The 57,671-nt window shown below is 66.5% G+C and carries 43 protein-coding genes (1 of these 43 cut by a window edge); 24 read left to right on the top strand and 19 right to left on the bottom strand.

The window, feature by feature from the left end:
- Positions 1-10: 10 nt before the first annotated feature.
- Positions 11-13,936 (top strand): amino acid adenylation domain-containing protein, encoded by a 13,926-nt coding sequence (locus ACFWF1_RS11030; RefSeq protein WP_379322168.1) that lies wholly within the window; start codon positions 11-13, stop codon positions 13,934-13,936.
- 204 nt (positions 13,937-14,140) lie between these two features.
- On the opposite strand, the gene ACFWF1_RS11035 is transcribed toward ACFWF1_RS11030, so the two are convergent.
- From ACFWF1_RS11035 to ACFWF1_RS11070, 8 genes are all read right to left on the bottom strand, one after another.
- Positions 14,141-14,614, bottom strand: coding sequence for an SRPBCC family protein (locus ACFWF1_RS11035; protein WP_379281614.1), 474 nt, complete (start codon positions 14,612-14,614; stop codon positions 14,141-14,143).
- 177 nt (positions 14,615-14,791) lie between these two features.
- A complete protein-coding gene (locus tag ACFWF1_RS11040; protein ID WP_379281615.1) occupies positions 14,792-15,511 on the bottom strand; it encodes an aspartate/glutamate racemase family protein in 720 nt (239 codons plus the stop codon).
- 10 nt (positions 15,512-15,521) lie between these two features.
- Entirely contained in the window at positions 15,522-16,811 is a 1,290-nt protein-coding gene (locus ACFWF1_RS11045; RefSeq protein ID WP_379281616.1) for an NAD(P)/FAD-dependent oxidoreductase, read from the bottom strand.
- A gap of 9 nt (positions 16,812-16,820) precedes the next feature.
- Entirely contained in the window at positions 16,821-17,696 is an 876-nt protein-coding gene (locus tag ACFWF1_RS11050; protein ID WP_379281617.1) for a family 3 encapsulin nanocompartment shell protein, read from the bottom strand.
- A 50-nt stretch (positions 17,697-17,746) separates the two neighbouring features.
- Entirely contained in the window at positions 17,747-18,586 is an 840-nt protein-coding gene (locus ACFWF1_RS11055) for an SDR family NAD(P)-dependent oxidoreductase (RefSeq protein ID WP_379281618.1), read from the bottom strand.
- 4 nt (positions 18,587-18,590) lie between these two features.
- On the bottom strand, positions 18,591-19,541 hold the full coding sequence (locus tag ACFWF1_RS11060) for a sulfotransferase (protein ID WP_379281619.1): 951 nt from the start codon (positions 19,539-19,541) through the stop codon (positions 18,591-18,593).
- Positions 19,538-20,707, bottom strand: coding sequence for an MFS transporter (locus ACFWF1_RS11065; RefSeq protein WP_379281620.1), 1,170 nt, complete (start codon positions 20,705-20,707; stop codon positions 19,538-19,540). Before ACFWF1_RS11065 ends, ACFWF1_RS11060 begins: the two co-directional genes overlap by 4 nt.
- A complete protein-coding gene (locus tag ACFWF1_RS11070; RefSeq protein WP_379281621.1) occupies positions 20,704-22,047 on the bottom strand; it encodes a DegT/DnrJ/EryC1/StrS family aminotransferase in 1,344 nt (447 codons plus the stop codon). The genes ACFWF1_RS11065 and ACFWF1_RS11070 overlap by 4 nt, the downstream gene beginning before the upstream one ends.
- A 550-nt stretch (positions 22,048-22,597) precedes the next feature.
- Between ACFWF1_RS11070 and ACFWF1_RS11075 the strand changes: the two genes are divergently transcribed.
- Together ACFWF1_RS11075 and ACFWF1_RS11080 are read left to right on the top strand one after the other, a co-directional pair.
- Entirely contained in the window at positions 22,598-23,536 is a 939-nt protein-coding gene (locus ACFWF1_RS11075) for an RNA polymerase sigma factor (protein ID WP_379281622.1), read from the top strand.
- Between the two features lie 224 nt (positions 23,537-23,760).
- Entirely contained in the window at positions 23,761-24,786 is a 1,026-nt protein-coding gene (locus tag ACFWF1_RS11080; RefSeq protein ID WP_379281790.1) for a beta-mannosidase, read from the top strand.
- A gap of 4 nt (positions 24,787-24,790) precedes the next feature.
- Here the strand turns inward: ACFWF1_RS11080 and ACFWF1_RS11085 are convergent, their stop codons facing one another.
- The 5 genes from ACFWF1_RS11085 to ACFWF1_RS11105 form a co-directional block, all read right to left on the bottom strand.
- Positions 24,791-26,467: an ArnT family glycosyltransferase gene (locus ACFWF1_RS11085; RefSeq protein ID WP_379281623.1), complete on the bottom strand. Its 1,677-nt coding sequence runs from the start codon at positions 26,465-26,467 to the stop codon at positions 24,791-24,793.
- Positions 26,464-27,933: a glycosyltransferase gene (locus ACFWF1_RS11090; protein ID WP_379281624.1), complete on the bottom strand. Its 1,470-nt coding sequence runs from the start codon at positions 27,931-27,933 to the stop codon at positions 26,464-26,466. The genes ACFWF1_RS11085 and ACFWF1_RS11090 overlap by 4 nt, the downstream gene beginning before the upstream one ends.
- Positions 27,930-29,429: a hypothetical protein gene (locus ACFWF1_RS11095; protein WP_379281625.1), complete on the bottom strand. Its 1,500-nt coding sequence runs from the start codon at positions 29,427-29,429 to the stop codon at positions 27,930-27,932. The genes ACFWF1_RS11090 and ACFWF1_RS11095 overlap by 4 nt, the downstream gene beginning before the upstream one ends.
- On the bottom strand, positions 29,430-31,379 hold the full coding sequence (locus tag ACFWF1_RS11100) for a hypothetical protein (protein ID WP_379281626.1): 1,950 nt from the start codon (positions 31,377-31,379) through the stop codon (positions 29,430-29,432). It abuts the gene before it with no gap.
- A gap of 157 nt (positions 31,380-31,536) precedes the next feature.
- Positions 31,537-31,995: a MarR family winged helix-turn-helix transcriptional regulator gene (locus tag ACFWF1_RS11105; RefSeq protein ID WP_379281627.1), complete on the bottom strand. Its 459-nt coding sequence runs from the start codon at positions 31,993-31,995 to the stop codon at positions 31,537-31,539.
- A 98-nt stretch (positions 31,996-32,093) separates the two neighbouring features.
- Here ACFWF1_RS11105 and ACFWF1_RS11110 point away from each other — a divergent pair, with 98 nt between their 5' ends.
- The 4 genes from ACFWF1_RS11110 (at position 32,094) to ACFWF1_RS11125 (ending at position 35,884) form a co-directional block, all read left to right on the top strand.
- Positions 32,094-32,852, top strand: coding sequence for a dioxygenase (locus ACFWF1_RS11110; RefSeq protein ID WP_379281791.1), 759 nt, complete (start codon positions 32,094-32,096; stop codon positions 32,850-32,852).
- 36 nt (positions 32,853-32,888) lie between these two features.
- Complete coding sequence (locus tag ACFWF1_RS11115) at positions 32,889-33,449, top strand: DoxX family protein (protein WP_379281628.1); 561 nt, start codon at positions 32,889-32,891, stop codon at positions 33,447-33,449.
- 171 nt (positions 33,450-33,620) lie between these two features.
- Positions 33,621-34,940: a preprotein translocase subunit SecY gene (gene secY, locus ACFWF1_RS11120; RefSeq protein WP_379281629.1), complete on the top strand. Its 1,320-nt coding sequence runs from the start codon at positions 33,621-33,623 to the stop codon at positions 34,938-34,940.
- A 38-nt stretch (positions 34,941-34,978) separates the two neighbouring features.
- Complete coding sequence (locus ACFWF1_RS11125; RefSeq protein WP_379281630.1) at positions 34,979-35,884, top strand: response regulator; 906 nt, start codon at positions 34,979-34,981, stop codon at positions 35,882-35,884.
- On the opposite strand, the gene ACFWF1_RS11130 is transcribed toward ACFWF1_RS11125, so the two are convergent.
- A complete protein-coding gene (locus tag ACFWF1_RS11130; RefSeq protein WP_379281631.1) occupies positions 35,851-37,290 on the bottom strand; it encodes a short-chain fatty acid transporter in 1,440 nt (479 codons plus the stop codon). The genes ACFWF1_RS11125 and ACFWF1_RS11130 overlap by 34 nt on opposite strands.
- Positions 37,291-37,500: 210 nt before the next feature.
- Between ACFWF1_RS11130 and ACFWF1_RS11135 the strand changes: the two genes are divergently transcribed.
- The 3 genes from ACFWF1_RS11135 (at position 37,501) to ACFWF1_RS11145 (ending at position 39,882) form a co-directional block, all read left to right on the top strand.
- Positions 37,501-38,697: a glycoside hydrolase family 76 protein gene (locus ACFWF1_RS11135; RefSeq protein WP_379281632.1), complete on the top strand. Its 1,197-nt coding sequence runs from the start codon at positions 37,501-37,503 to the stop codon at positions 38,695-38,697.
- A 29-nt stretch (positions 38,698-38,726) separates the two neighbouring features.
- Positions 38,727-39,599, top strand: a complete 873-nt coding sequence (locus ACFWF1_RS11140; protein ID WP_379281633.1) for a LysR substrate-binding domain-containing protein — start codon at positions 38,727-38,729, stop codon at positions 39,597-39,599.
- 100 nt (positions 39,600-39,699) lie between these two features.
- On the top strand, positions 39,700-39,882 hold the full coding sequence (locus tag ACFWF1_RS11145; protein WP_040738949.1) for a 2-hydroxymuconate tautomerase family protein: 183 nt from the start codon (positions 39,700-39,702) through the stop codon (positions 39,880-39,882).
- 46 nt (positions 39,883-39,928) lie between these two features.
- On the opposite strand, the gene ACFWF1_RS11150 is transcribed toward ACFWF1_RS11145, so the two are convergent.
- A complete protein-coding gene (locus ACFWF1_RS11150) occupies positions 39,929-40,507 on the bottom strand; it encodes a hypothetical protein (protein ID WP_379281634.1) in 579 nt (192 codons plus the stop codon).
- Positions 40,508-40,672: 165 nt separating this feature from the next.
- Between ACFWF1_RS11150 and ACFWF1_RS11155 the strand changes: the two genes are divergently transcribed.
- Both ACFWF1_RS11155 and ACFWF1_RS11160 read left to right on the top strand, forming a co-directional pair.
- Positions 40,673-41,905, top strand: a complete 1,233-nt coding sequence (locus tag ACFWF1_RS11155; RefSeq protein WP_379281635.1) for a sensor histidine kinase — start codon at positions 40,673-40,675, stop codon at positions 41,903-41,905.
- Positions 41,895-42,578, top strand: coding sequence for a response regulator (locus tag ACFWF1_RS11160; protein WP_379281636.1), 684 nt, complete (start codon positions 41,895-41,897; stop codon positions 42,576-42,578). The genes ACFWF1_RS11155 and ACFWF1_RS11160 overlap by 11 nt, the downstream gene beginning before the upstream one ends.
- Here ACFWF1_RS11160 and ACFWF1_RS11165 read toward each other — a convergent pair whose 3' ends face one another.
- A complete protein-coding gene (locus ACFWF1_RS11165; protein ID WP_379281637.1) occupies positions 42,579-43,232 on the bottom strand; it encodes a hypothetical protein in 654 nt (217 codons plus the stop codon).
- Between the two features lie 19 nt (positions 43,233-43,251).
- On the opposite strand from ACFWF1_RS11165, the gene ACFWF1_RS11170 reads away from it, so the two are divergent.
- From ACFWF1_RS11170 to ACFWF1_RS11180, 3 genes are all read left to right on the top strand, one after another.
- Entirely contained in the window at positions 43,252-43,482 is a 231-nt protein-coding gene (locus ACFWF1_RS11170; RefSeq protein ID WP_379281638.1) for a hypothetical protein, read from the top strand.
- 114 nt (positions 43,483-43,596) lie between these two features.
- Positions 43,597-44,610: an NAD(P)-dependent alcohol dehydrogenase gene (locus ACFWF1_RS11175; protein WP_379281639.1), complete on the top strand. Its 1,014-nt coding sequence runs from the start codon at positions 43,597-43,599 to the stop codon at positions 44,608-44,610.
- A 146-nt stretch (positions 44,611-44,756) separates the two neighbouring features.
- The gene (locus ACFWF1_RS11180) at positions 44,757-45,152 is read left to right on the top strand and encodes a hypothetical protein (protein ID WP_379281640.1); all 396 of its coding nucleotides are present in this window, start codon (positions 44,757-44,759) and stop codon (positions 45,150-45,152) included.
- On the opposite strand, the gene ACFWF1_RS11185 is transcribed toward ACFWF1_RS11180, so the two are convergent.
- Positions 45,067-45,360, bottom strand: coding sequence for a DUF418 domain-containing protein (locus ACFWF1_RS11185; RefSeq protein WP_379281792.1), 294 nt, complete (start codon positions 45,358-45,360; stop codon positions 45,067-45,069). The two genes, ACFWF1_RS11180 and ACFWF1_RS11185, sit on opposite strands and share 86 nt — an antisense overlap.
- A gap of 372 nt (positions 45,361-45,732) precedes the next feature.
- On the opposite strand from ACFWF1_RS11185, the gene ACFWF1_RS11190 reads away from it, so the two are divergent.
- The 5 genes from ACFWF1_RS11190 (at position 45,733) to ACFWF1_RS11210 (ending at position 50,821) form a co-directional block, all read left to right on the top strand.
- The gene (locus ACFWF1_RS11190) at positions 45,733-46,884 is read left to right on the top strand and encodes an alpha/beta hydrolase family protein (protein WP_379281641.1); all 1,152 of its coding nucleotides are present in this window, start codon (positions 45,733-45,735) and stop codon (positions 46,882-46,884) included.
- Positions 46,885-46,937: 53 nt separating this feature from the next.
- Positions 46,938-48,413, top strand: a complete 1,476-nt coding sequence (locus tag ACFWF1_RS11195) for an alpha/beta fold hydrolase (RefSeq protein WP_379281642.1) — start codon at positions 46,938-46,940, stop codon at positions 48,411-48,413.
- Positions 48,414-48,547: 134 nt separating this feature from the next.
- Entirely contained in the window at positions 48,548-49,420 is an 873-nt protein-coding gene (locus ACFWF1_RS11200) for a HAMP domain-containing protein (protein WP_379281643.1), read from the top strand.
- 160 nt (positions 49,421-49,580) lie between these two features.
- Positions 49,581-50,414 carry an alpha/beta fold hydrolase gene (locus ACFWF1_RS11205; RefSeq protein WP_379281644.1) on the top strand — a complete coding sequence of 278 codons (834 nt, stop codon included), beginning with the start codon at positions 49,581-49,583 and terminating at the stop codon, positions 50,412-50,414.
- Between the two features lie 80 nt (positions 50,415-50,494).
- Positions 50,495-50,821 (top strand): hypothetical protein, encoded by a 327-nt coding sequence (locus ACFWF1_RS11210; protein WP_357387652.1) that lies wholly within the window; start codon positions 50,495-50,497, stop codon positions 50,819-50,821.
- A gap of 43 nt (positions 50,822-50,864) precedes the next feature.
- Here ACFWF1_RS11210 and ACFWF1_RS11215 read toward each other — a convergent pair whose 3' ends face one another.
- Both ACFWF1_RS11215 and ACFWF1_RS11220 read right to left on the bottom strand, forming a co-directional pair.
- Positions 50,865-51,449 carry a GNAT family N-acetyltransferase gene (locus ACFWF1_RS11215; RefSeq protein ID WP_379281645.1) on the bottom strand — a complete coding sequence of 195 codons (585 nt, stop codon included), beginning with the start codon at positions 51,447-51,449 and terminating at the stop codon, positions 50,865-50,867.
- 68 nt (positions 51,450-51,517) lie between these two features.
- Entirely contained in the window at positions 51,518-51,718 is a 201-nt protein-coding gene (locus ACFWF1_RS11220; RefSeq protein ID WP_379281646.1) for a DUF5988 family protein, read from the bottom strand.
- Positions 51,719-52,226: 508 nt separating this feature from the next.
- On the opposite strand from ACFWF1_RS11220, the gene ACFWF1_RS11225 reads away from it, so the two are divergent.
- The 4 genes from ACFWF1_RS11225 to ACFWF1_RS11240 form a co-directional block, all read left to right on the top strand.
- A complete protein-coding gene (locus ACFWF1_RS11225) occupies positions 52,227-53,030 on the top strand; it encodes an IclR family transcriptional regulator (protein ID WP_379281647.1) in 804 nt (267 codons plus the stop codon).
- A gap of 19 nt (positions 53,031-53,049) precedes the next feature.
- Positions 53,050-53,817, top strand: coding sequence for an SDR family NAD(P)-dependent oxidoreductase (locus tag ACFWF1_RS11230; RefSeq protein ID WP_379281648.1), 768 nt, complete (start codon positions 53,050-53,052; stop codon positions 53,815-53,817).
- A gap of 322 nt (positions 53,818-54,139) precedes the next feature.
- Positions 54,140-55,219 (top strand): fatty acid desaturase family protein, encoded by a 1,080-nt coding sequence (locus ACFWF1_RS11235; protein WP_379281649.1) that lies wholly within the window; start codon positions 54,140-54,142, stop codon positions 55,217-55,219.
- A 641-nt stretch (positions 55,220-55,860) separates the two neighbouring features.
- Positions 55,861-57,671: the 5' portion of an AMP-binding protein gene (locus tag ACFWF1_RS11240; RefSeq protein ID WP_379281650.1), read on the top strand. Its footprint extends 304 nt past the window's final position; the window shows 1,811 of its 2,115 coding nt (coding positions 1-1,811); the start codon lies at positions 55,861-55,863; its stop codon lies off the right edge, out of view.

Raw genomic sequence — 57,671 nt, forward strand, 5'->3', positions numbered from 1 at the left:
GGTCGATGGTGTGTCGTGGCGGATTCTGTTGCCGGACTTGGCGTCCGCGTGGCAGGACGTGTCGGCGGGGCTGTCCCCGGTGTTGCCGGGGACCGGAACGTCGATGCGGCGCTGGGCGCACGGGTTGGTCGAGCAGGCCGCCGCGCCGCGGCTGGTAGCGGAATTGCCCTGGTGGCGTTCGGTTCTCGACGGGCCCGATCCGATGCTGGGCGCCCGGCCGCTGGACCCGGACGTCGATGTCATGGCGACCGTGGACTACGTCAGTGTGCAGATTCCGGCGGCGGCGAGCGAGGCGTTGCTGACCGCGCTGCCGACAGCATTCCACGGCGGCGTGGAGGACGGATTGCTGGCGGCTCTGGCAGTGGCGGTTACTCGCTGGCACGACAGCCACGGCGTGGGTGCCGACTCGGTGCTGATCCGGTTGGAAGGCCATGGCCGCGAAGAGGACACCGTCCCCGGTGCCGATCTCTCGTCCACGGTCGGCTGGTTCACCAGTATGTTCCCAGTGCGGTTGGCCGCGAAGCCAACCGAGTGGGACGAGCTCTGTGCCGGTGGTCCGGCCGCGGGTGCTTTGGTGAAGTCGGTCAAGGAGCAACTGCGTGCGGTGCCGGGCAAAGGCATCGGGTATGGGTTGCTGCGCTATCTCAACCCCGAGACCGCCGCTGTGCTGCAACAGTTTCCGAGCGGGCAGATCGGATTCAACTACCTCGGGCGGTTGACCGCCACGGACCTGCTGCCGCAACGGCTGCGGGGCGCGGGCTGGACCCCGGCCGAGGGTGGTGCGGGATCCATCGCGGCGCCGGACCCGGCGATGTCGGCGATGGCGGTGCTGGACGTCAACGCGATGGTGGTCGACACCAGCGAAGGGCCGGTACTGCAGGCGGTATTCGCGGCCCCCAGGGGAGTGCTGTCGAAGACCGAGACCGCGAACCTGGCGGACCTGTGGCAGGGCGCGGTGCTGGGCTTGGCGGAGCACGTCGGCGCGTCGTGTGCGGGTGGTTTGACGCCGTCGGACCTGTCGTTGGTGCGGTTGGGGCAGCGCGAGATCGAGGTGCTGGAGGCCCGCTACCCGAGTTTGGTGGATGTGTGGCCGTTGACCTCGATGCAATCGGGCTTGCTGTTCCACCACGTGATGGCGGAATCGGGATTCGACGCCTATCACCTGCAGGTCGTGTTCGGGTTGTCCGGGCAGGTGGATCCCGAGCGGATGCGCAAGGCCGGGCAGGGGCTGGTGGATCGGTATCCGAATCTGCGGGCGGGCTTTGTCACGGGAGCCGTTGGTGATCCGGTACAGGTCGTCGTCGACGGTGTCGAATTGCCGTGGCGGGTGGTAGATCTGCGCGAGCTCGGCGAGTCCGATCGTGCTGCGGCGTTGGCGCGGTTGCTGATCGAGGATCGGCACACGCACTTCGAGATGGCGGTTCCGCCGCTGTTGCGGTTGACGCTGGTGCTGATGACCGGCCAGCGCTCGGAGCTGATGCTCACCGCGCACCATCTGGTGTTGGACGGCTGGTCGCTGCCGCTGCTGCTGCGGGACCTGCTGCGGCTCTACGGGTCCGGTGGTGACGTCTCGGCGTTGCCGCAAGCGTCCGAATACAAGCACTTCCTGAAGTGGTTGTCCGAGCAGGACTCCCGCGCCGGTGTGCGGGCCTGGGTGGACGAACTCGACGGCGTGTACGAACCCACGCTGCTGGCCAGTACGACCGGTAGCGCTGCGGGCGCCGAGGTCGACCAGGTCGACGTACCGCTCACTGCGGCAACAGCTTCGGCGTTGCCGCGGCGGGCCGGTGCGCTCGCGGTCACCGTCAACACCGTCGTGCAGGCGGCGTGGGGAATCCTGCTCGCCAAATCGACCGGTCGCCACGACGTGATCGCCGGCGCCACCGTGTCGGGGCGCCCGCCTGCCATCGCGGGTGTGGATTCGATGGTCGGGTTGTTCATCAATACCGTGCCGGTCCGCGTGCGGTTCGGTCCTCGCGAGACGCTCGGCGACGTGCTGCGGGACTTGCAGGCCCGGCAGGTCGCGCTGCTCGACCATCATCACATCGGGCTGAGCGATATCCATCAGGCGACCGGGTTGCCCGTCCTGTTCGACACGCTCATCGGTTTCGAGTCCTATCCCGTCGACCAGGCCGGGATCGGTGCCGCCGCGACCACCAGCGGTATCGCCATTACCGATCTGCGCCCGCACGCGCCTACGCACTACCCGCTCACGGTCGTCGCGGGTGCCGCGCCCACGCTGCAACTCCGGCTCGAATATCGCACCGATGTGTTCGATCGGGTCACGGTCGAGGCGCTGGCGGCGCGGTTCGTGCGGATACTGCAGCAGGTGGTGTCGGACCCGAATATGCCGGTGGGATCGATCGATATCCTCGGTGCCGACGAACGTCAATTGGTGCTGCATCGGTGGAACGACACGGCGGCCGACATCCCGGATGCGACCGTCGTCGGGCTGTTCCGAGCGCGAGTGGCCGCGACCCCGGATGCGGTTGCCGTTGTCTGCGCTGATGTCGAAACCTCGTACCGCGAACTCGACTCTCGTGCTCGGCATTTGGCGCAGGAGCTGATCGCGCGCGGAGTCGGGCCCGACACCGTTGTCGCGGTCGCGTTGCCTCGGTCGGCGGAGCTGATCGTCGCGATGGTGGCGGTACTGCAGGCCGGCGGCGGGTATCTGCCGATCGACCCGGCCTATTCCTCGGATCGGCTGGCGTTCGTGCTCGCCGATGCCGCGCCGGTTGTCGTCGTCACCGATTCCGCTACCGCGGCAGTGTTGCCCGACAGCGCGACTACGCGTCTCTACCTCGATGCGCCCGGCACCACCGATGCGCCGGAGTGGACCGGTTCGGTCGCGGTACGGCCGGCGGATCTGGCATATCTGATCTATACATCCGGCTCCACGGGCGTGCCGAAAGGTGTTGGTATCACGCACCGTAACGTGGTGAACCTCGTCGCCCAGGCGTGGTCGTCCGGTCCAGAGGATCGGGTGCTGGTGCATTCCTCGGTCGCGTTCGATGCCTCGACCTATGAGATCTGGCCTGCCCTGTGTGGTGGCGCGACGCTGGTGGTCGCCGTTGAGCAGCGGTCGGATCCGGGAGAGATCACCCGGCTGGTGCAGACCCGCGGGGTGACGAAGGTTTTTGCGACGCCACCGTTGCTGTCGGCGTTGGTCGATTACGTAGAGTCGTTGCCGGACAATCCTTTGCGAAGTTTGCGGCAGGTGAATACCGGGGCGGACACGCTCACCGCGGAACTTGTCGGCGCGCTCGAGGACAAGTGCGGGATCGAGCGGATCGACAACCTGTACGGCCCGACCGAGGCGACGGTCAATGTGACCGCCTGCCGCGTGCCCGGGGATGTCGGCGCGGTGGTTCCGATCGGTGGTCCGGTAACCAACACTCGGGTATTCGTGTTGGATCCGTGGCTGATGCCTGTTCCGGTCGGGATGGCCGGTGAGTTGTACGTTGCCGGTGCCCAATTGGCGCGAGGCTATCGCGGTCAGCCGGGTATGACGGCGGCGCGGTTCGTGGCTGATCCGTTCGATCCGTCCGGTGGCCGGCTGTATCGCACCGGTGACGTCGTGCGCTGGAATGCCGTCGGGCAGTTGGAGTTCGTGGGCCGGGTCGATGATCAGGTGAAGATCCGCGGCTTCCGAGTCGAGCTCGGCGAGGTGGAAACCGTTCTGGCACAGCATTCGTCGGTATCCCAGGCGGTAGTGGTGGCACGCGGCGCCGGTAGCAAGCAGCTGATCGGATACGTAGTCGCCGACCGGGCGAGTGCCGATGGACTCGACGGGGGAGCGGTGTGCCGGTTCGCGGCGGAGCGGCTGCCGGACTTCATGGTGCCGGCGGTGGTGCTGGTGATCGACGCGGTGCCGTTGACCGCGAGCGGCAAACTCGACCGCAAGGCGCTGCCTGATCCGGAACTGAGCTCGTCGGTGGCCTATCGCGCGCCGCGCACGGATCAGGAACAGGTGCTGGCCGGTGTGTTCGCCGAGGTGCTCGGCGTGCCGCGGGTGGGCGTGGACGACAGCTTCTTCGAGCTGGGTGGCGACAGTATTCGCTCGATTCAGGTGGTGTCGCGGGCGCGTGAGCTGGGGGTGGAGGTCAGTCCGCGGGAGGTGTTCGAGCATCGGACGGCAGCGGCGTTGGCGGCGGTCGCGCACACCCGTGCGGTGACCGGGCCGGTGTTGGCGGAGCTGGCCGGTGGTGGCACCGGGTGGATGCCGCTGCTGCCGGTGGCGCGGTTCGTGCGCGACCTGGGCGCGGGATTCGACAGTTTCACGCAGTCGATGTCGCTGGACCTGCCGGTGGGTATCGATCGGGCCGGGTTGGTGGCGACGTTGGCCGCGGTGTTCGATCGGCACGATGTCCTGCGGTCGCGGTTGGTCGATGACGAGCGTGGTGCGGGGCTCGAGGTCGAGCCGGTGGGGGTCGTGGAGGTCGATCGGTTGCTGCACCGCGTCGAGATGGCCGCCGTCGAGGAGCAGTACGGGGGTCAGGCCGAGGCGATCGTGGCGCAGGTGGGGGCGGCGGTCGAACGGTTGGCTCCCGCTGCGGGGGTGATGGTTCAGTTCGTGTGGTTCGATGCCGGAGACTCCCGGCCGGGCCGGCTGTCGATCGTGGCGCATCACCTGGTGGTCGATGGTGTGTCGTGGCGGATTCTGTTGCCGGACTTGGCGTCCGCGTGGCAGGACGTGTCGGCGGGGCTGTCCCCGGTGTTGCCGGGGACCGGGACGTCGATGCGACGATGGGCGCACGGATTGGCCGAGCAAGCGACCCGGCCGGAGCGGGTGGCCGAGTTGCCTTGGTGGGCTTCGGTTCTCGACGGTCCTGATCCTGTTCTGGGTAGTCGGGCCTTGGATCCCACGGTCGACGTGATGGCCACTGTCGAGCATGTGCAGGTGCAGATTCCTGCGTCGGTGACCGAACCGCTGCTGACCACGTTGCCCGCGGTGTTCCATGGTGGCGTCGAGGACGGGTTGCTGGCGGCGTTGGCCGCCGCGGTGACCCGCTGGCGCGACGAGCGCGGTGCGCGTGCCGACTCGGTATTGATCCGGCTGGAAGGCCATGGCCGCGAAGAGGACACCGTGCCCGGTGCCGATCTCTCCAGCACCGTCGGCTGGTTCACCAGTATGTTCCCCGTGCGACTGGCCGCGTCGGCAGCGGAGTGGGAGCAGCTGTGCGCCGGCGGTCCGGCCGCGGGCGCCTTGGTGAAGTCGGTCAAGGAGCAACTGCGCGGCGTGCCGGACAAGGGCATCGGATACGGGTTGCTTCGATACCTCAATCCCGAGACAGCCGCTGTGCTGCAACAGTATTCGACCGGTCAGATCGGCTTCAACTACCTGGGCCGGGTCACTTCGATGGACCTGCTGCCGCAACGACTGCGCGGCGCGGGCTGGACACCCTCGGCCGAGGTCGGACAGCTGATCACGCCGCTCGATCCGGCGATGCCCGCGATGTCGGCGCTGACCGTGAACATGTTGGTGGTCGACACCGACGAGGGACCGGTGCTGCAGGCGGTGTTCGCCGCGCCTGCCGGCGTGTTGGCGGACACCGAGATTCGGGAGTTGGCCGAGCTGTGGCGGAGCGCGGCGATCGGGCTGGCAGAGCACGCCACCATGTCGGGTGCGGGCGGCTTGACGTCGTCGGATCTGTTGGCGCCGCTGACTCAGGGTGAGATCGAGGTGTTGGAGGCTCGGTATCCCAGGTTGGTCGATGTGTGGCCGTTGACCTCGATGCAGTCGGGGTTGCTGTTCCATCAGGTATTCGCGGGTTCGGGATTCGACGCCTATCACATGCAGGTCGTTTTCGGGCTGGCCGGACGAGTGGATCCGGAACGGATGCGGGTGGCCGGTCAAGAGCTGCTGGACCGGTATCCGAATCTGCGTGTGGGCTTTGTCGCTGGCGCACACGGTGATCCGGTGCAGGTCGTGGTCGATGGCGTCGAGTTGCCTTGGCGTGTACTCGATTTGCGCGATCTGGACGAGACCGCACGTGGTGCGGCGGCGGAGCGGTTGCTGATCGAGGATCAGCACACGCATTTCGATGTGACGGTCCCGCCGTTGCTCCGGTTGACGCTGGTGTTGCTGACCGACGACCGATCGGAGCTGGTGTTCACCGCCCATCACGTGCTGATGGACGGCTGGTCGCTGCCGCTGCTGATCCGGGACCTGTTCGGCCGCTATGGTTCGACCACTGCGTTGCCGCAGCCGCCTGCCTTCACAGAGTTCCTGAAGTGGTTGCGCGAGCAGGATTCTCAGGCGGGTATCCAGGCGTGGACTCGGGAACTCGACGGCGTGCGCGAGCCAACGCTGCTCGCGGGCAAGGCGGGGAATGCCGTGGCGGGCGGGGTGGCGCGGGTCGACGTGCCGCTGCCGGAGCAGACCGCGCTGGCGCTGAGCCGCCGGGCCACGGCCCTCGGGATCACCCTGAATACTGTCGTGCAAGGTGCGTGGGGGATGCTGCTCGCCGCATCGACCGGCCGTCACGACGTGATCACCGGCGTGACCGTGTCGGGTCGGCCGCCGGTACTGGCGGGTGTGGATTCGATGGTCGGGCTGTTCATCAACACCGTGCCGGTGCGCGTGCGGTTCGGTCCGGGCGACACTCTCACCGATGTGCTGACCGGGCTGCAGGCCCGCCAGGCGGCGCTGCTGGACCATCATCACGTCGGGTTGGTCGATATCCATCAGGCGACCGGGTTGCCTGTCTTGTTCGACACCCTGATCGGGTTCGAGTCCTATCCCGTCGACCAGGCCGGAATAGGTGCGGCCGCGGCGGCGACCGGTGTCGCGATCACCGACGTGCAACCCAAAACGCCCTCGCACTATCCCCTGACGGTCGTGGCGAATGCTGCCCCGGCCTTGCGACTGCACTTCGAGTACCGCACCGATTCGTTCGATCGAGCCACGGTCGAGGCGTTGGCGACCCGATTCGTACGGATATTGCAGCAGGTCGTGACGGATTCGGACGTTGCGGTGGGAGCGATCGATATCCTCGGTAGCGAGGAACGCGAGTTGGTATTGCGCCGGTGGAACGACACCGCCGCCGATATTCCGGACACCACCATCATCGGACAGTTCCAGTCGCAGGTTGCCGCCGTTCCGGACGCGGTCGCGGTGGTCTTCGATGACGAACAGCTGACTTACCGAGAGCTCGACCGTCGTGCCGATCGGCTTGCGCGAGGGCTGGTTTCGCGTGGGGTCGGCCTGGACAGCGTGGTGGCGGTGGCGTTGCCGCGATCGGCAGACCTGATCGTGGCATTGCTCGCGGTGTTGAAAGCCGGTGGTGCGTATCTGCCGATCGATCCGGCTTATCCCTCGGATCGGTTGTCCTTCATCCTTGGCGACGCGGCCCCGGTTGTTCTCGTGACCGACTCCGCTACGGCATACTTGCTGCCCGCTTCGGAGACACCACACCTCTATCTCGAAACACCGGTGCCGGACGAGCCCGGTCTGGATCGAATCGCCGCGGTGGGGCCGCAGAATCTGGCGTACGTCATCTACACGTCCGGCTCCACCGGCGTACCCAAAGGCGTTGCCGTCACGCACCGCAATGTGGTGGCTTTCGCGACCAAGCAGGAATGGCGGGGCGGTGCGCACGAGAGTGTGCTGGTGCATTCCTCGGTCGCGTTCGATGCCTCCACCTATGAGATATGGGTTCCACTGTTGGGCGGTGGCCGGGTAGTTGTCGCGCCGTCGGAACGCACTGACATCGCGACGCTCGGCCGATTGCTCGTGGCGAGCGGGGTCACCGGGGCATTTCTCACCACTCGTTTGTTCGAGCTGTTCATCGATCACAGCCCCGAGGCGCTCGCCGGGCTCCGCCAGGTGTGGACCGGCGGCGAGGAGATGCCGGCCGAGGTGTTCGAGCGCGCTTTGCGGATGTGCCCGGACACCCGCATCGTGCACGTGTACGGGCCCACCGAGACAACGACTTTCGCGATCCGGCGGCCGTTCGACGCCGCGGCGCGCTTCGGGGGCGGTTCGGTGGCGATCGGGTCCGCGTTGGCCAATGTGCGGGCGTTCGTGCTGGATTCGTGGTTGGCACCGGTGCCGGTCGGGGTCGCCGGCGAGTTGTACTTGGCCGGTGCGCAGCTGGCGCGCGGTTATCGCGGGCGGGCGGGGTTGACGGCGGCGCGGTTCGTCGCCGATCCGTTCGATCCGTCCGGTGGTCGGTTGTATCGCACTGGCGATGTGGTGCGGTGGAATGCCGCGGGGGAGTTGGAGTTTGTCGGCCGGATCGATGATCAGGTCAAGATCCGGGGCTTCCGGGTCGAACCCGGCGAGGTCGAAATCGCACTGGCCCAACATCCTTCGGTAGCCCAGGCCGTTGTGGTAGTGCGCGACACCGCGGTTGGCGGCAAGCAGCTGATCGGGTATGTGGTCGCCGACGGTGTCGAGGGCGGCCAGGTGCGCCGGTTCGCCGCAGAGCGGCTGCCGGAGTTCATGGTGCCCGCCGCGGTGCTGGTGATCGACGCGGTGCCGCTGACCGCGAACGGGAAGCTCGATCGGGCCGCGCTGCCCGTGCCCGAGCTGGTGTCCTCGGTGCCGTATCGGGCGCCGGGCACGCTCCAGGAGCGGATGGTGGCCGAATTGTTCGGTGAGGTCCTGGGGCTGGCGCAGGTCGGGGTCGACGACAGCTTCTTCGAGCTGGGCGGTCATTCGCTGTTGGCTACCCGGCTGATCAGCCGGATTCGGGTGGTGCTCGGCGTCGAGGTGCCGATCCGGACGGTGTTCGATGCGCCGACGGTGGCGCAGTTGGTGAGTCGGCTCGATGCCGGGGTGCGGATGCGTCCGGCGTTGCTGGCTCGGCCGCGGCCGGATGTGGTGCCGTTGTCGTTCGCGCAGCGGCGGTTGTGGTTCATCCATCGGCTGGAGGGGCCCTCGGCCACGTACAACATTCCGTTGGCGGTGCGGCTGCGCGGGGTGGATGTGTCGGTGTTGACCGCCGCGGTCGGTGACGTCGTTGCGCGGCACGACAGTCTGCGCACTGTCTTCGTGGAAGTCGACGGTGTCCCGACCCAGCGGGTGCTCGCGGCCGGCAGTGTCGAGGTCCCGGTGAACGTCACCGACGTGGCACCCGCCGAAGTGGAAGCGGCCGTGATCGGGGCGGTGCGCTACGGGTTCGACCTGTCCACGGAGATCCCGATTCGGGTCACGGTGGTGCGATACGGCACGGACGAGTGTGTCGTGGTGCTGTTGATTCACCACATCGCCGGTGACGGCTGGTCGATGTCACCACTGCTGCGGGATCTGTCGGTGGCATATACCGCGCGCGCCGAGGATCGGGCGCCGGGGTGGTCACCGCTGCCGGTGCAGTACGTGGACTACACGCTGTGGCAACAGGACCTGCTGGGATCGCAGACCGATCCGGACAGCGTGCTGTCGCAACAGTTCGACTATTGGCGTAGTGAGCTCGACGGTCTGCCGGAGCAACTGCGACTGCCTACCGATCGGCCGCGGCCGCGAGTCGCCAGTTATCGCGGCGACATGGTTGTCTTCGGCATCGATGCCGGCACGAGGGCCGGACTGGAACGATTGGCCGCTCGCGAGGGCGCCACGGTGTCGATGGTGTTGCAGTCGGCGTTGGCGGTACTGCTGTTCAAACTCGGTGCGGGGGAGGATATTCCGATCGGCGCACCGGTGGCAGGCCGCACCGACGAGGCGCTGACCGAGCTGGTCGGGTTCTTCGTCAACTCGTGGGTGCTGCGCGCGAAAGTGGCGCCCGCCGCGTCGTTTACCGAGATACTCGGCGAAGTCAGGGCGAAAGCGCTGGCCGGGTACGAGAATCAGGACGCGCCGTTCGAATTGCTGGTGGAGCTGCTCAACCCGACGCGGTCGGCGGCGCATCATCCGTTGTTCCAGGTGTCCTTGGCATTTCAGAACAACACGCTGCCGACGATGGACCTGCCGGGAGTCGGCGTCGAGCCCTACGACGCGTCCATCGCGACCTCGCGGTTCGACCTGTTCTTCAACATCGCCGACGCGCCCGCCGGTCACCAGTGGGGCGGGTTCGTCGAATACGCGACCGAGCTGTTCGATCGGTCCACGGTCGAGGCGATGGTGGCGCGGTGGGCACGGATACTGCGGCAGGTCGTCTCGGACCCGGGCATGCCGGTGGGGTCGATCGATGTGCTCGACGCCGCCGAACGTGACCTGCTGTTGGACCGGTGGAACGACACCGCGGTCGATGTCCAGGACATGACCATGGTCGAGCTGTTCCAGACCCACGTCGCTCGTACTCCGGAAGCGGCCGCGGTGATCTGTGGTGCGACCGAGTTCTCGTATCGGGACCTCGATACTCGCGCGAACATGCTTGCGCGCGTACTGATCTCGCATGGAGTGGGGCCGGATGATGTCGTCGCCGTTGCCTTGCCCAGATCCGCGGAACTGATCGTCGCATTGCTGGCGGTCTTGAAGGCCGGTGGTGGGTATCTGCCGATCGATCCCGGGTACCCCTCGGATCGGTTGTCGTTCATCCTCACCGACGCTGCGCCGGTCGTCGTCGTGACCGACTCCGCCACTGCGGAACTGCTGCCCGACACGGCGGCACCTCGTCTGTACCTCGATACCCTCGACAGCGTCGTGTCGAGTCCGGATATCGTTGCCGCGGTCGGACCGCAGAATCTGGCGTACGTGATCTACACCTCCGGCTCCACCGGCATTCCCAAAGGTGTTGGTATCACACATCGCAATGTGGTGAGCCTGGTCGCGTCGGCGTGGCCGACCGCCGCGGCGGATCGGGTGCTCGCGCATTCCTCGATCGCGTTCGATGCCTCGACCTATGAGATCTGGCCCGCGCTGTGCGGTGGCGCCACGGTGGTGCTGGCCGGTGAGCAGCGTTCGGATCTGGTGGAGATCGCGCGGCTGGTGGAAAGCCGTTCGGTGACAAAGATGTTCGCGACACCACCGATGATGTTGGCGTTGCTCGATCACGTCGAATCGTTGCCCGGCAATCCGTTGCGAACGTTGCGCCGAGTTCTCGTCGGTGGTGCGGAGGTCACGGAAACCGTTGTCCGGAAGCTGACGGCGCAATGTGCCGGTGTCCAGGTCATGAACGGTTATGGGCCTACTGAGAGCACCGTGTGCGTGACCGATTACGACGCGGTGGGCGAGCTCGATGGTGCGGTGCCGATCGGTACGCCGGTGGCCAATACGCGGGTGTATGTGCTCGATTCGCGGCTGGTGCCGACTCCGGTGGGTGTTCCCGGTGAGTTGTATGTCGCCGGTGCCCAGCTGGCCCGTGGCTATCGTGGCCGGGCCGCGTTGACCGCGGCACGGTTTGTGGCCGATCCGTTCGATCCGGTCGGCGGTCGGTTGTATCGCACCGGTGACGTGGTGCGGTGGAACACCGCCGGGCAGTTGGAGTTCGTCGGCCGGATCGACGACCAGGTCAAGATTCGCGGGTTCCGCGTCGAGCCCGGTGAAGTGGAAACGGTACTGGCGCAACATCCGTCGGTATCCCAGGCGGTGGTCGTGGTGTCCGACACCGACACCGGCGGTAAGCAACTGGTCGGGTATGTGGTCGCGGACCAGTCCGGGCCGGTGGCCGGTGAAGACGAGCTCGTCGGCCAGTGGCAGCGGGTCTACGACGACCTGTATTCCGGTGTCGACACTGGTGTCGCGGTCGGCGGCGCGGACCGTGCCGGGTTCGGTGCGGACTTCGGCGGTTGGAACAGCAGCTACACCGTGGCGCCGATTCCGCTGGAGCAGATGCGGGAATGGCGGTCGGCCACGGTCGACCGGATCCGCGGACTGAAGCCGCGTCGGGTGCTCGAAATCGGCGTCGGCTCAGGATTGTTGATGTCGCAGTTGATACCCGACTGCGAAGAGTACTGGGCATCGGACTTCTCGGCCGCGACGATCGCCACGCTGCGCCAGCAGGTGGCCGAACTCGATGCGGGGCTGGCCGATCGCGTGTTCCTGAGTGTGCGCAGCGCCGAGGACGTCGACGGACTGCCCGAAAGCTATTTCGACACAGTGGTATTGAACTCCGTCATCCAGTACTTCCCGGGTGAACGGTATCTGCGCCGCGTGCTCGAACAGGTGTTGCGTCTGCTGGCTCCTGGCGGTGCGGTGTTCGTCGGCGACGTCCGCAACTTGGCGCTGCTGGAGGAGTTCACCACCGCCGTGCAGATCGCGCGCAACGGCGGCGAGGATCCCGCTGTCGTCGCTGATCGAGTTCGCCGCGATATCACCGCGGAACAGGAACTGCTGCTGGCACCGGATTACTTCCTGGCTTTGCGGCGTGTCCTCGACCTCGGCGCTGTCGATGTCGAACTCAAACGCGGATTCTCGGTGAACGAGCTGACCCGGTATCGATACGACGTGGTCCTGCACAAGGCGCCCGCGACGCCGGTCTCGGCGACCGACGTGCCGAAAGTCGAGTTCCGCGACCATGTTTGGCTGCGCGCCTTCCTGCGCACGCGACGGCGGGACGGCGTTCGGGTCACCGGTATCCCGCACGCGGGGCTGACCGGCCAGATCGAGGCCACACAGCGCATCCGAACCGGCGAGCCGGTCACCGCCGGCGGGCAAACAGCCCCGCTCGCCGTGAGTTTCGAAGGAATGGTCGCGGACCACGCCGCTCGGATGGACGTGGGTTTGCTGCCCGAAGACCTGCACGTCCTCGGGCAGGAACTCGGGTACACCACGGCGGTTACCTGGTCCACGGAACCTGGCCACATGGATGCGGTCTTCCTCGACACCGTGACAGCGCAGGGCCGGTCACTGGCCGACGTGTATATCGCGCCGGCACCCGTCGGCGATCCCGCTGCGTACGCGAACAGCCCGCACGCCGGTCTGCTTGCCGCCGAGGTGCGTCGATGGGTGACCGATCGGCTGCCCGAGTTCATGGTGCCGACGACGGTGATCGTGATCGACTCGGTGCCGTTGACCGCGAACGGCAAACTCGATCGCAAGGCCTTGCCGGACCCGGAGTTGGTGTCCGCGAAGGAATTCCGCGCCCCACGCACCGATCGAGAGCAGACGCTGACCGAACTGTTCGCCGAAATCCTCGGACTCGACCGGGTCGGTATCGACGACGATTTCTTCGCCCTCGGCGGCCACTCGCTGCTGGCTACCCGCCTCACCAGCCGGATTCGGATGACATTGGGCGTGGAGGTCCCGGTGCGAGTGATATTCGACGCGCCCACCGTCGCCGAATTGGTGACCCGGCTCGACGAAGGTGCTTCCGCGGGAACCGATTTCGATCCGGTGCTGAAGCTGAAGAGCTCCGGATCACGCAATCCGCTGTGGTGCCTGCATCCCGGCGGCGGTCTCGGCTGGTTCTACCAGCAACTCGGCCGGCACCTGCCCGACCGGCCGGTGTTCGCCATTCAATCCCGTGGATTGGACGGCGGGCCGGTGGCCGAATCCTTCCAGGAAATGCTGGCCGACTACATCGACCACATCCTCAGCTACCAAGAGGAAGGCCCGGTCTATCTGCTGGGTTGGTCCTACGGCGGAATCCTCGCGCACGCGTTGGCCTGCGAACTGGCGCGGCGCGGGGTGCAGGTCGGTTTTCTCGGCGTCATGGACTCCAAACCGCCGGTCGCGTCCGCCGCGGACGCCGACGTGTCGGAAGACGACGCTATGGCGGGCATCCGCGCTTGGGCCGCCGACAGATTCGGTGACCAACTCGAATCTCCCGATATTCAACGGCTGGTCGAGCAGGCGACCAAGGTACTGATCAACAACAGCACACTGCTCGATGGCTACACCGCACCGTGCTACGACGGCGACATGACGATATTCGGCGCAGCTTTGGACGAACAAGGCCATCGAAAGGCCGATTTCCAGACCGATCTCCAGCAAGCCTGGCACGGCCATATCGGCGGCCGGATAGACGTCCTGGAAGTCGAGTGCGCCCACGGCGATTTCGATCGCCCGGAAAACATGAATCTGGTGGGCCGATTGCTGAACAACCTGCTCTGATCGGCGGCCGCGCCGGTTGTCCGCGCCGCAGGCCGACGATGATCGTGGCGGCGGACCTGCTGGCGCGCTTCGGGGAAGGCGTCGATGACGACACCGCATTGCTGGCGCTGAGCATCCCGCCCGGCCGCGGTCACGCATAATCAGCGAATTCCGTACTGCCACAAGGGTGCTGCCGGATCAGTCGTCGATCTGGAGACGTCGCCCTTACAAGTTCGGTGGATGCTCGTCGAGGGTCAGCTGCAACGTCACATCGTGTTCGAGAGAGGCTTTCAAACCGCAGAGCATGAAAGCGAACCCTGCGGTGGAATCGCGAAGATTGGCGATTCTGGTATCGAGGTCACCGGTGAATCCGGACTCGGTGACACGAAGGTACGTCGTGTCGTTCTCGTACGGTGTGAGCGAGAATTCGACAGTGGTGGACTCGTCGGGAGCGTAGTTGTTCCAAGCGAAGCGAATGGTCTTGTCGGGTTCGGACTTTTCTACCCGAATCGTTCGCGACGCACCGTACATTTCCCATTCCCAGACGAGTTCGGCACCCTCGACCATGCGGCCGCTGCTCTTCGTGTACCAGAACCTGGTTGTTATCGCCGGGTCGGCCAGGGCCTCGAAAACCTCGTGCGGCGCACGACGAATGAGCATGCCGACATCCACGGACAACGGTTGTATAGGCGCAGTCATAGTTCCCCTCCTTGATCGTCCTGATCGCACGTCGGTGCGACCGAGAACTGTTGTGCCACTTGTATCCTGCGCAGACCCCATTCAACTGCGCATGGCCGGGCGCAATCCTACGGGGATAAGGTTGTCTCTGAGACGGTTTCGGTCATCGAACTACCGATAGGACGTCACGGCTCTCCCTCAACCGCGGAATGGTCGGTGGCTCAGGCTGCGGTGCACCATCTCGGTGAGGGTGACGATGTCGAAGACCGGGATGCGGAGGCGGCTCTGGATGGCGTGGCCGTAGGGGACGAGGTCCGTGCATTCGATGACCAGAGCGCCCATCTCGGGGTTGGCGGCCGCCAGTTGGTCTATCTCGTGCAGCACCTCACGACCTAGGCGGTCGGCGTCGAGGTTGTTGCGGCGGCCCTCGAGGATTACCTCGCGGAATTCTGGTTGCGCGTCCATGCCGGCGACGCAGATCGGTACCGACTCAGCGCCGACTGCCTGTAGGTGACGCTGGGTGAGGGCTTCCTTTTTCGCGACCAACAGGCCGACCTTTCGGTCCGCGGCGAGCATTCGGTGCACCATCGGCACCTGGATCAGGCTGGAGCTGTACAGCGGGATTTGGACGGCGTCGGCCAGTTGCTGTTGGAAGATGACGAGGAAGCCGCAGCCGCTGGTGATCGCTGCTGCCCCTTGGGCTTCCAGTTCCTTGGCCGCGATGATGAACGGCTCCAATAGGGTTGGGTCGGCCTCGGTGACCATCCGCTGAGGGGTTGCGCCTTGCACGACCTGGTAGATGACGGGGAAGTCGAAGGTTGTTCGATTGCGGATGTGGCCGGGGATTTTGGTGAATGCGGTGTCGAGGCAGAGGACGCCGATGGTGGTGTCGCCCTTGACACCTGGGTGTTCGATCACTGGTAACGCCTTAAGAGATTGTGCTGTCGAAACGGTCCGGCCGTAGTGCGGCCGGGTCGGTGGTGGGTTGCTCGCCGGCCAGGATTTGACTGATGAGTTCGCCGCCTGCGGGTGCGAGGCCCATGCCGATGTGGCCGTAGCCGACTGCGATCAACAGGTTGCGCAGGCCGGTGCGGCCGATCAGCGGCACCCCGTCCGGCGTGCAGGGACGCAAGCCGCTCCAGGTCTCGCGGGTCGGTGTTTCCTCCAGGTCGGGCAGGTACTCGTTGACGGTACGCAGCATTCCGCGTACGCGCCGTTCGGAGATGGCGGTGCTCATCCCGGTGAGCTCGAGCCTGCCGCCGATGCGTAGCCGGTCACCCAGCGGCACCATCGCCATCCGCCCCTCGCTCAGCAACACCGGCCGACTGGGGCCGCTGGGCGGCATATCCATGGTGACGCTGTAACCCTTGATCGGTTGCAGCGTCAGGCCGATCCCCGCCATGCGCGCGCACTCGGTCGACCACGCGCCCGCCGCGACGACTACGTCACGAGGGCGAAGATCCCCGCGATTCGTGTGCAGCCGTTCGATTTTCCCCGCTTTGACCTCGAAGGCGGTGAGATCGGTGTGTTCGCTGATCGCTACGCCCATCTCGCGCAGCACCCGGCCGAATTCGATGACGAACTCCGGCACGTGCAGGTACGCGCCTTCGGGGTTGTACAGGGCACCGTAGATGTCGAAGCGGGTCTTCGGCTCGAGCTCGTCGAGTTCGCCGGGACCGAGAACACGCAGTGGTACTCCGTTGGCGACGGTTCGCGAGACGGCCCGGCCGGCGTCGGCAAACCCCTGCGCGGACTTGTAGGCCAGCACGATGCCCGGCGACTCGAAAGTGGCGGCAATACTTGGTGATTCACACAGTTCGAGCAGTATCTCCAGGCTGCGCTTCTTCATTCCGATCAATGCGCGGAACCCGGCCGCCGCGGCAGTCGGGGTGCACGCCTGATTGAAAAGCCGAAGCCAGCGCAACAATTCGCGGTCGGCTCGCAGCTTGACGTAGAACGGCGCGTCCGCACTCAGCATGCCGAGCGAACGTAGCGAACGCATCCCAGGTTCGGCCAGCGGTGCGGCACCGTGGGTGCCGACGAAACCGGTATTCCCGTACGAGCACGACTGCGGCCCGCCCAGCGCGCCGCGCTCGAGCACCGTGACCGTAGCCCCGCTGCGCCTCAGGTGATAAGCGCAGAACAACCCGGCGACCCCGCCGCCGACGACCACCACATCCGGGTCGTTGCGTACGGGAGCCGCCTCCTCACTCGTCACGGATCCGACCTACACGGTCACGACGAAGAAGTTGGTGGGTAGGTTGACCACGACCCGCTCGTAGATCTCCGCCATGACCGCGTCACCCGGCTCGGCGAAGGTCCCCGGCGGCGGCTCGGCGAACCGGATCACCGACCGTCCCGCGTCGAAAAGCTGGGCACCGTGGCCGAAGTCGCCGACGATGGCGCTGCCCGGTTCGACGAGGCGGGTACGGCAGATGAAGACGCCGTTGTGTTCGAGGTCATCCATCAGGCGGCTGGTGCCCAACGCGCGGTAGTAGTCGACCGGGTTGATGATCAGCCCGTCGGCGGTGCCGCCCATCTGCTCGACTTCGTTGCAGGCCCACAGGATCGTCGAGGCGAAAGGGCCGGGGTTGGTTATCCGTGCGATGCCGGGGATGTTGAGCAGCCCGCCCTCGCCGCTGATGATGGTGTAGTTCTCGGCGGTGCAGAGCCGGACGATCAGCCGGTAGTTGATGAACGATTCGAAAGTCTCCGGGTCCTCCCACATTTCGGGCGGCACCTGCACCCAGGCCGTGGTGGGCAGCAGCTCCGGGATCGGCGACTTGTGGAATCGGCTGGCCAGTTCGCGGCGGACCTCGGCGCCTTCGATCGGCGCGTCGTCGGTGCCGGGCGCGCTCTCGTGCCAGTAGAACTTGCGCGGATCACGGGACAGGTCAATGGCTTTGAGCACATTGCGCGCGGGGTAGCGCGGTTTGCGCCGCGAGCTGGTGAGGGTATCGGTGATGGTCACGTCGTACTCGACGGACGCGGCGAGGCCGTCTTTCTGGCAGGCCTCGACGAACATCCGCCCCGGCGACAGTTCCTTCTTCCGGTCCGAAACGACCTGAGCCAGCGTCTCTTTGATGCCTTCGGTCTTCAGCATGTAGTGATTCCTTTCCTGTCATCGGCACACGGTGCCGAGAGCTGTGCTGTTCACTCCGATGTCGCGGAGCCGGTGACTTCGGCTTCCCAGGGCAGATGCGCCGAGGTCGGGCCGAGCACGCTCGCGCCGCCGTCGACCAATTGGACCGTGCCGGTGAGGTAGGAGGCCCGCGCGCTCGCCAGGAAGGCGGCCACGGCGGCCATCTCCTCCGGGCGGGCGATCCGGCCGACCGCCGTGTGCGTGCCCATCGCATCGAACTGTGCCTCGAGCGCGCCGTCGGTAGCTTGTTGTGCCGCAACGCGTTCCAGCAGGGGAGTGCGGGTCGCGCTCGGTGCGAGCACGTTGACCGTCACGCCGTCCCGGCCCACCTCGGCAGCGAGGGACTGCGCGAACCGCACGATGGCCGCGCGGGTCACGCCGGACATGGCCAGGCCGCTGATCGGGACGCTCGCCGTCTCCGACGCGACGAACAGCAGCCTGCCCCAGCGCGCACTCCGCAGATAGGGCAATGCGGTCAGCGCCAAGTCGACGGCGGGCAGCAACACCCCGTCGACCGCCGCCCGGTAGTCCGATATCTCGAAGGCCGCCGCGTTGCCGGTCGGCGGAGTGCCGCCACTGACGACGACGATGTGCAGGCCGCCGAATTCCGTGGCGACCTCGTCGACCCAGCGGTGGGTTGCCGCGCTGTCGGTGATATTCACGCTGGTCGCGTACACCCGGCCGCGCGCAACCTCTTTGACGGCCCGCTCCGCCGCCACCAGCCGCTCGGGGTCGCGCGCGCCGAGGGCGACGTGGGCACCCTCGGCGGCCAACTCCCGCGCAATCGCCAGCCCGATGCCGCTCGATCCGCCCGCCACCAGGGCGACCTTGTTCTCCAGACCCAGATCCACTCGGTTAGCCCTTTCCGTTCGAGTCCGCAGTGCCGAACTCGTATCCGTACCGGCGCGCAAGCGGCCACGACAGTGCCGCGACCGTGCGCCTGGCCGACTTCGGCAGCTTGGTCCGCCAGGAGTCGTCGGACGGACGGATCACGGTGGCGCCGATGTTGAACCGGTCCGGATTCCCGGTAACCGTGTGATTGGTGTGCAACTCGACCGTTCGATCGGTCACCGGGTTGGCCGCAGTGTCGCTGTCGATCAGTCGCAGCAGTTGGTCGATGGTGCCCGCCGGATCGGCGATGAAGTCCTCGTACCGCAGGAACATCGAGCGCTCCGGATAGCGTTTGGTGATCGCATGCGAGGCGAGGTTGAAGCCGGTCCAGTAGCCGGTGCTCTTGCCCGGCCCCATGGCGTACACGTATTCCTTTGGCTTACTCCATGATTGGGCGACAGCACGGGGATCGCGCACGAGATGGACGTAGTAGGGGGTGATCCCGTCGAGGTGCGCGAGCAGCGCCGCTTCGCCGGGCATCTTCGAGGTATCGACGATCACCTGCGACTCAGTGCGTTTCGCGATGGCCTGATAAATCTCGGTCATCAAAGCGGCATGCGCGCGGAGCTGCTCGCTGCGCAGGCCCCGGAGCACCCGCCAGGTGTGCCTGGTCCGGACGCTGCCGAGCTGACGCCCGATGACGGTATCGGCGTGCTCCACCAACGTGGTGCCCGCGGGTTGCCCGACCGGCAGGATCGTCGACCAGACCGGGCAGTCGACCAGCTTCCGCCCGCAGCCGCAATCCTCGTTCACACCGCGCCCCGCCGCGTTCTTCCACAGGAAATGCAGCTCACCGACGTGGAACAAGCCCGGGATCTCGTTGAGGATATTGCCGATGATGGTGCTGCCGTTGCGGCACCAGCCGGTGATGCACAGGACCTTCAGCGGTGCGCTGCCCGATGGTGTGTTCGTCATCCGTTGACCGTCTTCTCCGTGATTACCGATTGCCGGATCGTCAAGGCCAGCACCGAGGCCGCGAGCGCGCAGGCCGCGCCGACCACGAAGACGGCCGGGTAGCCGAAGCCGGCCGCGATCGCGCCGGTGGCCGGGCCCCACACGAACAGGCCCAGATCCCAGAACGAGGTGTATGCGCCGAGTGCCGCGCCCTGCTTGGAGCTTTCGGTGTTGTTCATGACCATCAGGGCCAGTGAGGGATGCAGCAGCGAGAATCCGACCCCCATCACCACGGCCCCGAGCACTGCCACCGGCAGGTTCGGCGCCCAGGCGATGATCAGCAATCCCGCGGCTTCGCCTGCGCCACACCAGGATGCGACGCGGCGCGGTCCGAGCTTGTCCGGCAAGTGGCCGATGACCAGGCGGGTGCCCGCGTACACGGCGCTGAAGGTGCTCAAAACGATGACGCCCGAGTCGATTCCGCGTTCCTGCAAGCCGGTGATGACAAACGCGGCCAGGCCGACGTAGCCCGCGGCGCCGAGCGCGAGGCCGAGGCCGGGCAGCACTGCGGGCCGCAGCATCAGCCCGCGTCCGCCGCCCGAGGGCTCGAGGTGCGGTTGCGGTGGCACGATGCTCATCAGCACGAGACCGACCAGCGGTGCGGCTACGCAGAACGCCCACACGGCGTCGATACCGAAGTGCCGCAACACCGCACCGAGCGCGGTGCCCAGCGAGATGCCGCCCCACATGGCGATGCCGTAGAGCCCGATCACCTGACCGCGCCGGCTGTGCGGCGCCAGCGACACGGTCCAGACCGCGCCGGCGACGAACAGCGCCGCCTCGCCGACACCGGCCAGCAGCCGCGCCACCATCAGGCCCGCGAAACCGATCGGCAGGAAGTAGAGCAGCCCGCCCGCCGCGATGGCGAGCGCGCCGAACCGCATGACGGAGCGATGTCCGTGCCGGTCGGCCAGCCCGCCGAAGATCGGCCGGGTGAGCAGCGCGGTGAGCGCGGTGGCCGTGACCGCGAGCCCGACCGCGAGATCGCCCGCGCCGAACTGGTCCCGCACGTGCGCGGGCAGCACCGGGATCGCCGCGGACAGGCCGAGATATCCGCAGAACAGTCCGCCGAACACGCCGGCCAGGGCCAGGCGCGGGAACGCTCCCGTTTCGGAGGGCGCCGTCATCGGTGTCCGGCCCACGCGGAGCTGGTGCCGTCATCGGTGGTCGCCGCGAGCGCGCCGACGACCTTGCGCACCGCCGCGACGAGGTGGTCACAGTCCGCCTCCGACAGCGTCGAAGAGAGCGGAATGTCCACTGCCCGTTGCAAATAGCCCGTCGCGTTGGGCAGCAGCTCCTTGATGGCCGCGGTGTCCATGCCGGGGAACATGAACCGCCAGTTCCAGAAGGCCCGGATATTGTGGTCGGCGTCCGAGCCGAGGTTGCGCGCCTCGATGCCCTCGTGGCATAGAGCTCGCGCGAACCACTGTGCGGCGCCGGTGGGAACCAGGAAGATGAACGCCTCGCCGAGATAGGCGCCGGGCGCGACCGGCCGCCGGATATGAATTCCCGCGATATCGGCCAATGCTGTTGCGACGTAATCGTAGTTGCGGCGGAAAGCGGCCAGCCGGATCGGCAACCTTTCGAGTTCGGCACGCAGCAGCGCGGCCCGGATCTCGTCCATCCGGAAACTGAGCAGCGGCAGGTCGAGGTCGGTGGCGATCGGGGGCTCGCCGTCCGGGAAGTGGCGCCGCAGCCGACCCTCGTAGGCGCCGGAAAGCACGGTGGCGCGGGCGAACAGGGCGCTGTCGTCGGTGAGCAGGAAACCGCCCTCGCCGCTGTTGAGCGCCTTGTCCGACTGGGTGCTGAAAGCCCCGGCCAGGCCGAAGGTGCCGAGTTTGCGACCGCCCAGTTCCGCGCCGAGCGCCGGGACCGCGTCCTCGAATACCGGCACGCCCATTTCCGCGGCGAAACTGATCAGCGCGGCCATATCTCCGGCGAAGCCGCGCATGTGCACGACCATGATGGCCTTGACCTGCGGGGTCCATCGGCTGCGCAGGTCGGCCACGTCCAAATGGAGGTTTTCGTCCACATCGACCAGGAATGGTATGCAACCGGCGAGAATGATGGCGCTCGGCGTCGCGGCGAAAGTGAAACCGGGACAAGCGATCAGGCTGCCGGGTTCGATGCCCGCCGCCATGATGGCCAGCGCTAATGCTGTGGTGCCGCTCGACGTGGCCAGTGCGTGTTTGCAGTCGAAATAGCGGCACAGTTCCGCTTCGAACTGGCCGCACTCGGTCTCGTGCGCGGGACGATAGTCGTACCTGAAGTAGAGGTGGCTGCGGATCGCCCGCAGTGCCGCCTCCTCATCTTCGGGGTGGACGCACACCGCGCCGCGGTCGTAAGTCGGCCAAGGTTCCAATCGAACGGGATTTCCCCCGTCGAGGGCGAGTTGTGTTTCGGCGGCATTCCGCGCGCCGGACAACTGCCGATTTGCCGCCGAATGGTCGACTTCGTTGTCTGCCATTGTATTTCCCTGCCCAACTACCCGTAAAACTCGGCGAGCTACTGCCCGCCTCGCCCGCCGCGCTCCTCCTCCGAAACGCGGCAGGACGTTTCGGGCAAACGGTACACCGAGATTTCATTCCGGATACCCGAAATCGATTGCTCGGCAATGACATCGGATCTTGGGTCTTGCCCGAGATCAACTTGTCCGGTTGGCCAAATGTCACCCGACACCGTGACGCTGATATGGCAGGACACGTGGGGCCCGCCGCGCGACCCCGAAAAAGATCTTGAAATTTCGGGTAAAGAGATCGGCCGCAGCATGCCACTAACAGGGTGACCGAGCCGAGAGCCGGAAGGGCTCGACGTCGAACCCCTACAGAGAGGTGCCATCGAGATGATGGAATTGGTATCCGTCGTTGCGGTGATGACGTGCGCGCATAGCATCACCCAGTTGACGAACGCTCTCGCTCGCAGGCTGGAAGCCCCGCCGGCACCTGCTGTGCCCGAGCGTAAAGCGCCAAGACACGGCGGTCGGCGAGGCCCATGCCGGTAAAGGGACAAGGAATCACGTGACGAGCGAGTGCACCGACGTCGAATGCGTCGACATCTCGGCAGACGATGACCTCATCACGGCTGGGCTCGAGTTCGAGCAGTTCTACTCCGGGAATCGTGCTCGGGTGGTGCGGTTCGTACGAGGTATCGCGCGCAGTCACAACCTTGCCGAGACCCAGCTCGATGCCGAGGCCGTCGCACAGGACGCGTTCGAAGACGCGTTGCGTTCCTGGGATTCGATCGAACATCCCGAACGCTGGATACTCACGGTAGCCGCTCGGGCGGTGTGGCGCCGCGTCCGCCGGGAGTGGGCAGGTCAGGAAGCGCTGCGGCTGCGCGTCCTGGACGTGTTCGACGAACTCGAACGCGACCTCGACCCGGTGTTCACCGCGGTGCTGGCGCGCACCACCGTGCTTCGGATCCTGCAGTTACCAGGCAATCAAGCCATCTGCACCTACCTACACCATGTCGAGCAGCACACGTACCGCGAGATTGCCGAGCTGCTGGACATGGCCCCGGGTACAGTCGCGTCCCACGTCCATCGTGGCGTCACATGCGTCCGCGAACAGAATCAGTACGCCCGGACCTATGGACCTGTCCGGCCACGCAAGGTCGCGCAACCACCGCGCCTGCTGACCAACCTGCCCGAATTCAGCTGGGAAACGAGCAACCGGTCCATGATCGCGGGTGCCCTTTTTATGCTCATCAACCTCGGGGGAGCAGGTTTTGCGGCCACCCTGTGGGCGGAGGGGCACTCGCCGAACCGGTTCCGCCTGTTCGTCCCGACCGGCGTCGGTGTACCAATCGGTGGACCAATCGAGACGGCGATGCCGCAATGGCTGGTCATCATGCTGTGCGTCCTCGCTGGCACAGCGGTACTGGTCGTCCTGCGGGTCGCGCTCTTGATCATTGCCGATCACTGGTGTGAAATCCGAACCCGATACGACCAGGGATAGCTAGGGTGTCGAGCGCGGATGGCGGTCGGATTCGCGTAGCGTGAGGCTGTGACCACCTGTAATGCGCAGGATTGCCCGGGTTTCCCAGTCGAGTCGGCGCGTTAGGCCGGGCGGTGGCTGCCGAAAGGGCACGTCTCGCCGGTCTACTGGCTGTCGCTGTTCTGGTGTGTGGTTGTTCGGATCATCCGTTCGCGCCGAAAGACGGACGACCGCCGCGGGCGACGCTGCCCGCGGCGGAGGCGGTGGTCACGGCCTCGCCGCAAGGGTTGCGACTGCGTGGTGCACCGTGGTGGCCCGCCGGGTTCAACGCGCCGCAGTTGGCGACGAACTGGTCGGTGAACTTCGGGTGTGGCGCGCAGACCGACCTGGACAGCTACTTCGGTGCGCTGCCTGCCAATTCGTTGACCCGCTTCAACCTGTTCCAGGCGTTGGCGATCAACAAGCGAACTGGCGCAGTGGATTTCAGCGCGGCGGACGCGGTGTTCACCGCGGCCGAGAAGTATCGGCAGGTCGTGTTGCCGGTGCTGTCACCGCAGGACGGTGGTTGTGCGGATGAGCAATTCAAGCAGCGGCAGTGGTATGTCAACGGCTGGACGACCGTCAGGCCGGTTCCAGGCCGGGCCGTGATGAGTTTCCGGGACTGGACTAAAACCGCCGTGGACCGGTGGAAGAGCGTTCCGGTCCTCGCCGGATGGGAACTCGTCGGCGAACCGGAACCGAGCAACTGCACGGGAAGCCACTGCGATCTGCCCGCCCGCACCTGCCCGCCGGACGCGGCGGCGGTGCTGCGCAAGTTCATGGACGACGCGGGAACCATTGTGCGCGAACTGGATCCGCACCGGCTGATCTTCGCCGGGTACGCGGGCGGCGGCCAGTGTGGCACTCAGGGCGATGAGTTCCGCACGGTCAGCGCGTCCCCGCAGATCGATGTGGTCGAGTACCACGACTACCTCCGTGACTCGCTGCCCGGAGATCAGTGGAACGGCCTGGGTGTTCGGCTGCGCCAGGCGGCCCAGCTGGGAAAACCATTGCTGGTGGCCGAGATCGGCGAGGAGGCCGGATCCTGCGGCAGTCTCGAAGACCGCCGCGCGCACCTGGACGCGAAGTTCGCCGCACAGCGCGCGGCCGGGTCGGCGGGGGCGCTGATCTGGGCATTCGTGCCCGACCCGCGACCCGATCAGTGCACCTTCGACGTCGGCCCCGACGACCCGCTGTGGTCGCTGGCCGCCGAGCGAACCACCGTGGGTTGATGGCTCAGTCCGCGCCGAGCACCCGGTAGACGCGCCACTCCGGCTGACCGGCACCGTCATTGGGCACCTCGAGCGCCAATGTCGCGATGCCGCTGCCGTTCTCGTAGATGGTGGGATAGCGCCGGTTCACCGCATCCGAGGTGCCGCGTCCCTTGTTCGGCACGGCCAGAATGTATTTCACGCCGCGTTCGGCGGGCCGGTTGAGGACCCGGACGAAATCGCGATCCGAGGGCACCACGAATTGGTCAGGCCGGTGCGATGCGACGACAACGGCGAAGCCGTATACGGTATCCATCAGTACCGCACCGCGCGGCAGATGCATGGCATCGAGGTAGTTCGCCAGTCGTCGTTCGGTGGCGAACGTGGCGGCGATCCGGCGTTCGTCGGCCCGGCGCTCGGACGCGTTGTCCGGATCGGGGAACAGCACCGCGCCCAGCGAGTACTCCTGCACGGAGATGGCATGACTCGACATTCCCCACGCCGTCAACGGAATCGCGCCCGCCAGCAGTACGAGGGTCAGCGCCATGCCGACGGCCGGTGCGCCCCAGCCCGCTCGGACGCGGTGTTTGCCGGAGATCGGTTCCGGTTCCGGTGCGGCGGTCGCGGCGTGCCTGCCGGGCCTGCGACTCGGCGGAAATCCGCGCACCGGCGCCACCTGCAGTGCCAAGACAGCGGCCAGCGGTATCGCCGCCACATAGAACCGCAGGAATGCGAAGGTGGATCCACTTGCGTAGCTGAAGGCTTGGAAGGCCAGCACCGAACCGCACAGCAGGATCGGCACCACCACCTGCGCGTCGCGCCTGCGCACCGCCAGCGCGCCGACGATCGGCACGAGCAGCGGCAGCAGCGGTCCCAGAATGAGCGTCGCTGCGGTCGAATACTCCAGCGCCGCAGTGGTTTCGGTAGCCGAGGAACTCGACTGCTGCAGGATCGACGAATTTCCGTACTGGGAACTGAACTGCTGGAACGCCTGTCCGGTGATCAACCAGCTGGTGGCCGCCCACACCACGAACGCGGCCGCCACCGGCAGCACGACGAGGATGAAATCCATGACGGCGCAATGCCATCGGTGGCTCTCGCCGCGACTGCGCCGATAGGTGACCACGAAGACGAGCGCGCCCGCGGCGGCCGCGGGGGCCAGTGCGTCGTACCGGGTCAGGTAGGCGAGCCCGAGTGCGATACCGCACGCCGTCAGGTCGTTCGCGTCATCGGTGCGCATCCATCGGATGAGCCTGCGCATCGCCCAGCACAGGCAGAACAGGAACGGCGCCTCGCTCATCCCGTTCGCGCCGTAGAACACCACCATCGGGTTGATCGCGAACAGCAGCGCGACGCCGCCGCTGAGCCAGAGTGGCGCGCCGCGGTCGGTGCCGATGCCGAACACCATCGCCACCGCACCTGCCATGAACAAGGCCGACATCAGCACACCGGACAGCCCCCAGACCGTGATGCCCGGAAACCATTGCGCGAGTGCGACCATCGGCAACTGGGCCAGCGACGTCAACGGCGTGAAGACGAATCCGATCGCCGACAGATGCGGATCCCGGCTGAACAGCGTCGCCTGGGTGGCGGATACCCGGCTGAGCGCGTCGCCCATCAGGAAACCGTTGCCCGCGCTCAACCAGGTACCGGCGGCCAGGTACAGCAGCGTCGACGCGACGAAGATCCAGCGCGATCTCACTCGCTGTCCTCCTTGGTGCTGAGACCGTGAAAGGTCTTCTCCCAGTAGGACGGATTGCGCACCAGCTGATAGCAGCCCTTGGCCGCGGCGATGCTCATCAGCAGCCAGTACAGCGGCACCGTCAGGCAGGCGACCAGCAGGTCCGATCGGTTGTTCTCCCGGCAGGCAAGCAGATTCATGTAGATGGTCGCCCCGTTGCCGATGATCATCGCGATGAGCGAGGGGAAGTAGACGTAGGCGGGGAAGAGCTGGCCGATCACCGCGGGCTGGCCGAGAATCCAGGACAGCGTGATGAACCAGAACACCAGATTCAGGCAGGCGATGATCGGAGTGCCCGCGAGGATCAGCGTGAATCTGATGAAGCTGACCGTGCCGATGCTGCGCCACAACCGGATCGGCCGCCGGGTATGCACCAGCCAGGTCTGCAGATAGCCTTTGTACCAGCGGGACCGCTGCCGCACCCAGTTGATCGGATCCGGATTGGCCTCTTCCAGGGTGGTCGAGTCGATCACCGCCGTCCGATAGCCGGATACCGCGATGCGGACACCGAGGTCGGCGTCCTCGGTGACGTTGTACGGATCCCATGCGCCGATGTCGGTCACCACATCGCGCTTGAAGTGATTTGAGGTGCCGCCCAACGGAATCGGCGCCTTGCTTCGCATGAGTCCCGGTAACAGGAAGCCGAACCACAGTCCGTAGTCGGCGGTGAACCAGGCGGTGAGCAGATTCTGCCGCCCGTTGTGGAAGGCGAGCTTGGCCTGGATGCAGACCACGTCGGGCGGCAGATCCGCGAAAGCCGCCACCACGCGGCGTAATTGGAGCGGATCGGGGATGTCCTCGGCGTCGTAGATGGTGACGATATCGCCGGTGGCCTGATGCAGACCGTAGTTGCAGGCCTTGGGCTTGGTGCGCGGTTGTGCCTCCGGCACAAGGACAATGGTGACGTGGTCGACGCTGGCCAGGGTGCCGATGCCGGCGCGCCGGGCCGCCTCGATGGTGGGGGAGTCGTCCTCCTCCAGCAACAGCAGCACCTGAAGCCGGTCTGTGGGGTAATCGAGCGCCGTCATCGCGCCGATCAGATCGCCGACCACCTCGGGTTCGCCATAGGCCGGAACGAGAATCGTGTACGGCGGCAGTTCCGCGTCGGTCAGTGCCAGCGCGCGTTCATCGCTGACGGTCATGATCGCGTCCCTGGCCATGCCGCGTTGGAAGATCAGTATTCGATCGCCCATCGCGGTGAGATAGCCGAGGGTGCACAGGGCGACGAGCACGGTGCAGGTGGCCATCGGGAAGAACACGGCGCACACGATGATCAGCAGCACCGAGCCCAGCGCGGTATTGCGTTGCCACGGTAGGAAAGCCACCGAGGCCGACGCCATCGGGTCGGATTCGCGCAGGCCGTGCACCGCGGAATGCAGGGCACGGGCACTTGCGGACCCTGGTTCGGGGGCGCGGGCCGCCGTCATTTCGCCTCGGTTCCGGCCACGATGGCCCGTGCGACGGAGAGCAGCATGTCCCGGTCCTTGTGCTCGGCGTCGGAGTCGACGTCCTCGGATTCGGAGTCCAGCACCACGGCCTTCCCGCGCAGGAACTGATGCAGGAAGTTCTCGAAGATGCCGAGCATCGAGGGCTGCGGCGGCGGGAACGCGGCATCGGACTCGTGGTTGTCGGCCGCGATCAGGCTGATCCGCTCCGAGCCGTCGGTGCCGCTCCAATTCCAGGTCAGCCACGTCCAACTGAGCAGTCGTCGATCGTCGAGCACGGTGTTCAATCGGGCGGTGATGCCGTGGCCGAGATCGATTCGGGTCGGCGGGCTGATCCGCGGCTGGGGCATGTTGTAGAGCACGAACTCCGGGTAACGATCGATCGCGTACTGATCCTTGGCGCGCACCGTGTCGATCACGAGGCGGCGACGCCGAGATTCGTTGTCCCACAGCGGGTTGGGCTCCTCGGCCCGCAGCAGTTGCCTGGTCATCGAGGTGCCCTGGCCGAAATAGTTCTGCGCCCACGGATATTGCCGCTCGCTGAGCTGGTCCCAGCCGGGTGGCACGGTATGTGGCTGGGCGACAACGAGTCCGGGCCGCGTCGGAAAGGTGCGGTCGTAGTCGGGCGGAATCGGAATGATCATGATGAGGATCGCGGCGACGGCCACTGTTCCGGCGGCGGCCCAGGCCTGCGGTGTGGTGAGTGGGTCCAAGTCGCGGTCCAGCGGGGTGAGCGCGATGCCGCGGCGGCGACGCCAGTCCACGTACATCACCGCCGCGACGACCAGCACTGCGACCACCGAAGGAACCGCCTGATAGACGAGTACGCGCGCCGTCGGGAACCAGATCCGCAGCACAACGAGCACCGCGCAGCCCACGGCGAACGCCAGTCCCGCGCCGACCCAGGCGCGGGTTCTGGTGCGGCCCACCGCGATCGCGGCGGCGAACGCGGCGAACAGCAGCATCGTCGCGCCCGCCGAGACGCTGCCGCCGCCGATGATGACGCGCATGGCCCGGTACGGCGGCGGGAACGCGGCGAGCAGCAGCAGCCAGCACGGCCAGTACCGGGTGGTCGGGCGCAGGCCGAACAGCAGGATGCACGCGGCGACGACGAACAGCCAGGCCGCCAGCAGGTCCAGGTGCAACATCTCGTACAGGTAGCGATAGCGCGGTGTCAGCAAACCCAGTGTGCAGGCGGATAATCCGAGCCCGATCACGCCGACGATCAGATCGGTCTGCCGGTCGTGAATGGGCAGTTCCGGCCCGCGGCGCAGGGTGATGCCGATCGCGGAGAAGATCGCGAGCACCGGCAGGACGAAGACGAAACCGATGCTCGACCCGGTCCAGGTGTCGTGCACCAGCCGGACCCAGGTGGTCCAGAACGCGGCGGCGGTGGCCAGCAGGATCAGCACCAGCCGCGCCGCGATTCTGGTGACGGTTCCGCGGGCGTGTCCGTGTACTGCCGGGTCGGCGGACATCTACCGCCTGCCGCGCCGCACCAGCACGACCAGTCCGGCCAGCACGCCGAGCAGCACCACTGCGGCACCGGCTCCGGTGAGAATCTTTGCCAGGGAGGTCATTTCGGAACTGTCGGTGGTTGTCGGGGCCGTGGTGGCCGGGTCGAGGAACTCGGGCTGCCGGTCCCCGGCCTGGAACAGGACCGCGCCGTGCAGGCGGGACCAGCGGTTCAGGTCGGCGTTGAGCCAGCCGAGTACCCGGTCCAGATGTTCGGGGGTGTCACTCGATGAGCCGACGACGACGGTCCGCCCACCGGACCAGGTGCTTTGCAACGATGCGAACGGCGTCTTCGGATCGGTGGTGATCCTGGTGATGGTTTTTCCGTCCGCGCCGGTCAACGCCAGGCCCGCGTCGGTCTGTCGGAGCGGCAGCGAAATCGACTCCGGTACATCACCGTTCGCCGCGATCAGCACCGCCGGTGACTTGCTGCCGACGGCCTGATCGAAGGTCACCAGCTCCGGGCGCAGTGGGATCGTGGTCAGCCGTTGCAGTCCGGTCAGCACGGTCACCGCGCGCACGGTGTCCGCGAAACCCGTTGTCCGCAAGCCGATTTGCACGTCGGGCAGCAGCGCCTGCGGCAGCGCGCCGAAGCCGCCGGGGATCGGCGGTGTCGCAGTGGCGCTGGTTACCTCGCTGCTCGGATCGATCGTCAGCGTCAGCGGTGCCTCCAGACCGCAGCCGTGGGTGAGCCCGGCCTGCTGGAACGTCACCGACAGGGTGGTGAAGCGGCCGAGGGCGGCGTTCGGGATGGAGATCCACCGGTCGATCCGGCCCGAGCCGTCCACCGGCCAACTGTCGATATAGGTCGTACCCGTGCTCACCGTGAGCTGACCGTTCAAGGTGTCCGGGAGCGGGGTGTAGCTGCCGCGCAACCGAACTCGCACATCCTTGGCCGGTCGCCCGAGCCGCGACTGGTCGATGCCGACATCCACCCGCACCGGGCCGATCGCAGTCGAGCTGAGCTGGGTCTGACCGAGCGCGCCGAGAGTTGTACTGTCCGGCGCGAGTTGGGGCGCGGGCGGCAGCGCCACCGCGGTCGCGGCCGAGGAGATCGCTACCTTGGCCAGATCGCTGACCAGTAGCCGCATCTGGTCCGGCAGGGTTTTCTCGTTGCCGTTGATGGTGAGCACCGGCGTCGGCCCGCCCGCCAAACGCAGTCCGAAGTCCGCCGATTCGCCGATCGCCACTTGCCGCTCCAGGAAGCCCGGCGGATGATCGGGCACCGCCGCGCCCGGCTGCGTCGGCCGGACGTCCACCGCCACTTGCTGATTCCCGTACCGGGCGATCACCGCGGTGGTGAGCGACATCGCCGCGGCACTCTCCACCTTCTTCGGCTCAGCGGGCAAATACACTGTCAGCTTCTGTAGTACCGGTGGCAGGAAGTCCGCCACCGTCGCGGGCTGCTGCTCCTCGCCGCTATAAACGACGCCCGCCTCGACCATCGTCAACGGCCGCCCTAGCCAGTCGGTGACACACGCACCGGCCTCCGAGATCAGCGAGGAGGTGACCGTCACCGAGATCGCGTTATCGATGACCTCGGCCCCGCCCAGCGACAACCGGATCCGTGCACGCGGCACCAGCGGCAACTCGACCCGATCGATCAGCCGCTCACCCGAATGCACCTCCAGCGACCCCCGCGCCACATGCGGCGGCAGTTGAATCGTGCCCACCAGCGCGGTCGGCACCAGACCGGGCAACAGCGGGATATTCACCGAAACCTGATGCTCGGCCCCGGGGAATGTCATCGACGTACCGAGCCCGAGCGCAGGCAACCCGAGCGGCACATCACCCGCCTCGGCCGTCGCGATCGGCACCCCCGACAGCGCCAACGCCGCGGCAACCAGCGCAACCGACCGTCGCCAACCCGGTAGTCGCCGCGCCGTCGCGCCGGAGTGTGCACGCAAGGTCATGAGCGGTCTCCCTGCTGTCAACCGCGGCAAACAACCCAGCCGACACCGGCCAGCACCGCGCGAGCGAATCCTCGACCTACCGCTCGGATTCTAGGGCGGACCTGCACAGCCCTGTCTACGACATGCCAAAAGTGGGCATTAATTCGCCATCCGGCAACTATGTGGCGTTGAGTCGGCGGGCTACCTCGCCGAGGCCGTCGGCGATGGCCTTTCGCTGGTGGGGGGTCAGGACGTCGATCAGTAGTTCGCGGACTACTGCGACGTGGCCGGGGGCGGCGGCCTCGAGTTTGCGGAGGCCGGCGGGGGTGAGGGTGGCGATGATGCCGCGAGGGTCGTCGGGGGCGGGGCTGCGGCGGACGAAGCCGGCCTTGGCGAGTTGGTCGATCTGGTAGGTGAGGCCGCTCTTGGAGGCGAAGAGGGCTGCGGAGAGTTCGGTCATCCGGAGTTCGTTGCCCGGGGCCCTGGCCAATCGGACGAGTACCTCGTACTGGGCGTGCGACAGGTGGGCCTCGTCCTTGAGCTGCTGTTCGATGCGACGGTTCAGTAGTGCGGTCGCGGCGAGGAAGGCCTCCCAGGCGCGCATCTCTTCGTCGTCCAGCCAGCGTGGCTCGGCCATCCGCCCACCTCCCATGGTTGTTCAAATTCGAACAATAACCTACCATCGGAGATAGATGTTCAAATTTGAACTACATGGAAGGGGTGAGAGCGATGCGAATGCCGGTTGTGTACCTGTCGCACGGCGCTCCGCCGTTGGCCGATGACGCGATCTGGCCGGGCCAGTTGGCCGCGTGGTCCGCGGAGCTGCCGAAACCCGAAGCGGTGCTGATGATTTCGGCGCACTGGGAGGATGCGCCGCTGACCATCGGCGCGACCACCACGGTTCCGCTGATCTACGACTTCTGGGGCTTCCCGCAGCACTACTACGGGGTGACCTATGCCGCGCCGGGCGCGCCGCAATTGGCCGAGGACGTGCGCGGATTGCTGCGTGGACCTGGCATGTCGGTACACGACGCGCCCGATCGGGGACTCGACCACGGCGCGTACGTGCCCCTGGTGGAGATGTATCCGGACGCCGACGCGCCGGTGCTGCAGATGTCGATGCCGACCCTGGACCCGGCGGGTCTACTGGAGATCGGCCGCAAACTCGCACCGCTGCGCGACCAAGGCGTGCTGATCGTCGGCAGTGGCTTCTTCACGCATAACCTGCGAGCACTGAACGATGACGGATCCGTGCACCCGGTGATGGCCGAGTTCGACGAGTGGGGCCACCGCGCCCTGGACGCCGGCGATGTCGATGCCCTGCTCGACTTCGAACACAAAGCTCCCGCAGCCCAATTGGCGCACCCCCGCACCGAACACTTCGCGCCCCTGTTCGTTTCACTCGGCGCCGCCGACACCGACCTGTCCGCGCAACGCAGCGTGATCGACGGTTTCTGGCTCGGCTTGGCCAAACGCTCCCTCCAGTTCGGCTGAATCCGGTCGACCGCTCCTCCCCCGAAAGGAACACCGATGAGTTACACCGCAACAACTTCGCGCACCGATACCACCTCTGCTCCGATCGAGACGACAGGGCATGCCGCCACCCCGCATGCCTACGACGCCGGACTGCTCCTGCTGCGCATCGCGGTCGGGCTCACCATGGCCGCGCACGGTGCGCAGAAGCTGTTCGGGGCGTTCGGGGGCGGCGGTCTGGACGGGACCGCGAAGTTCTTCACCAGCAAGGGATATCCGGCCGGTGAGGTGATGGCCTTCGTTGCCGGGGTGACCGAAACCTTCGGTGGCCTTGCGCTCGCGATCGGGCTGCTCACCCCGCTGGCGGGTGCCGCGGTGGTCGGTACGCTGCTCAACGCGCTCGCGGTCAAGGGCACCGGAGCGTTCTTCGCACCGAAGGGCATCGAGTACGAGCTGATCCTCACCGCGGCCGCGGCGGCGATCACCCTGACCGGGCCCGGACGCTACGCCGTCGATCGCTTCGTGCCCGTATTGCGCTCGCACCGTCTGGTTTACGGCCTCGCCGCGATCGTGCTCGCGGTGCTCGCCGCCGGTGCCGTCCTGGTGGTGCGCACCTAAAACACCAGGTCCAGGTGTCTTTCCCCCGATCGGGGGAGGCATAAGTCCGACTCTCGGGCGACGTGGACGGCTACGGATCCTCCGTACCGTCGAAGGCCCTTGGCAGGTGTGATTCCCCGCGATCCGAGCGGATTCGCCCTGTCCACCAGCGTCGTTCGCCAGGAGGATCGTGTGTTTTCCGCCGTTGCGTCGGCTTTTCGGGCTCCGGACTTACGGCGGAAGATTCTCTGCACCTTGGGCTTGCTCACGCTGTATCGGCTCGGCGCGACACTGCCGTCACCCGGTGTCGATTTCCGGGCTGTTCGCGCGTGTATCGCGATTGCCTCCGGTGGTGAATCCGCGGGTATCTACCAGCTGATCAACCTGTTCTCCGGCGGTGCGATGCTGCATCTTTCGATATTCGCGATCGGGATCACGCCGTATATCACCGCGGGCATCATCATTCAGCTGCTGACCGTGGTGATTCCGCGGTTCGAGGAGCTGCGCAAGGAAGGGCAGACCGGCCAGGCGAAGATCACCCAGTACACCCGCTATCTTTCGCTGGCGCTCGCGGTATTGCAGGCGTCGACGTTGGTGGCGCTGGCCGCGCGGAAACAGTTGCTGCGCGGGTGTCCCGAGGACATCCTGTCCGATACCTCACTGTTCGGGATGATCATCATCGTGCTGGTGCTGACCGCGGGTGCGGCGCTGGTGATGTGGTTCGGCGAATTGATCACCGAGCGCGGCATCGGGAACGGGATGTCGCTGCTGATCTTCACCGGTATCGCGGCGCAGATCCCGAGTGAAGGTAAGTCGATTCTGGACAGCAAGGGCCCGTTGCTCTTCGCTGCCGTGTGCGTCGCGGTGTTTCTGCTGATCATCGGCGTGATCTTCGTCGAGCAGGGGCAGCGGCGGATTCCGGTGCAGTACGCCAAGCGGGTGGTCGGCCGGAAGATGTATGGCGGTTCATCGACATATCTGCCGCTGAAGGTCAATCAGGCCGGGGTCATTCCGGTGATCTTCGCGTCCTCGCTGCTGTATCTGCCGCAGTTGCTCGCGCAACTCACCCAACACAGTTCGGGCCCGCAATCCAAGTGGCAGGAGCTGATTCAGAAGTACCTGGTCAATCCGGGCAGCCCGGTGTACGTCGCGATCTATTTCACGATGATCGTGTTCTTCACCTACTTCTATGTGGCGGTCACCTTCAATCCGCAAGAACGTGCCGACGAGATGCGGAAGTTCGGCGGGTTCCTGCCGGGCTTTCGGCCGGGCAAGCCGACGGCGGACTATTTGACTCACGTGCTCAGCCGGATCACCCTGCCCGGCGCCGCCTATCTCGGTGCCGTGGCGGTGCTGCCGAACCTGCTGCTCGGCATCGGATCTTCCGGAACCACACCGAGTCTTGCGTTCGGTGGCACCTCCGCGCTTATCGTGGTGAGCGTCGGACTGGATACGATCAAACAGCTCGAGAGCCAAGTGATGAACAAAAACTACGAAGGGTTCCTGCGCTGACGATGCATCCACGATCGGATTCGGCGTCGAATCACCCGTTGCGCAAGGTCGCTTCGTCATTCGTCCTCGCTATCACCGCGGCGACGTTGTCGGTGACCGGCGTGCCCAGTGCGACGGCCGCGAGCAGCGCGGTCGATACGCATCAGCCTATCGATTACGACCGGCAATTCGACCGGTCGCAGACCGACACCGATGCCACCTCGCGTTCGACGATTTCGGTATTGCTGGCCGACAATCACGCGGTATTCCGTTCGGGTCTGCGGGCGGCGATCGGCACCCAGCCGGATATCGAATGCGTCGCCGAGGTCGACCACGGGGTCGCCGCGATCCGGGAAATCGAACGGCTCCGGCCGGATGTCGCGCTGCTCGACCTCGATCTGCCCGGCCTCGACGGTCCGGCCACCATCGACGCGTTCGCGGCACTCGGCGGCGCCACCCGTATCCTCACCCTCACTGGCTCGGGTACCGATGAAAACCTGTATCGCGCACTGTGTCTCGGCGCGTCCGGGTTCCTCGTGAAGACGCTGCCGTCCACGGGCTTGATCTCCGCGGTCCGGATGGCGGCCCGCGGCGACGCACTGATCGATCCCAGCCTGACCCGTCGGCTGGTCACCCGCCTGGCCACCGGGATCGAGCCGTTCCCCGCCGCGCCGGAGGTCGAGACCCTCACCGCGCGTGAGCATCAGGTGCTGATGCTCATCGCGCGGGCATACACGAACCCCGAGATCGCCGAGGCGCTCGGCGTCGGCGAACAGACCGTGAAGACACATGTCTCGAATGTGCTGGCCAAGTTGGGCGTTCGCGATCGGGTGCACGCGGCGGTCTACGCGCACACCCGGCGCATCGTGCCACAGGAAGCACTGTCCGCGCCGGATACGTTCCCGCAGTACCACATTCGCGGCGGTTCAGCTCACGGCGCGGCGGGAATGATCGGCGGGACGTAGTCGAACGTCAAGCCCAGCAACCACACGAGCAGCAGGATCACCGGTAGGTGGAAGATGAACTGCAGGAACGTGAATCCGACGAGATCTCGCGCGCGTAGCTTGAGCACCGCGAGCAGTGGCAGCATGAAGAACGGGTTGATGAGGGTGGGCAGCGCCTCGGCCACGTTGTAGATCTGCACCGTCCAGCCGAGGTTCATGTGCACGTCGGTCGCCGACTGCATCACGTAAGGCGCTTCGACCAGCCACTTTCCGCCGCCGGACGGGACGAAGATACCGAGCACCACGGTGTAGACGGCGATCACGATCGCGAAGCTGCCGCCGCCGCCGATGTTGGTGAAGAACTCCGCGAGGTGGTGCGAAACCGTAAGCCCGCCGCGACCTTTCGACTTGGTGAGGATCGCGGCCATGGCGGCGTACAGCGGGAACTGGACGAGGATGCCCGCCGTGGCAGGCACGGCGAGGGTGACCGCCTGCAGGAACTTGCGCGGCGATCCCTGCAGGACCAGGCCGAGGATCAGGAAGACGAGCAGATAGTTGTTCAGGCTGCTCACCACGGTGAGCACCGGCTTGTCGAGCAGCTGGAAAACCAACCAGGCCAACGTCATCAGCCCGGCGAGGATCGGCAGGATGTGGCTGTATTCGAGCCATTCACCGGGCCGGGAGCGCGGCGTCACCGCCTCGGGCTGGTCGTCCAGGTCGACCTCCAGCAGCTCCGCGGTCTTGATGGCCTCGCCCTTGGGTGCCGAGAAATACGCGATCAGCACGGTCAGCGCCATGAGGATGAGGCACATGAGCAGGGACTGCCAGGTGAAGATGGTGCGCCCGAAGTCGAGCACGCCGGTGATCTTCAGCAGGGCGGGCGGCAGCGAGCCCGCGGTGGCCTGTAGCTGCGCGGCCGAGGACGAAAGGCCGAGTGCCCATACGCCACCCAGCCCCATGAAGGCCGCCGCGCCGAGCGCACGATAGTCCACCCGCAGGTCGGTGCGGCGCGCGATCGCCCGGCAGAGCAGGCCGCCGAACACCAAACTCAGGCCCCAGTTCAGGAACGAGATCGACATGGAAAGCAGCGCAACGAAACCCACCGCGCTCGCCGCGGACTTCGGTATGACGGCGAGCCGGTCGATCAGCCGGGCGACCGGTGGGGAGGTGGCGACGACATAGCCGGTGAGCACCACCATCGTCATCTGCAGGGTGAACGCCGTCAGGTCCCAGAAACCCTCGCCGAACGCGGTGGCCACCGATTTCGGTGACGAGCCGTTGGCGAACGCCGCCAAGGCCACAATGAAAACGCCAGCTAATGCGAAGACATACGCGTCGGGAAACCATTTCTCCGTCCACCGTGCGAGCGACTGCGCGATCCGCGCGAGTCCCGTTTCGGCAGGGGCCTGTTCAATCGTGGACGTCATGGAGTTGTTCCTCTACTTTCCCAACGCTGCCCGCACGCGTGTGACGCACCGCACACGGGTTCGGTTGGTCAGTATTGGTGTTCACCTGCGCGCAGACAAGGGGGAAATGCGCAGGTGTGATCTGCGAAAGTGCAGAAACCGCCGACGGTCTGGGCAGTCGATGCACCAGGGCGAGTTGCGGATAGAGTCGCTCGGCGAAGGAGGTCGTCGATGCGGCGCGATCGGAGCGGGGTCAGCAGGCGGGCGGTGCTGTGGGCGGCCGGGATTGGGGTTGGTGTAGCCGCATTGCCTGCGGTGGCGTCGGCCGCGCCGGGTGAGCAGACAACCACCGCAGAGTGCGCGCAGCGAGCGGGGCTTGCGGAGCAGGCGATTTCGGTGCGGCATCTGCGTCCGCTGTGGGGTTTGCCGGGCACCCTGCTCGGCGTCACCGCTTGGCCGCCCTCGCCTCTGGAAGAGGTCTTCGAAGAGTGGAACTACTGGTTCCAGGCTCATCTTGTGGATTGTGCGATCGATGCCGCGCTGCGCGCTCCGGCGGCTGAGCGAACCGACCGGGTTGCCGCGATCATTCGCGGTATTCGTGCGCGCAACCTGACCGGCTGGACGAATCAGTACTACGACGACATGGCCTGGCTGGTGCTGGCGCTGGAGCGGGCCGATCGGTTGCTCGGTGTCAGGTTCGCCGACGGTATCCAGGATCTTCGGGCGGCGCTCGATGAGGGCTGGGATCCGGCGGTCGGCGCGATGCGGTGGCGGGTCGGGTCCGACTACTACAACTCGTGCACAAATGGGTCGAGTGGTATCGCGCTGGCTCGGTTCGGGGATGTCTCTCGTGCCACCCAAATCGCTGATTTCCTCGATACTCGGCTGCGCGCCAACGACTCTGGTCTGATCGTCGATGGCGTCCATGAACCGGGCGCCAGTGTCGAGTCTGCCGTCTACAGCTACAACCAGGGCGTGACGATCGGGCTGGAGACCGAATTGGCCACGCGCACAAGTGCTCCCGAGTATCGCCGCCGCGCGACCGCGCTGATCGCCGCGACCGGTAGCCGAATGACCAAGAACGGCGTCATAGTCGGCGCCGGTGGTGGCGACGGCGGGCTCTTCATGGGCATCCTCGCCCGCTACCTCGCGCTGGCCGCAATCACGTTGCGCGACAACACCGCTGCGCACATCGTGCACGCCTCCGCTCAGTCGGCCTGGGCACACCGCGTCGACGTGCACGGTCTCCCGCTGTTCAGCGCGGACTGGTCCGAGCAGGCACGAGTGCCCGACCAACCCGAAACCCCGCTGCATCTGTCGAACGGTAGAACGGCCGCCTCGGCAAACCCCGCTCGCGATCTGTCGGTCCAACTGAGTGGCTGGATGCTGCTCGAGGCCGACTATCAACTCACCGCCGCCGGACTCTAGCCAAATCGCCTGCCCGTAGGGTCGGGCCGGTGGAACTGCGTCAACTCCGGTACTTCGTGACCGTCGCCGAGGAACTGCACTTCGGGCGGGCGGCCGAGCGGCTGCATATCGTGCAGTCGGCGGTCAGTCAGCAGGTTCGTCAGCTGGAACGCGAGTTGGGTGTCGAACTGTTCGATCGGTCGCCGCGGCGGGTCGTGCTGACCGAGGCGGGCGCGCAGTTCCTGCCGGGCGCGCGGGATGCGCTGGCCGCGGCTGCTCGTGCGAAGGCGTCGATCACCGGGTTCGTCGCGGGAACTACTTTGCGGCTCGGGACGAGCACGGGCCTGGGTGATCATCTGGATCGCATCATGGAACGCCTGGTGCCGCAGGTGCGGGTCGAGACCGTGTCGGCGTCCACCCGCGTCCGGGTCGAGCAGGTGCTGGACGGGCGACTCGATGCCGCATTCGTGCGCGGTCCGGTCGACCATTCGGGTCTGCGTCGCATTCCGGTGTGGGATGACCCGCTGCTCGTCGCGATCTCGGCGCGGCATCCGCTGGCCGGCGCACCGGAACTCGCGTTGGCGGACCTGGCTCCTTATCCACTGCGGCTCACCGAACGTCGCGCGAACGCGCCGCTGGTCGACCTCGTTGTCGACGCCTGTCACGAGGCCGGGTTCGAGCCGGTGCCGGGACCGGTCAGTTCCGCGCTGTCGGACACCCTGGCGATGATCGGCTCGGACACCAGCTGGACCGTCGTCTACGCCGCACACGCGCGGCAGCTGCGCAGCACCAGGGTAGTGTTCAATTCGCTTGCCGCGCCGGGACTTTCGCTCGACACCGCACTACTCGTGCGCAGCGAAGCGCCACCACCGGCACTGGAGATCCTGCTCGCCGCCTGTGAATTCGACGATCACGATCGGTGATCGCTGCGTGCGCGAACTGGCTCTTGGACAAGCGGTCGAGGTGCAGCAGATTTGTCGGTAGGCCCGCTCGACCGGAGCGGCCACCGGGAAAGGAACCGCGATGCCGAACGTCATCGTCCAGCAGCTGCCCAAGACCGATGAGGCCAAGCGCGAGCTGGTCCGGCGGATCACCGATGCGTTCGTCGACGCGTACAAGTCGCCCGCCGAATCGGTGCACGTCTGGATCGAGGAGTACCCGGCCGACGGATACGCGGTCGGCGGAAAGTTCATCGCCGACAAGTAGGCGGTCGGCGCGACTGGGCCCCGCCGCACGTCGGCGGGGCCGGTCGTCACCGGGTAGCGTGGGCTGCCCGCTGGCTGGGCAACAGCAGCAGATTCAGCAACGCGGCGGCCGCGGCCATGAGCAGTACGCCATCGAAGTAGTGGAAGACCATCGCACCGAGATAGCTCGGCCCACCCCAGGCATTCACGGTGAAGTTCGGGTCGAGGCCGCCGAGGATCTGCGCGCCGATCCGGAACGGGCTGTACACGAGCAAGGCGATCGGCAGGATGCTGAGTAGCAGACGCAATAATGCGGTCGGGTGGGTGAGGATCGAACGCAGCGTGCGTGCGAGTCGTTGTGCGGCAGTGGTGCTGACGGGAGCGAGCAGTAGGCGGGATGGGTGATGGCCGCGTCGACGCAGTACGACGACGAGGGCGGCAGTGAGCGCGAACAGCAAGAGGTGCGGCCACAAGGCTGCCGTACCTTCGACGTGCGTCTCGTGTTCGGGGGACCGGTTGAGAAAGCGCACGCCACCGGACACAATGCCCGCCGCGAGGGACGTGGTGCCGATGACGAGCAATGGGCGCGACAGGGTGCTGTCGGCGCGAGCGCTGAGTGTTCTGGACTCGGGGCCGTATGTGTTCATGCCTCAACTTTGGCCCGCTGACCTGGGCGTTGTCGTCATCCCGTAGCACTGAGATCGGCATCCATCGCGGGTGGATACCACGCGACCTGTCCGACTTGCGGATGATTCGCGCGCCCAACCTCGGGGCGATGTGTCGGCACCGCCGGGCCCATTACCGTCTGCGCTATGGCGATTACTAGCTTGCCGCCGGAACAGACCGCGCGGCCGTGGCATCAGCGGCTGACGCCGTTGCGGCACCGGCCGGGCAATGCCGGGCCGGACGCGATCGATATCGCGATCGCCGTCGGCTGTTTCGCGGTATTCACCCTGCCCCTGCTGGTGGGCACGGTCAGCGGGATCGGTTCGACGCCGGCCATCGCGACGTTCGGCGCTGCGGCGGTCGCGCCGCTGCTGGTCCGGCGGCGCTGGCCGGTCGCGGTGCTCATCGCGGTGACGGCCGTGCTGTGCCTCGCCTCGCTACTCGGCGTTCGATTCACGCCGTGGGTGAGCAATACCGGCCCCGCGTTCGGCGTCGCGGTGCTCACGCTCGCTGACCTGCGATCGCGTCGCGATTCGCTGCTCGCCACCGGTGCCGCGCTGGTGGCCATCTGCGTCGCCGCGTTGCTCGGTACGCACCTGCATCCCGATCAGGAACAGGACTTCGTGCAACTGCTGATCGCCATCCCCGCCTGGCTGGCGGGCGACATGATCCGCACCCGGCGCGACTATCGGACCAGTATCGCCGCGCAGCAACGGCATCGGGCCGCGGAGGCGGAACGCCGGATCCGGGCCGAGGAACGGTTGCGAGTGTCGCGCGACGTGCACGACTTGATCTCGCACACTTTGAGCATGGTCGCAGTCCGTTCCGGAGTCGCTCGGCTGCTGCTCGACGAGCAGCCGGGTGAGGCACGTGCGGCACTCGGCGCGATCGAGACGGCCAGCCGTTCCGCGCTGAACGAACTGCGGCGCGTGCTGGCGCAGATCCGTGAACCGGGCAGCCGGGAGACAGCGGACGAACCTGGGCTCGCCGATATCGCCGAACTCGTTGACCGGCTGCGTCACGATGGTCTGGTCGTGGAGTATCACGTCGTCGGCGAACCGGTCGGCTATCCGGCGCTGCTGCAGACCACGGTCTATCGCATCGTGCAGGAGGCACTCACCAACGTCGTCAAGCACGCGCACACCGCTCGCTCGCGGGTTGAAATGCGTTACACACCAAAGGAAGTGGCCGTGTCCATCACCGACGACGGGCCGGTGACCGCCGGGCAGCCCGACAACAGCGGCTCAGGACTCGGCCTTGTCGGCATGCGCGAACGAGTGTCGTTGTTCGGCGGCCGTTTCGAGGCAGGCCCGAGACCAGCGGGCGGCTTCGCCGTGGCCGCGTACTTCCCGATCGATGAGGATCACGATGTCAGCTGAGGTCCCCGCCCCGATCCGCGTGCTGATCGCCGATGACGAAGCGCTCGTCAGGGCCGGATTCCGCGTCCTGGTCGATTCCGCACCGGATCTCACCGTCCTCGGCGAGGCGGGCAACGGCGGCGAAGCGGTCCGGCTCACCCGCCAGCTGCGCCCCGATGTTGTGCTGATGGATATCCGGATGCCGATCATGGACGGTCTGGAGGCGATGCGGCACATCGCCGCAGGCGGCATCGATGGCCCGCATGTATTGATAGTGACGACCTTCGACCAGGACGAGCACGTCTTCCAGGCATTGCGCAGCGGCGCAAGCGGTTTCATCCTCAAGGACTCGCCACCCGAGGAGTTGCTGCGCGCGATCCGAGTGGTCGCCAACGGTGACGCCCTGCTGACGCCGAGCATCACCCGCCGCATGATCAGCGCATTCGCCCGCCAACCCGCGGCACCGTCAGCACACCCCGGCGCGCTGACCGCACTCACCGACCGCGAGCGAGAAGTCTTCGAGCACATCGCCGCCGGACGCTCCAACGCCGAAATCGCCGAAACCCTCTACGTGAGTGTGGCGACCGTCAAAACCCACGTCGGCCGCCTGCTCACCAAACTCGAAGCCCGCGACCGCGCCCAATTGGTCGTTCTCGCTTACGAAACCGGCATCGTGGTGCCAGGCAACAACTGATCAGCCCGGCTTTGCCGGTGTCTGGACGGCGATTTCGTCACCCAGTTCGTAGCCGCCGGTGAGGCGCAGGCCGTCGCCGCTCCAAAAGCGGCCCGGGTCATACCAATTGGGGCTGCGGGTGTCCGGCAGGAGTCCCATGGACTGGTAGGTGGCGGCCACGATCTCCGCGCAGTATGCGTTCTCCAGTTCGCGGGCGGCCGCTTTGCGGGACTTGGGGCGGGGGAGGCTCACCCGGCCGCGCAGCCAGCGTCCGGCCAGACCGGCGGTGGAGGGAAAGGGGGTGCCGTCGAGGCGGGCGATGGTGCGCAGCAGGCTGTCTTCCATCTCGCGGGTGGCGGGCAGGTTCAACTGGCGCAGCCAGGCCTGCTGACCATACCGATGCGCCCACACCAGCACGGCATCGCGCAGATTGTGCAGCTGGACGCCGCGGTGTTCAGTTCCGGACCACATGTCGGTCAGTGAGTGGCCGAGCTCCGCGTGCCAGATCAGCGCGGGCATGTCGTCGAGCACGACCGACATGCCGACATGGTTCACCGGACTGTTCGTCGTCATCCTGATCGCCCGGTCAGCCGTCGAATGCCCACGGAACAGCCAGATGTCGCCGGTCCTCGTGAGCTCGAGCGCCCGGTCGAGAGTGATGGTCGTACCCGCCATACGAAGTAGCCTATGCGGTATGAGGTGGTGGAAGGCAGTGGGATTGGCGGGCGCGGCCGGTGTGGTCGCCACCGGTGTGGTGGTCGTGCGCGCCGAGCGCCGCCGCCGCGCGTACACCCCGGACCAGGTCCGCGAACAGTTGCATGTGCGGTTCGCGCAGGCGACGGCGGCGCAGGAGGCCATCGAAACCGCCGCTCCGGCGCCGCGGACCGGCATCCGCGCGCGGCTACGGCGTTGGTTTCGGCGCTGACCGCACCGCATCGGCGCTGAACTGACGCAATCCGCTGCGCGCGGACGATATTCGGTGTTCTGATCGGATGAGCCCGACGGTGCGGCGGGCTGAGCTCCGAAAGGCAGTGACGACATGCGCGCAGCGGTTTTGGCGACGGTCGGCGAGATCGTGATCGAGGAACGCCCGGTGCCCGAACCGGGTCCGGCCGAGGTGCTGATCAAGGTCAGTGCGGTCGGGGTGTGCGGTTCCGACGTGCACTACTACGAGCACGGCCGGATCGGCGGGCACGTCGTCGAACAACCGCTGGTGCTCGGTCATGAAGCGTCCGGCGTGGTGATCGGGCTCGGTTCCAATGCTCGACGACATACTGTCGGGCAACGGGTTTCGCTCGAACCCGGCGTGCCGGACTTCACTTGCGAGCAATGCCGGGCGGGCCGCTACAACCTGTGCTCGGCCATGCGGTTCTTCGGCACGCCGCCGATCGACGGCGCCTTCTGCGAATACGTGGTGCTGCACGAGCAATTCGCGCATCCGGTGCCGGATTCGATGACCGACGAGGCGGCCGCGCTGCTCGAGCCGCTGTCGGTCGGCGTATGGGCGTGTCGAAAGGGACGCGTGGGTCCGGGCGATCGCGTGCTGGTGAACGGTGCGGGACCGATCGGGCTCGTCACCGCGCAGACCGCGCTGGCCTTCGGCGCGGCGGAGGTGGTGATCACCGATGTGAACCCGCGACGGCTCGCGCTGGCCACCGAACTGGGTTGCACGCGAGCGGTGGACGTCGGCGACACCGAGCTCGCTGCCATCGGGTTCGAGCCGAATGTCCTCGTGGAATGCTCCGGTTATCCGCCCGCCATCGGTGCCGCGATACGCACCGTGGCCAGGGCCGGGCGGGTCGTGCTCGTCGGCATGGGCGGCGACGATGTGCCGTTGCCGCTGCCCTACCTGCAGGAACGGGAGCTGGAGCTGACCGGGACCTTCCGCTACGCCAACACCTGGCCGACCGCGATCGACCTCGCGGCCGGCGGCCGGGTCGACCTCGACCGCTTGGTGACCGGCAAGTTCGGCCTGGATCAGGTGGCGGCGGCATTGACGAGTGCCCGCGTCGATCCCGGCTCGATCAAGCCGATCGTGCAGCCGGGCAGCTGATCGGCAGGCCGCCCCGAAACGGCATGCCCCGCAACATTTCACCGCATGCGGGATTTCAGCCCGAGCCAATCGGCCATGCGCATCGGCGAACACCTCTAAAGTCGAGACCGGCCGGAATGCCTCCGGCGACTACGGAAGGAGTAAAGATGTCGAAGACCATCAACTCCGAACGTCTTGCGCGCTGTGCCGTGCTCGCGACGGTGGCGGGCGCGGCACTGCTGGTCGGTCAAGGCGCCGCCGCGGCCGATGACTGGCCCTCGGATGGCGGCGGCGCGCTGTCGGTGTACGAGACGAAGAATTTCGCCGTTCCGAGCGATCCGGACTACTGGAATCCGCTCTCCGACCGCAACCGGCTGAGCTCACCGTTCGGCACCAGCACCCGCATCGTGTGCACCAGCTTCCATGGCGTTCAACAGGACTGCTGGCAGGCCGACGGTGACGGCAACCCGCACAAGCTCAACAAGGCCCCGCTGGACGTGCCGTGGGCCGGTTCCGCCCAGACCGGACGTTACGGCCCCGTCCATTACGTCTACCCTGGCTGAGTTCGCACCGTTTCAGTGGGTCGTAGCGTGCCGTAAGTGGCGGCGCGCAACACCCATTCGATCGGCCGTAACGGTGCCTGCGCACGTACCAGGCGCTGACGGCCAGTTGTGCTGCGTAGATGGTGACGGCGAGGCCGAGAACCGTCCACTCCGAAAGCTCTCCGGCGAGCGCGAACCCGTAGCCGGTGAAAAGTATTGCCGCAGCGATAAAAGAATGCGTTCACCAGAGAATGGGCTGGCCCGTCGGTAAAGCCGCCGGGCTCGGGCATCACCATGATGTTGACGACAAAGATGCCGCCGAGTGTGAAACCGCGCAGCGCATCGAGTGCCGTAATGCGCTGTGTCGGTAGGGAAATCGGCTGACTCATGCCGACAGACGCTAGGTAGTCGGCTTCGGTCGCGAAACGTGCCACAGGCTGATCCGCGTATACCTCCAGGGGATGATTTCCGCGCACGCCCCGCTTTCTTACCTGGCTTTGTCATCGGTCTCGCATTGCTTTGCCGACGGTCGCGCAGGATCCATGGCGAATACCCGGTGGCGGATGCCGTCGGCGGTGCTGACGAAAGAGGAGTTCGGAAGATGCGCGTAGTAGCTGCGATCATGCTCGCCCTGATAGTGCCGGCGGCGGGAGTCGCCTGGGCGCTCGGCAACGAAACGACGGCGCCGCCGCCGAAGTCGTCAGTAGCGCGGCCGGTCACCCAATTGCCCACGCCCACCGGATCGTTCGCCGTTGGCCGCAACGTGCTGCACCTCGTCGACGGTGCACGGAAGGACCCGTGGACACCGGCGCAACCCCGTGAGCTGATGGTCAGCATGTACTACCCGGCGCAGCAGTCCGACGGGGTCCGCGCGTCGTACGCGACCGACGAGGAGAGCGGGTTGCTGATCGAAGGCGCGGAGCTGGCGGGTGTTCCGGTGCAGGCGCTGAGTAAGGCCGGTACCAACGCCGTGGTGGATGCCGCGCCGGTCGACGGCTCCTATCCGCTGGTGGTGCTGTCGCCCGGCTTCACCGGGTCCCGATTCACGCTCACCGCGGTGAGCGAGGAGCTCGCCAGCCGCGGTTATGTGGTGGCCGCCCTCGACCATGCCGGTGAGTCGTTCGGAATCGAGTTTCCCGGTGGCCGGATGTCCACGTGCGTGGCGTGCGAGCGATCCGGCGATCCCGGTGTGCTCACGCTGATGGCCCAGAACCGGGCGCGCGACACTGCTTTCGTGCTGGACCGGCTCACCGGCCCCGCCCCGATCTGGCCGCATGCTCGCCTGATCGACGCCACGCGGATCGGCATGGCGGGCCACTCGATCGGCGGGGCGAGCGCGGCCGCGGCGATGGCGCTCGATCCCAGAGTGCGGGCGGGAGTGAATATGGACGGATCGTTCCAAGGCGTCGTGCCTGCCGCCGGACTCGGCGAGCGCCCCTTCCTGATGCTCGGTGTCGATGGACAGACCAGCCCGGGCGGGGATCCGTCGTGGGATCAGACGTGGCCGCAATTGCACGGGTGGAAGCGATGGTTGACTGTCGTCGGCGCGGAGCACGAGTCGTTCGCCGATATCGGCCTGCTGGCCGAGCAGGCCGGTGCGCCGAGCAAGGCCACGCTGCGCGGTAGTCGGGCAGTCGATCTCACTCGTAGCTATGTCGCGACGTTCTTTGATCAGCACCTGCGCGGAATCGGGCAGCCGTCCGTGGATGCTCTTGCCGCCGCCTTCCCCGAGGTCCGGACCAACAATCCGTGAACTGTGGCCGGTGACTTCGACTTGGTGACAGACGAGAAAGGGAACGGCACGAAATGAGCGGTAAGTTGTTGGCGGGCATAGGTTTTGCCACAGCGTTGGCGGTGACCGCGGGCCTGATCACGGCGTGCGGTGGCGGCGGGTCGCCGGCTCCGGGATGGTGTCCGACCGTGCTGGGGCACGAGGTTTCCTGCGGCGTGCTCGCCCGCCCGGTCGTCGCGGATCGGCCGGAACTCGGCGAGCTCGAGGTCGGTTACGCGTTGATCCGGCACAGCCACCGGGACGCACCCGCCGCGGGCACGATCGCACCCAATCCTGGTGGGCCGGGCGGACCTATCATCGATCAGGCGGCATCGGCGGTGAAGTTGTCCGAACCGCTCTTGGACGATCACGACCTGCTGCTGATCGACCCGCGCGGGACGGGACACTCCAGCTCATTGGACTGCGGCCTCGGCGCGGAGCCGGTCCAGCTCGCGACGCGGGCTCGGCAACGCCAGGTGGTCGGCGAATGCGGGGAGCGGTTGGGTCCGCGCGCGGCGGGGTACACGTCCGCGGCGACGGCCGACGACTTCGACGCGGTCCGTGACCGGCTCGGCATCCCGAAGCTGGTGCTCTACGGCCTTTCCTACGGCACCTATCTGATGCCGATCTACGCGCAGCGTCATCCGGACCGGGTGCAGTCGATGGTGCTGTCGGGCGCGTATCCGATCGATTTCGATCCGCTGTCGCGCCCGAGCGCCCAGGCGGTTTCGCTTACGCTGCACCGTATTTGCGACCGCAGCGGGTCATGCGACGGCGACACCGCCGTCGCCGATCTCGCGGCTACGGCGGCCCGATTGCGGACTCAGCCGATCACCCTCGACGGGATGGTGCTGACCGAGGGCAAGCTCAGCAGTCTGGTGTTCGAGTCCGCCAGTGGCGGTCTCGGCTGGGACCCGGCGGCGCTCATGCCGCTCGGCACACTGCCCGCCGCGCTGCACAAGTCGGTGCACGGCGACGACGCGGCGCTGGGCGAGTTCGTCAAGGCCACCGTGCCGTCGGGCGGCGAGGAGGCCGCGTTGAGCATGGCGGTGGTCTGCAACGACTACGCCAAGGCGTGGTCGCCGGATCTGCCACCGGCGCAACGAGAGTTGCGGTATCAGCAGGCGCTGGCCGCGACGGCGCCCGGCGAATTCGGCGCCTTCAGCGCGGCCGGTTTCGACGAGGGCCTGAGCGATGGTGGCGACATCTGCCTGCAGTGGCCGAGTTCTGCTGTGGCGCAACCGCATTCGAACGGCATGCCGGATGTCCCGGTATTGGTGCTTTCCGGTGATCTCGATGCCAACACCCCGGACGCGAACGGCAGGGTGGCCGCGGCACAGTTCCCACGGGCCACGTTCGTGTCGGTCCCGAACACCGGCCATGTGCCCGGCCTGGAACCGAGCGGATGCATCATGGGCATCGTCACCGGATTCATCCGTACCACCGTGCCCGGTGACCCGGCCTGCCTGGACCGCCTGCCACCGATCTCGGTGACCGCGGTCACGAACTGACCGTCTGTGCCGATGACCGCGCCGCCGACCAGCGACAATAGCCGGATGATCACTGCCGTCGTCGATCCGCGCCCCGGTGCCGCTCCGCACTGCGGGCGGAACCGGGGCGTCGGCTCCTCGGCTCGGGTCGCGTGATGTTGCGGGCCAGGATCACCGCCGTCGCGGTCGCGGCCACCGCAGTCGCCATCGTTGTCATCGTCGGCTCGTTCTATCGCGGCACCAGCGAGGTTGTCGCCGATCACCTCGACCGCAGTCTGAACGATCGCGCGGATACCGTGCTGGCCGTGCTCGGCACCGGCGCCACGCTGTCACCGCGGCCGGACACCGTCGAGCAGATCCTGTCGCCCGACGGCACCGTGCGCCTGCTCGGTTCGAGCGGCCACCCACTGCCGGTCTCCGACGCGGATCGGGCGATCGCCCGAACCGGCAGTGGCACTGTCGAATCCGATCTGGATTTCGACGGCCAATCGTATGGCACGCTCACCAGGCCGCGCCCCGGCGGCGGCGCGGTGATGGTCGCCCAGCGCTATCGAGAACCCGAACGGATCGCCCGCGAATTCTTCTGGCGCACCATCGGGATCACCATGATCGCGGTGCTGGTAGCAGCCTTGCTGAGCTGGCTGGCGATCGGTCGCCTCCTGCGACCCGTGCGGCGGCTGCTCGCCGCGACCGAACACATCAGCTCGACGCAGGACCTGTCCACCCCGCTACCGACCGCAGGCCGCGACGAAATCGGCCGCCTCACCGGCAGTTTCGACTCCATGCTCAGCGCGCTGCGCCGCTCCCGCGACCAGCAGCACCGGCTCGTCCAGGACGCAAGCAAGGAACTGCGCACTCCGCTGGCGTCGATCCGCAGCAGTGCCGAACTGCTGCAGAACGCCCGCGGCCGACTCGACTCCGACGACGAAACACGAGTTCTGACAACGCTTGTCCAGGAGTCGGCTGCACTCGACGAGCTGGTCGCGGAGTTGGTCGAACTCGCCTCCGAGCAGCCGCCGCAACATTAGTCGATTCGATAGCGGTGTACCGCGTCGTAGATCTTGCTGCAGTCCTTGCATAACAGGTCCTGTGGGGCGTTGACCTGCGCGTTCGGAAACCGTTCAGTGGGCCTCGAGGCATGGCCCAGATCATCTGAACATCACATTCACCAAGAAGGGCAGATCAACAATGCAGACCAAGCGCACTCGGGTCGGACGCACCATGCTCATCGGGATGGCCGTCGCGCTGAGCATGGCCGCGTCCGCGTGTTCGGCCAAGGCCGACAACGCCCCATCGGCCGAGCCGTCGTTCGACAAGCCGTCGGTGCTGCTCGTGCACGGCGCGTTCGCGGACGGCTCGAGCTGGCGCAAGGTGGCCGAGAAGCTGCAGCGTGACGGCTACCGGGTCACCACGGCGGCCGTCCCGCTGCGTGGCCTGACCTACGACGCGGCCTACATCCGCGGGGTGCTGGACGGTATGCCGGGCAAGACCATTGTGGTCGGCCACTCCTACGGCGGCGCGGTCATCACCAATGCCGCAACCGGATCGGCGAAGGCGGCCGGACTGGTCTACATCGCCGCGTTCGCACCCGACAAGGGCGAGAGCCTGGGCGAGCTCGACGGGCGGTTCGGCGGACCGGCCGGCAAGATCTCGGTGCCGCGGGAGTACCCGCTGCCCGACGGCAAGGGCAACGCGCCCGAACTGGCCATCGCGCCGGACAAGTTCGGCGAGTTCTTCGCGCAAGACCTGCCCGCCGCCGACCAGGCGGTGCTGGCGGCCGGACAACGTCCCATCGCGGTGGCCTCGTTCACCGACCAATCCGCCGAACCGGCCTGGCAGACGCTGCCGAGCTGGACCCTCGTCGCCAAGGACGACAAGATGATCCCGCCGGTCGGGCAGCGCGAGATGGCCGCCCGGATCAAGGCCACGGTCGTCGAGCACGCGGGCAGTCACGCGATCGCCCTGTCCCAGCCGCAGGCCGTCGTCGACATCATCGAGACCGCGGCCGCCAAGACGGCCTGATCGGCACCCGACACGGCTAAATCTGGTCGGCCGATTCCGAAGGTTTGTAATAGTCGGACGGTATGACCGATAGTCAGGGCATGAAACGAATACTCGCATGCGTAGGTATCGGTGCCGCCGCTCTGATGTTCGCTGCTCCGATCGCCTCCGCTGACCCCGACGCCGACGCCAGGCTTGCCAACCGGCACGACTGGTCCGGTGAGTTCATGTCGCAGGACAACCTGCGCCTGTCGTCGCGGATCGTGATCAGCCCCTACGGCACCAGCCGTCCGATCATGTGCAGCGGCGGTGACGGGCACTACTCGCTGTTCCCGTACGACTGCACCCAGAACGACGACAACGGTGTGGCACACCAGCTGGACCGGGTCATCGCGCTCGGCGGCGGTGGCGTCTGGCTCTATCGCTGACACCGATGAATTGAAGGTTCCGCCTGCCCAGCAGGCGGAACCTTCATTCTGTGCCAGGCTGGCCGGCTTCGCGGAGATCCTCGGGTAGCAGACTGAACAGCATCGTGTCGCGCCGCCCGCCTTGAAAACGCATGTACGAGCGCATGATTCCCTCGAGGAAGAACCCGGAACGCACCGCGACGCGCTGCGAGGCGATGTTGTCGGGGGCGCAGGTGAGTTCCAGCCGGGCGATGTCGAGCACGTCGAACGCCCAATGTGCCAGCAGGCGAACGGTTCTGCTCGCTGCACCACGCCCGCGGGCCTGCGGTACGAGCCAGTAGCCGACGCCCGCGCGTTGTTGTTCGAGATCGATGTCGTACACCGAGCACCCGCCCCACACCTGGCTCGGATCGGCGGCGTCGACGATGGCGAGGCTGACTTTCTCGCCGCGCTCCCACTCCCGCTTCTCCTGATCGGCCCGCTCCCGCACGCGCGCCGCGGTGACCGGCTCGCCCGTCGGTGAAGTAAAGCGCCGGTACTCCGGATCGGCGTAGCCCGCGAGCCGCTGCTCGATATCGCCCGCCTGCCAAAGGCGTAGCGCGACAACGTCATCGGTGAGTGGTGGATCGGGTACCGGTAGTACTGGCATGACCGACACGCTAACCGACATGCGCAGGGAATCGCGCGCTCCCTGTACGCAGTGGGCTCGTAGGCGATTCACTCGGCGGCTCTGGTTCGGAACGACCAGAGGTAGACCGGAAGGTGGCGGCCGTCTAGTTCGACGTCGAAGCCGGTCGGATCGAAGTGTTCGTAGCCGCTCAGCCTCGGCACCTTGACCGGCGCGGCCACCTCGGCCGCATCGATATGCCAGAGCTGGGGTTCCGCGGATGGTCCACCGACCAGGACGATATCGATCATCTGTGACACCGTGATCACCTGTCTTGCTGTCTGCCGAGAAGGCCGGGGGATCCCGGCTACCCCAGGACGCTAGGCCCACGTCCGGACGCAACGAAGCCGGTGTTCCGTGCTGTGGAACATTGATCGAATAGGACGTTGCATACTCCTCGGTGTGGTTATTGCTGTGAAATAGTCTGTACCCGGCTGATAAACGGCGACGTTCGGTATTCGTTCCGAATAGGTGAACTTACGGCACACAGTGGTCACGCGAGACCGGGTTTTCGATCATGAATGCGGCCCGGTAGCTGCGGCGGAGGGTCTTTGCACGGTGTACGTGCAAACGCTGCGGCGGGAGTGCCGGTTTCCGGCAGCCCTGTCGTAAAGTTCGTATTCGCGGGCTCGGGAAGAGGGCTTCATAAGGGAGTGGAAATGTTGATTGCTTTGCGTTTACGACGCCCGCTCGTCGGCACGGGTAATTATCCCGTTCTGTCGTCGAGCGTCGCAGCACGCCGGGTCGAGCAGCAGCGCCATGCGTGAGTCGTCGGACGCCGACGATCTGGTGAGCCGGGCGGCCCGAGTGCTGGACCTGCTGGGGGATCAGGCGACGCCGGTGGCGCTCTCGCACATCGCCCGCGGGGCCGGAATCCCGAAGACCACCGTGTGGCGGCTGCTCAAGATTCTCGGCGCCAACGGTCTGGTCGAGCGGCAGGAGGACGGCTACGTCGTCGGGCCGCGGCTGGTCCATATCGCGGCGCTGCCGGAGGACCACGAGCTGCTCCGGGCGTCGGCCGTGCCGTTCCTCGTCGATCTGCACGTGCGCACCGGGGCGATGGTGTCCCTCGGCGTGCTGGTCGGTTCGGAAGTGCGCTATCTGGAACGGATCTACGGGCATATGGCGGCGCGTACGCCGTCCTACGGCCGCACTTTCGCGCCTGCGCACTGCACCGCGATCGGCAAGATTCTGCTGGCCTACACCCACGACCGCGCCATCGAGCTGACCCAACCGGGCGCGCTCGTCGCGGTGACCCCGCGCTCGATCACCGATATCGACGAGCTGACTGCGCAGTTGGATGCGGCCCGCAGCATCGGAATCGCCGTCAACGACGGGGAATTCGTGCGCGGCGTGCGCTGTGTCGCCAGCCCGGTGCTGGACCGGCAGCGGCATCAGCCGATCGCGGCGGTGGCCATCGGCGACGCGACGTCGAGTCTCGACGTGGAGCGGGCGAGCAGGCAGATCCGGCAGACCGCCTTCGCCGTGTCCGTCGCGGTCCGGGCGGCGGCACACGCGCGGCACGCTTCGACCCGGCAGGCCGACATGAGCCGCAGCAGCTGATTGATGGGATGATCGGCGCATGGATGCGGGTGTGCGGCGGGTGGCGTTGGTGACCGGAAGTTCGCGTGGGCTGGGTCGCGCGATCGCGCTGCGGCTGGCGCGGGACGGAATAACCGTGGCGGTCAACGGATTACGCGAGAGCTCGGCGGCGCGTGACGTCGTGCGGGCGATTCGGGACGCGGGCGGCGAGGCCGACCTGTTTGCCGCCGACGTGACCGACGAGGATCAGGTCGCGGGATTGGTCGAGTCCGTTGGTGCGCGGCTGGGTCCGATCGATGTGCTGGTGTTGAACGCGACCGGCCCGCAACCGGCCGCCGCGATCACCGACACCGGGTGGGACGATCATCTGGCGCAGTTGAAGTTTTTCGTGAAGAGCCCAGTTCTGTTCGGGCGCACCGTGATTCCCGGCATGCAGAAACGGCGATTCGGCCGGGTCGTCACCATCGATTCCGAGGTCGCCCATCGCCCGCCGCCGGGCAGCTCCGCCTATGCTGTCGCGAAGAACGCCCAGATCGGTGTGGCCGAGAGTTGGGCCCGCGAGCTCGCCCCCTTCGGCATCACCGTCAATACTGTTGCACCGGGTTACATTCCGTTCGAGCGACATGATGAGCGGCAGAAGGAAGTCGCGGCGATGGATACCGGCGCGTATCTCGCGTCCGTGCCGGTCGGTCGTCTGGGTGTAGTCGACGATGTCGCCCATGCCGTCAGCTTCTTCGCCTCCGACGGTGCAGGTTTCGTCACCGGTCAGCGCGTCCTGGTCGATGGTGGCCGCAGCCTCGTGGCCTGATCCCTGCGACTCGTATTGTTCAGCCGCCGCTCGAATCACCGGCCCGCAGGTCGGCCAGGCGGAGTTGTCACGCAGATGTGTCGCCGATCCGGACATACGTTCATCTGATGGTGGTCTCGTCGCTCCATCCTGTATAGCGGCAGGCAAGCCGCAGGGTGCCGACTTCCGATACCCGCTGTAGTTGGCCGCGGCCCGGCAGGCGACAGTTAGAGCCAAGAGAACACCCACTGCTAACAGGATGCGTAGGCGCCCCGTGGTAACAGGACGAACTACCGGCTCGGCGGCACCGAGTTCCGCCGCGACCACGAGTACGGTCGCGGACGTGTTGGACTACATGGATCCCGAAGGCGAGCCCGCCGCGTCGACGGTGCGGACCCGTCCGCCCAAGCGCGGCAGTGAGTACGCGGTGCTGTTGCGTCGCGTGCGGGACGCGGGGCTGCTCGACCGGCAGTTGCGGTACTACATCGGCAAGACCGCGGTCATCGGCGGCGCGTTCGTGGCCGGGTGGGCCGCGTTCTTCTTGCTCGGTGACTCGTGGTGGACGCTGGTCCCCGCGGTGTTCCTGGCCGCGGTGTTCGCGCAGATCGCGTTCCTCGGTCACGACGCCGGGCATCGGCAGATCTTCGGCACCCGGCGCGCCAACTACCTGTACGGGGTGATCGCGGGCAACCTCGGCATCGGGCTGAGCATCGGCTGGTGGACCAGCAATCACAACCGGCATCACGCGCACCCGAACACCGAGGGCGCCGATCCCGACATCATGGGCATTCTGGCGCACTCCAGCGATCGGGCGAAGACCGGTAAGGGCTTCCGGCGCTTCATCTTCCGTCACCAAGGCCGGCTGTTCTTCCCGATGCTGCTGCTCGAGGCGGGCAGTCTGCACTTCTCGAGTGTGCGGGCGGTGCTGCGCTGGTCGATCCCCAACCGCGTCTGGGAGGGCGTGCTGCTCGCCGCGCATGCCGCGGGTTACCTGGCCGCGGTGTTCCTTATTCTCTCGCCGGCCAAGGCGGTGGCGTTCATCGTGGTGCAGCAGGGCCTGTTCGGGTTCTACATGGGCTGCACCTTCGCGCCGAACCACAAGGGCATGGCGGTGCTCGCCGAGGACGACGCCACCGACTTCCTGCGCCGGCAGGTGCTCACCTCCCGGAATGTCCGCGGCAGTTTCGTCGTCGATACCGCGCTGGGCGGCCTCAACTATCAGATCGAGCATCACCTCTTCCCGTCCATGCCGCGTGTCAATCTGCGCCGGGCGCAGCCGATAGTCGCGCAGTTCTGCGGCGAGATCGGGGTGCCCTATTGCGAGACGGGCCTGTTCGACTCCTATTCCCAAGCGCTGCGGCACCTGCATACCGTCGGCCAAGCAACCCGGCCGGTCGGTTCGGCGAATTCAACCGAGGCATAACAACACACATAACTGCTCGATAATCCAGGCCTCGCACGTTTCGGCGTGCGGGGCCTGTCTCGTCTGTGCGGACGCGATGACTATCCGATGATCTTTTAATGATCAGAACTGATAGGACGAAAACCCGGTTCAGTAGCTGGGGCGGTACGAAAACGTTCTTGCAGATGTCGTAGACGTCTCAAGTAGCGCGGAAAGTGTTGATCGTCAAATCTGTTGGCGGCGCACAGAACGAGTCTTTCAAAACGAGGCTTGCGCGCGAACTGGTCATCGGATCGGGTGGTCCGTAGACCCGAATATGCTCCCCCCAACTGGGGGGAGAGACGGTCTGTCGAGCCTGTCGCCGTCGCTGGGTGCCTGGCGCTGACCTGCGAGTATCGCTGATGCATGCGAACTGAGTCTTTCACTTCGAGAGACTCGGATCGAAGTAGGCAGATTAGCGGCTAATTTACATGGATGTCATAAACGTGTATTTCATTGGCTACAGGTTGACCGAATCCAGATAGCCCCGTTAATCTGATTCGCGGTTCCGCAACTCGATCCCAGTTCTTCGGGGTCGCAGGCCTCAAAGTCGAGGCAATATCCGTAGCGGGGGAATGATTCGATAACCATCGTGCGGAGCCGCGATCGATGTTGGGGTTTTCATGAGCAATTCATCGGACTATCCGCATGCGCCTTTAAGTAATTGGATGGACCTTCTCGACCTACGTGCCAATGAACTTGCGGATTGCACTGCGTTCGTCTTTCTCGACGAAGAAGGACAGCAGTCGGATACGCTCACCTATCGTGCGCTGCATCAGCGCGCCAGGGCCTTCGCGCACCGTCTGACCAGCGAAGTCAGCGTCGGCGATCGGGCTCTGCTGCTCCATCCACCCGGCCTCGAGTATGTTGTCGCATTCTATGGCTGCCTGTATGCCGGAGTGATCGCAGTTCCCTTGTTTCCGCCGGAGCGAAACAGGGCTGAGCATGTGGACGTGGTGGCGCGGGACTGCGCGGCGAGTGTGGTCGTGACCAGTGCGAATGTGGCTGCCGGCATGGATTCCCTCGCCGACGACCTGTTCATCAAGGGTCTGCCTCGAATTGTCGAATCGGCCGCGGCGGAAACTGGCGAAGCGGTCACCGACGACGCGGAACAGACCACGTACCCGGAGTTCCCGGTCACTGATATCGCCTACCTGCAATACACCTCCGGGTCGACGTCGACGCCGAAGGGCGTGATCATCGACCACACGATGGCACTGCACCAGTGCGCGGAACTGGTCTACGGCTGGGGCGTCGACAGCACCAGCGTGGTGGTGTCCTGGTTGCCGCACTTCCACGACTTCGGCCAGGTGAGCAGCGTGCTCATGCCGGTGTTCACCGGCACCAAGGCGGTGCTGATGGCGCCTGCCACCTTCGTGAAGAGCCCGATCCGCTGGCTGGCCGCCGTCTCGGAATACCGTGGCACACATAGTGGTTCGCCGAACTTCGCGTTCGACCTCTGCGTGGACAAGACGACGCCGGAGCAGCGCGCGGGCCTCGACCTGAGCAGCTGGCGGCTGGTGTCCAACGGCGCCGAGCCGGTCCGCAAGGCCACCCTGGACCGCTTCCGGGACACCTTCACCCCGCACGGCTTGCCGCGCACCGCACTCACTCCCGGTTACGGACTCGCCGAGGCCACCCTCAAGGTGACGTCCGGCTCGTCCGGCGTCGCGTTCACCTCGGCCCACTTCGACGAGACCGCGCTCGGACTGCGCCGGGTCGAGCCGGCGACCGGACCGGCGAGCACCGAGCTGGTCGGCTGCGGCTGGGCCGTCATGGACACCGAAATCGCCATCGTCGCACCGGAATCCGGCGAACGCCTGCCCGCCGACACGGTCGGCGAGATCTGGGTGAGCGGCCCGATCGTGTCCCCGGGATATTGGGGACGGCCGGAGGAGAGTGAACAGACCTTCCGCGCGACGATCGCCGGCGCCGACGACGGCAAGACCTACCTGCGCACCGGCGACCTCGGATTCCTGCGCGACGAAGAGCTTTTCATCTGCGGCCGGGTCAAGAACCTGATGATCGTCAACGGGGTGAACTACTACCTGGAAGACATCGAGGCCACGGTGGTCGTCAGCGACGACTCGCTGCGCGCCGGCGCGGTCATCGCCTTCGCGGTGGACCGGGACGGTCAGGAAAACCTGGTGCTGGTCGCCGAACATCGCGCCGACACCAGTCCGGCGCAGCTGGTCACCGTGGTGCACGACGCGGTCGCGCGCAAGCACGCGCTCGCGCCGTCGGTGATCGTGTTCATCAGCCAGGGCACCATTCCACGCACCACCAGCGGCAAAATGCGCCGCCAGCAATGCAAGGCCGATTTCCTCGCGGGCCGTCTGAGCGAGGTCCACCGCTGGGAGGGTCTGGTGACCATCACCGAAACATCAACCGCGCACGACAATTCGGGCTCGCCGGGCATGCCGTCGATGCGCGA

It is taken from the genome of Nocardia sp. NPDC060255, assembly GCF_042727395.1.
GTDB lineage: Bacteria > Actinomycetota > Actinomycetes > Mycobacteriales > Mycobacteriaceae > Nocardia.

Coding starts and splice junctions, on each gene's coding strand:
- ACFWF1_RS11035 (WP_379281614.1), bottom strand. CDS start 14,614: ATGACTGCGCCTATACAACCGTTGTCCGTGGATGTCGGCATGCTCATT.
- ACFWF1_RS11050 (WP_379281617.1), bottom strand. CDS start 17,696: ATGCTGAAGACCGAAGGCATCAAAGAGACGCTGGCTCAGGTCGTTTCG.
- ACFWF1_RS11060 (WP_379281619.1), bottom strand. CDS start 19,541: ATGACGAACACACCATCGGGCAGCGCACCGCTGAAGGTCCTGTGCATC.
- ACFWF1_RS11065 (WP_379281620.1), bottom strand. CDS start 20,707: ATGACGGCGCCCTCCGAAACGGGAGCGTTCCCGCGCCTGGCCCTGGCC.
- ACFWF1_RS11070 (WP_379281621.1), bottom strand. CDS start 22,047: ATGGCAGACAACGAAGTCGACCATTCGGCGGCAAATCGGCAGTTGTCC.
- ACFWF1_RS11090 (WP_379281624.1), bottom strand. CDS start 27,933: ATGACGGCGGCCCGCGCCCCCGAACCAGGGTCCGCAAGTGCCCGTGCC.
- ACFWF1_RS11095 (WP_379281625.1), bottom strand. CDS start 29,429: ATGTCCGCCGACCCGGCAGTACACGGACACGCCCGCGGAACCGTCACC.
- ACFWF1_RS11100 (WP_379281626.1), bottom strand. CDS start 31,379: ATGACCTTGCGTGCACACTCCGGCGCGACGGCGCGGCGACTACCGGGT.
- ACFWF1_RS11105 (WP_379281627.1), bottom strand. CDS start 31,995: ATGGCCGAGCCACGCTGGCTGGACGACGAAGAGATGCGCGCCTGGGAG.
- ACFWF1_RS11110 (WP_379281791.1), top strand. CDS start 32,094: ATGCCGGTTGTGTACCTGTCGCACGGCGCTCCGCCGTTGGCCGATGAC.
- ACFWF1_RS11115 (WP_379281628.1), top strand. CDS start 32,889: ATGAGTTACACCGCAACAACTTCGCGCACCGATACCACCTCTGCTCCG.
- ACFWF1_RS11130 (WP_379281631.1), bottom strand. CDS start 37,290: ATGACGTCCACGATTGAACAGGCCCCTGCCGAAACGGGACTCGCGCGG.
- ACFWF1_RS11135 (WP_379281632.1), top strand. CDS start 37,501: ATGCGGCGCGATCGGAGCGGGGTCAGCAGGCGGGCGGTGCTGTGGGCG.
- ACFWF1_RS11145 (WP_040738949.1), top strand. CDS start 39,700: ATGCCGAACGTCATCGTCCAGCAGCTGCCCAAGACCGATGAGGCCAAG.
- ACFWF1_RS11150 (WP_379281634.1), bottom strand. CDS start 40,507: ATGAACACATACGGCCCCGAGTCCAGAACACTCAGCGCTCGCGCCGAC.
- ACFWF1_RS11155 (WP_379281635.1), top strand. CDS start 40,673: ATGGCGATTACTAGCTTGCCGCCGGAACAGACCGCGCGGCCGTGGCAT.
- ACFWF1_RS11160 (WP_379281636.1), top strand. CDS start 41,895: ATGTCAGCTGAGGTCCCCGCCCCGATCCGCGTGCTGATCGCCGATGAC.
- ACFWF1_RS11165 (WP_379281637.1), bottom strand. CDS start 43,232: ATGGCGGGTACGACCATCACTCTCGACCGGGCGCTCGAGCTCACGAGG.
- ACFWF1_RS11170 (WP_379281638.1), top strand. CDS start 43,252: ATGAGGTGGTGGAAGGCAGTGGGATTGGCGGGCGCGGCCGGTGTGGTC.
- ACFWF1_RS11175 (WP_379281639.1), top strand. CDS start 43,597: ATGCGCGCAGCGGTTTTGGCGACGGTCGGCGAGATCGTGATCGAGGAA.
- ACFWF1_RS11180 (WP_379281640.1), top strand. CDS start 44,757: ATGTCGAAGACCATCAACTCCGAACGTCTTGCGCGCTGTGCCGTGCTC.
- ACFWF1_RS11190 (WP_379281641.1), top strand. CDS start 45,733: ATGCGCGTAGTAGCTGCGATCATGCTCGCCCTGATAGTGCCGGCGGCG.
- ACFWF1_RS11195 (WP_379281642.1), top strand. CDS start 46,938: ATGAGCGGTAAGTTGTTGGCGGGCATAGGTTTTGCCACAGCGTTGGCG.
- ACFWF1_RS11200 (WP_379281643.1), top strand. CDS start 48,548: ATGTTGCGGGCCAGGATCACCGCCGTCGCGGTCGCGGCCACCGCAGTC.
- ACFWF1_RS11205 (WP_379281644.1), top strand. CDS start 49,581: ATGCAGACCAAGCGCACTCGGGTCGGACGCACCATGCTCATCGGGATG.
- ACFWF1_RS11210 (WP_357387652.1), top strand. CDS start 50,495: ATGAAACGAATACTCGCATGCGTAGGTATCGGTGCCGCCGCTCTGATG.
- ACFWF1_RS11215 (WP_379281645.1), bottom strand. CDS start 51,449: ATGCCAGTACTACCGGTACCCGATCCACCACTCACCGATGACGTTGTC.
- ACFWF1_RS11220 (WP_379281646.1), bottom strand. CDS start 51,718: ATGATCGATATCGTCCTGGTCGGTGGACCATCCGCGGAACCCCAGCTC.
- ACFWF1_RS11225 (WP_379281647.1), top strand. CDS start 52,227: ATGCGTGAGTCGTCGGACGCCGACGATCTGGTGAGCCGGGCGGCCCGA.
- ACFWF1_RS11230 (WP_379281648.1), top strand. CDS start 53,050: ATGGATGCGGGTGTGCGGCGGGTGGCGTTGGTGACCGGAAGTTCGCGT.